This window comes from Streptomyces sp. NPDC101234 (genome assembly GCF_044767525.1).
GTDB classification, from domain to species: domain Bacteria; phylum Actinomycetota; class Actinomycetes; order Streptomycetales; family Streptomycetaceae; genus Streptomyces; species Streptomyces sasae.
This window is the reverse complement of record NZ_JBIWOA010000004.1, coordinates 227,654-284,305: the sequence shown is the minus strand read 5'-3', so window position 1 is coordinate 284,305 and position 56,652 is coordinate 227,654. Positions and strand designations below refer to the sequence as shown.

Below are 56,652 nucleotides of genomic sequence, written 5' to 3'. Positions count from 1 at the left end.
GGGGAGGAAGGCGATACCGACGGCGTACGAACCGGCCGCCGGCAGGTCGAATCCGGCCACCTCGCGGAAGAAGGCGTCGGGCACCTGGGAGAGGATGCCGGCGCCGTCCCCCGAATCGGGCTCCGAGCCGGTGGCGCCGCGGTGCTCCAGGTTCCGCAGAACCGTGAGCGCCTGTTCGACCAGCGCATGGCTCGCCTCACCGGTGAGGGTGGCCACGAAGCCGACGCCACAGGCGTCGCGCTCGTTGCGGGGGTCGTACATACCCTGCGCAGCAGGGCGAGCATCCATGAAGGACCAGTTCTGGCCATTCGTGGAGTGCTGGGACGGCTGGCGCGGCGTACGCATCGGCTCTCCCGTCGTCGTCAGTGGCATATAGCAGGTGCCGAGGGACGACGTTGGCCCTCTGCGTTTTTGTTGCAAAATTTCACGCAGGTTACATGATGAAGCGGTTCTCGGAAACTGGATACACCGTTTCGACATGCGGACGCCGTAGGGGTTTCGGCGGGGCACCGCTCAAGGCGGTGAAGGTGGTGGGGGACCGATCCGGACAGATCGATGTCCATCGGTCCAAGTAGCGGGAGCGAGCGCGATCGTCGCCCCACGGGTGCACGACAGGCGTCATTGCCCGCAGCGCTTACGGCTCATGCCCCGTGGTTAAGCATTCGAAACCAGCGAGTAACGGGTATTTATGCGGCCCAACGCATAGGTACCAGTGGCACTATCCTACGGCCGTCCCGAACAACGTGCCCAGGATGTACGTCACACCGGCCGCCGCACCACCCAGCGCGAGCTGCCGCAGGCCGCTGAACCACCAGCTCCGCGCGGTCACCCTGGCCACCACGGCACCGCAGCCGAAGAGCCCGGCGAGCGCCAGCAGCAGAGCGGGCCAGAGGGCGGTGGCGCCGAGCAGGAAGGGCAGTACAGGCAGCAGTGCGCCCAGGGCGAACGACCCGAAGGAGGACACGGCGGCGACCAGCGGCGAGGGCAGATCGCCGGGATCGATGCCGAGCTCTTCCCGGGCGTGTATCTCCAGCGCCTGCTCCGGGTCGGCGGACAGCTGCCGGGCGACCTCCCGGGCCAGCGCCGGCTCGACGCCCCGCGCCTCGTACAGCGCGGCCAGCTCGGCCTCCTCGTCCTGCGGGTGCTTGCGCAGCTCCCGCCGCTCGACGTCCAGCTCGGCCTCGACGAGCTCACGCTGCGAGGCGACGGAGGTGTACTCGCCGGCGGCCATGGAGAAGGCACCGGCGGCCAGCCCCGCGAGCCCGGTGATGACAATGGTCTGATGGCCGACGGCCCCGCCGGCCACACCGGTCATCAGGGCGAGGTTGGAGACGAGCCCGTCCATGGCGCCGAAGACAGCGGGCCGCAGCCAGCCTCCGTTGACATCCCGGTGGGTGTGGTTGTCGCGGTGGGCTTCGTGCAGTGTCGCTTGGGTCTCGATGACGGCCATGAAGGTCCCCCAGTAGGTCTTGAAAGCAGGCGGCGGGTCTTGAAAGCAGGTCCTGAAGCAGGCCCCGGATAAGCTGAGGCAAAGCTAAGTTTGGACAAGTTCTATCTTTCGACAACGCTGACAGTACGCCGCGCCATTCCCTGCCGCCAGCAAGGAAAGGCTCGGCTAACCTGCAGCTTTACCCCTCTCCGCTCACCTGTGCGATGAGCCGCACAGATGTCGACCGGGTGATGTGAGGACCTCGAAGGCTGCGGTCAACCGCCGTTGGTGGGACACATCCGCAAACGGTTCCGCGCCGCCGCGCGAAGCCCCTCCCGGAGAGGCCCGCCCATGTCATCGATCGTCTGCGCACCGCCGGTCCCCGCCCCCGACGAGCCCGCCTCGGAACTGCGCGACCGGGCTCGGGGCGCGTTGCTGGGCCTGGCCGTGGGAGACGCGCTCGGGGCACCGGCGGAGAACATGAAGCCCTCCGAGATCCGCGCCCGCTGGGGCCGCATCACGGGATACGTCACCGACAACCCCGCGGGCACGGACGACACGGAGTACGCGATCTTCTCCGGCCTCCTCCTCGCCCGCCACGGCTCTGCGCTCACCCCTGCCCATGTCGAGGCGGCCTGGCACGAGTGGATCGCCGACCGTGCCGAGGGCCCCTTCAAGGGCGCGGGCTTCAGCGAACGCGGCACGCTGGAGAACCTCCGCCGGGGCCTCGCCGCCCCCATCTCCGCCCAGCACCGGCACGCCTGGAGCGACGGCCTGGCCATGCGGGCGGCCCCCTTCGGCGTCTTCGCGGCGGGCCGCCCCGCCGAGGCGGCCCGCCTGGTCGCGATCGACGGCTCGGTCAGCCACGAGGGTGAGGGCATCTACGGCGGCCAGGCGGTGGCGGCGGGGGTGGCGGCGGCGATGGTGGGCGCTCCCCCCACGGCGGTGGTCGCGGCCGCGCTCGCGGTGGTCCCGGACGACTCCTGGACGGCCCGCTCCCTGCGCCGGGCCGTCTCGGTGGCCCACCGCGGCGAACGGGCGGTCCGCTCCGCGGTCGTCATCGGCGGCTACCCGTGGACCGACCTGGCCCCGGAGGCGGTGGCCCTGGCATTCGGCGCGTACGCGGCGGCGGACGGCGACTTCCGGGAAGCGGTGTTGACGGCCGTGAACATGGGCCGCGACGCGGACACGACGGCGGCGGTGGCCGGTGCGCTGGCGGGGGCGACGCGGGGGGAGGCGGCGATCCCGACGGAGTGGGCGGCGGCGATCGGCCCGGCCCGGGGGAGCTGCCTGCCGTCGATGGCGGGCCAGCACGTGCTGGAGGTGGCGGAACTGCTGACGGGCGCGGCGCGAGCGAGGACCGAGCCGGGAGTATCGACGCCGGCCTCACTGCCGACCGAGCCAGGACACTCGACGCCGGCCTCACTGCTGACGGGCGCGGCGCGAGCGAGGACCGAGCCAGCACTCCCGACGCCGGCCTCACTGCCGACCGAGCCAGCACTCCCGACGCCGGCCTCACTGCCGACCGAGCCAGCACTCCCGACGCCGGCCTCACTGCCGACCGAGCCAGCACTCTCAACGCCGGCCTATCCCCCGACCGAGTCGGGTGGTGGGCGGGCGAGGGTCCGGGGGTCCAGGGGGCGGAGCCCCCTGGGCGTCGATCGCAGCGGGGTCCAGCGGTGACCCGGCGTCGTATCGAGGGCCTGCTCCTCGGGCTCGCCGCGGGGGACGCCGCCGGCTGGCCCTCCGCCCGGCACCGCGCCGCCCGGATGCCCGAGTGGACCCGGCGCCTCACCCGCGAACTCGACACCTTCGCCGAGCAGAACGCGACCACCACCCTCCCCGTCCCCATCGCCCTCAACCAACCCCCCGAGCCGCTCCGCCTCGGCCCCTCCGACGACGCCGAATGGGCCGCCTTCGCCGCCGAGGCCGTCCTGCGCGCCGGCGACGACACCCTCCTAGGAGACCTCAGCCGCGAGCTCCGTACCCGCGCGGCCATCGACCTGACCTGGACCGCCGTGGCCTCCGAGGTCGCCGCCGCCGCGGAACGCGCCCCGGAGGTCGAGTCGGCCGTACTCCCCCTGCGCGCCCGTATCTCCGTCCGCGCCGGCCTCGGCAACCTCGCCACCGGCCTGCGCCCGCCCGCCACCGGCCACGACAACCCGCACTACTTCGACGACGCCGCCTGCGTCCGCGCCTGCGCGCTCGCCGTCGCACATCCCGGTGACCCCCAACGCGCCGCCGACCTCGCCGAGTTCGACGCCCGCTACACCCAGGACGGCGACGGGGTGCACGGCGCCCGCGCCATGGCCGCCGCCCTCGCCCTCGCTCTCGTCGGCGCCGAGGTCGAGACCTGCGCGGCCGCGGCCCTCGCCGAACTCCCCGAGTGCACCGAGATCGGCCGCAACGCCCGGCACGCCCTCACCCTCGCCGGCACCGCGGACACCGCGTTCGCCCTGATCCCCCTCCTCGAACACCAAATCGTCGACCACGTCTACAGCTACGGCATCGCCGCCGCCGAGACCGTCCCGGTCGCCCTCGCCCTCGCCACCGCCGCGCGCGGCCGCATCGCCGAGGCCGTTCCCGCCGCCGCATGTCTGTCGAGGGTCGCCGACTCGGCCCCCGCCCTGGCCGGCGCGCTCACCGGCGCCCTCGGCGGCGCCGAGTCGATCCCGTCGTCCTGGCGGGACGCCTGCCGCACCCTCTCCGGCTGCGCCCTCCCCCGCCTCACCGGTACCGACCTCGTGGAACTCGCCGAACTCCTGGAAGCCACACAACCGACCCGTCCAGGTGGATGATTCGGTGCATGACGCCCAAAGGAGAAGAAAGCGCCGGAGCTTCACTCGACGACAGGATCACCGGAGCGCTCGTCGGGGCCGCCGTCGGGGACGCCCTCGGCGGCCCGGTCGAGGGCTACTCCCCCGACCAGATCGTCGAACGCCACGGCGGCCGCGTCCATGGCATCGTCGGCCCCTGGAACGGCGACGCCTGGCGCACCGCCCGCCCCGTCGCGCCGTACCACAAGGGCGACGGCCACGTCACCGACGACACCTTGATGACCCATGCGCTGGTACGGGTGTACGACCACGTCCGCGACCACCTGGACGCGTACGCGATCGCCGACCATCTGGTCCCCGACCTGATGACCAACCCCCGCTGGATCCCGGAGCTGGAGACGGAGACCATCCCCCTCCACCGGATCTTCCTCGCGGAGAAATGGCTGGCGGCCCGCCTCCACTACGGCCATGTCGACCCCCGGGAGGCCGGCGTCGGCAACATCGTCAACTGCGGTGCGGCGATGTACATGGCGCCGGTCGGCCTGGTCAACGCGGGGAATCCGCGGGCCGCGTACGCCGAGGCGCTGGACGTCGCGGGCGCCCACCAGTCGTCGTACGGCAGGGAGGCGGCGGGCGTCTTCGCGGCGGCGGTGGCGGCGGCGGCCTCACCGGGGGCGACCCCGGACTCCGTCGTCACGGCCTGTCTGTCCCTGGCGAAGGACGGCACCCGGACGGCGATCGAACAGGTCTGTGAAGTGGCGTCGCACCACACCGACTTCGAGTCGGCGCTGGGCCCGCTCCGGGAAGCGGTCGCCCCGTACGACACGGTCGGCCCCGACTACCGCGCCCCCTCGCTCGGCGCCCGCCGCCCCTCCCGTCTGCACACGATCGAGGAACTCCCGGTCGCGCTGGGCATGTTGCTGGTGGCGGGTGGCGACTACCGCCGGGCCGTTCTCGGCTGCGTCAACTACGGCCGGGACTGCGACTCGATCGCCACGATGGCGGGCGCGATCGCCGGTGCGCTCGGCTCCGCCGTACCCGAGGAGTGGTCGAAACGGGTCGCGGAGGCGAGCCGGCTGGACCTGTGGGAGCCGCCGCGCGTCCTGGCCGCCGTGACGAGGGAGATCTTCACCCGCGACGCGGAACGCCGCCGCGTCCACGAGGAGTCCTTCGCCCGCCTCGGAGGCCCGAGTTGCTCCGACTGACCTGGGTCCAGCCGGAGGATCTGCTGGGCCACGAGTTGCGCCAGGCACGGCAGGACGGCCGGGAGCCCGCGGCGGTCGAGGCGCGGTGGCGGGCGGCGGGGGGTGCGGATGCTCCCGCGCGAGCCGGGGCGTCGCCGGACCGGGCGTCCCGCTATCTGCGGCAGCTGGCGGAGGACCTGCTCGACGAACTCGCGGACCTGCCGAGCAGGTTGAACGAGCCGACGGGTCTGGAGGACATCAAGGCGCTGTGTCCGGAGTGGCCGAGGGAGCAGCAGGGAGGGGAGTGCGGGCCGTCGTACGGCTGCGGGCCGGTGGGGGCTGGTCGCGCAGTTCCCCGCGCCCCTTACGGGGCGCTGCCCACCCGCGCCTACGAAGCGGCCTGGCTCGGGCGGGCCGTCGGCTGTCTGCTCGGGAAACCCGTGGAGAAACTTCCCCTGCACGCCATCCGGGACCTCGCCCGGGCCACCGGCAACTGGCCGCTGAACCACTACTTCACCGGCCAGGGCGTACCCGCCGATCTGCTGCTCGCGCACCCCTGGAACCGCCGCTCCGCCGCCACCTCACTCGTCGAGAACATCGACGGCATGCCCGAGGACGACGACCTCAACTACCCCCTCCTCAACGTCCTTCTCCTCCAACGCCACGGTCGTGGCTTCACCACCACCGACGTGGCTCAGGTCTGGCTGGACGAACTCCCCGCGGGCCGCACCTTCACCGCCGAGCGCGTCGCCTACCGCAATCTCCTCTCCGGCGTCGAGCCCCCGTACACCGCCCGCCACCGCAACCCCTTCCGCGAATGGATCGGCGCGCTGATCCGTGCCGATGTGCACGGCTGGACCAACCCCGGCGATCCGGCCGCCGCGGCCGAGCAGGCCCACCGCGACGCCACCCTCACCCATACGGCCAACGGCGTCTACGCGGCGATGTTCACGGCGGCCGTCATCGCCACCGCCGCCACCGGAACCCATGACATCCACGCCTGTCTGCGCACCGGCCGGTCCGTCGTCCCGCCCCGCTCCCGTCTCGCCACCGCGATCGACCACGCGATCCGACTCGCCGAAACCCACGAGGACTTCGAGACGGTCGTGGACGAACTCCACCGCACCCACTCCCCCACCCACCACTGGGTGCACGCCATCCCCAACACCGCGCTGATCGCCGCCGCCCTCACCCACGCGGACGGCGACTTCACCGGCTCCGTCACCCGCGCGGTCAGCGGCGGCTGGGACACCGACTCCAACGGTGCGACGGCCGGCTCCGTCGCCGGACTGCTCGCGGGCGACCCCGACGCCCTCCCCGAGCGCTGGACGACCCCTCTCAAGAACCGACTCGCCACCTCCGTCGCCGGCTTCGACGGCACCGGCTTCGACACCCTCGCCCACCTCACCCACCTGGAGGCGACCCGCCCATGACCCATATCGCCGTACTCGGCAGCACGAACATGGACCTCGTCGCGTACGCCGAGCGGGCCCCGCAGCTCGGCGAGACCGTGACGGGACGGGATTTCCGTACGGTTCCCGGCGGCAAGGGCGCCAACCAGGCGATCGCCGCCGCCCGCGCCGGCGCCACCGTCTCGATGATCGGCGCGGTCGGCCACGACGCCTACGGCGTCCGGCTGCGCGAGACCCTCGAACACTCCGGCGTGGACACCGACTCGCTCCGCACGATCGAGTGCCACTCCGGCACCGCGCACATCGTCGTGGACGACGAGGGCGGCAACGCGATCGTCGTGGTCCCCGGCGCGAACGGCACCGTCGACCACCTCTCCCCCGGCGACGAGGGAGTCATCGCCTCCGCCGACACACTCCTCCTCCAGCTGGAGATCCCGCTCGCGGCGGTCGTGGCGGGCGCGCAGGCCGCCCGCCGCCACGGTGTGCACACCATCCTCACCCCGTCCCCCGCCCGCCCCCTCCCGGCCGAACTCCTCGACAACATCGACCTGTTGGTGGCCAACGAGCGCGAGGCCGCGGCTCTCACCGACCGCTTCGACCCGCGGGACGCGGCCGCCGCCCTGCTCGACCTGGTACCGCAGGTCGTCGTCACCCTGGGCGCGGCCGGCAGTCTCTACCTGACCCGCGGCGCCCAGCCCCTCGTCATCCCCGCTCCCCGGGTGACCGCCGTCGACTCGACGGGCGCGGGCGACACCTTCGTCGGTGCCCTCGCGGTAGCCCTGGCCGAGGAGAAGCCGGTCCGCGAGGCCCTGTCCTGGGCGGCCGCCGCGGCGGCGCTCGCCGTACAGCGGGAGGGGGCGTCGACGTCGATGCCGTACCGCCCGGAGATCGAGGCCCAGTACACCGGATGAGTACGACAGCCATGAGTACGACAGCACAGCCCCAGCCCCTCGGCGGTCTGCGCGTCCTCGATCTCGCGACCCTCTTCGCCGGGCCCCTCGCCGCCACCCTGCTCGGTGACTTCGGTGCCGAGGTCATCAAGGTCGAGCACCCCGCCAAGCCCGATCCCTCCCGCGGCCACGGCCCGGCCAAGCAGGGCGTCGGACTGTGGTGGAAGATCCTCGGCCGCAACAAGCGGGCCATCACCCTCGACCTGTCCAAGCCGGGCGGCCGTGCGACGCTGCTGAAGCTCGCCGCGACCGCCGACGTGGTCATCGAGAACTTCCGTCCTGGCACCCTGGAGAAGTGGGACCTGGGGTGGGAGGAGCTCTCCGCCGCCAACCCCGGGCTGATCCTGACCCGGGTCACCGCCTTCGGCCAGTTCGGGCCCTACGCCCGCCGTCCGGGCTTCGGCACCCTCGCCGAGGCCATGAGCGGTTTCGCCGCGATCACCGGCGAGCCGGACGCCCCGCCGACGCTGCCGCCGTTCGGGCTCGCCGACTCCATCGCCGCCCTGGCGACCGCGTACGCCGTCATGACCGCGCTCGCCGCCCGGGACCGTACCGGTGCGGGGCAGGTCGTCGACATGGCGATCATCGAGCCGATCCTGACGGTCCTCGGACCGCAGCCCACCTGGTACGACCAGCTCGGCTACGTCCAGGAGCGCACCGGCAACCGGTCCACCAACAACGCCCCGCGCAACACCTACCGCACGGCGGACGGGGACTGGGTCGCCGTCTCCACCTCGGCCCAGTCGATCGCGGAACGCGTACTGCGGCTGGTCGGGCGCCCGGAGCTGATCGACGAGCCGTGGTTCGCCACCGGCGCCGACCGGGCCGCACACGCCGACGTCCTCGACGCGGCCGTCGGCGCCTGGGTCGCCGCCCGCACCCGCGCCGAGGTGCTGGCCGAGTTCGAGAAGGCGGAGGCGGCGGTGGCGCCGATCCAGGACGTACGGGACGTGATGGAGGACCCGCAGTACCGGGCCCTGAACACGATCACCACCGTCCCCGACCCCGAGCTCGGCCCGCTGCGGATGCAGAACGTCCTCTTCCGGCTCTCCTCGACCCCCGGCGCGATCCGCTGGACCGGCCGTCCGCACGGCGCCGACACGGCCGAGGTCCTCACCGAACTGGGCCTGACCGGGGCGCAGCAGCGGGCCCTGCGCGAGGAGGGCGCCGTATGACCGCCAACGCCTTCCCCCTGACCTGGCTGTACGTCCCCGGTGACCGGCCGCATGTCGTCACCAAGGCGCTGGCCTCCGGCGCGGACGTGGTGGTGATCGACCTGGAGGACGCGGTCGCCCCCGACCGCAAGGAGTGCGCCCGCGCCGCCACCGCCGACCTCCTCACCCAGCCCCAGCCGGTTCCGGTCCACGTCCGGATCAACGCTCTGGACACCCCCTGGGCCAAGGCCGACCTGGAGGCCCTGCTCGGCCTGCCCGGCCTCGACGGGCTGCGTCTTCCCAAGGTGACCGGCCCCTCCGACATCCACCACGTCGCGGCCCGGACCACCGCTCTCCCCCTCTACGCCCTCCTCGAGTCGGCCCTCGGCATCGAGCACGCCTACACCATCGCCGCCGCGCACCCCGCGCTGCGGGGCATCTCCCTCGGCGAGGCCGACCTACAGGCCGACCTGGGCGTACGGGGCGACATCGGCCTCGACTGGTCCCGTTCCCGGATCGTGGTGGCCGCGCGGGCGGCGGGCCTCGCACCACCGCCGCAGTCGGTCCACCCCGACACCCGTGACCTCAAGGGCCTGGCCGCGTCCTGCGCGCACGGCCGCACCCTGGGCTTCCTGGGCCGCGCCGCGATCCACCCCCGCCAGCTCCCGATCATCGAACGCGCCTACCTCCCCACGGAGGCGGAACTGGAGCAGGCCGAGACGATCATCAAGGCGGCCACCACGGAACAGGGCGCCCAAGCCCTCCCGGACGGCAGCTTCATCGACGCAGCGGTGGTGGCAACGGCCCGAAGAACCCTCTCCTTGATCAATCGCCGGTGACATCTCCGTCCGACACCCCCGAGAGCCGGCGATCCCGATCCGCCGGTGTTTTTCCTCCGCCGCGACGATGAGGACCACCGCGGCGGTGTCCGGCGGTGCCGAGCTCGCCTCGGCCCGCCGGTCCGCATACGAAGAGGGCGCCCGGTCCGATCCCGGGCGCCCTCTTCGTCGTATCGCAGCAGGTCAGCTCTGCTTGGTGCCTGACCCGGCCTCGTCCTTGGCTTCGACGTCCTCGTCCTCGGATTCGGCCTCGTCCTTGGAGGCCTCCGCCTCCGAAGCCGCCTCGCCCTCGGTGGCCTCGCCGTCGGCCTCAGCCTTGGCGTCGGCGTCGCTGTCGCCGTCGGCCTCACCCTCGGGGACGCCCGGCTCGACCACGGCCTCCCGGCCCGGCCGCTTCTTCGCCGAGATCACGATGTACAGCACCGCGAGCAGGAACACGATCATCGCGGTCCAGTCGTTGAGCCGCAGCCCGAGGATGTGGTGGGCGTCGTCGACGCGCATGTACTCGATCCAGCCGCGGCCCACGCAGTACGCGGCGACGTACAGCGCGAACGCCCGCCCGTGACCGAGCGTGAAGCGGCGGTCGGCCCACATCACGAGGAAGGCGACGCCGATGCACCACAGCGACTCGTACAGGAACGTCGGGTGGTAGTAGCCCGGGACCCGGCCGCCCTCGGACGAGGTGATGTGCAGGGCCCACGGAAGGTGCGTCTCGCGGCCGTACAGCTCCTGGTTGAACCAGTTGCCCCAGCGGCCGAGGGCCTGGGCGAGGGCGATGCCGGGGGCGATGGCGTCGGCGTACGCCGGGAGCGGGATGCCCCGGCGCCGGCAGCCGATCCACGCGCCCAGCGCGCCGAGCGCGATCGCGCCCCAGATACCGAGACCGCCCTGCCACACCTTGAAGGCGTCCACCCAGTCACGGCCCGCGCTGAAGTACAGCTCGTAGTCCGTGATCACGTGGTAGAGACGTCCGCCGACCAGGCCGAACGGTACGGCCCAGACCGCGATGTCGGCCACGGTGCCGGCCCGCCCGCCCCGGGCGATCCAGCGCTTGTTTCCGAGCCAGACGGCTACGAAGACACCGATGATGATGCAGAACGCGTAGCCGCGCAGCGGGATGGGACCGAGGTGGATCACTCCGCGCGAAGGGCTGGGAATGTAGGCAAGATATTCCATGGCAGGGTCGACGCTACCGTGCCGGACCGGGGCGACGGCAACCAGCCCGGCTACGGCTCCATAACAGGGGCGTGAGAATCGCTTACCCCGCCCTAACCCTTGTTCGCATCCTCGACCAGCTGCTTCAGCTTGGCCGGGGTCATGGTCTGGTCCTGGTAGATGTTCTTGCCGTCGAGCAGCACGGTCGGCGTGCCGCCGAAGTTTCCGGCCTGGAAGGCCTCGTTGGACTTCACGACCCAGGCGTTGTGCGTGCCGTTCCTCACACACTTCTCGAACGTCGGTGTGACCAGGCCGTCGACCTTGCCGGCCAGCTCGATCAGCTTGTCGTCGTTGGAGAACGCGTCGTCCGTTTCCTTCGGCTGGTTCTCGTACAGCACGTCGTGGAAGTCGCGGAACTTGCCCGCGTCCTGGGCGCAGGCCGCCGCGTTGCCCGCGTGCCGGGAGCCGCTGCCGCCGAGGTTGCCGTCGATCAGCGTGGCCAGGTGGTACTCGATTCTGAGCTTGCCGGAGTCGACCAGCTCGTGGAGCGTCGGACGGTACGCCGTCTCGAAGGCCTGGCAGGCCGGGCAGCGGAAGTCCTCCCAGACGGTGAGCGTCGCCTTGGCGCCGTCCTTGCCGACCGGGATCGCGAGGCTGTCCTTGCCCTGCGCGCCGGAGGGCGCCACGACCGGGCCGGAGCTCGCGCTGTTCTTGTCCTTGCCCCTGTTCGCGGCCACGATGCCGATCACTGCGGCCAGGCCCAGGACGCAGACCACGCTCGCGCCCACGATCAGCGCGCGCCGCCTTTTCTCCGCGGCCCTCTGCTTCTCGCGCTCGGCCGCCAGCCGATCGCGGGCCATCCGCTTTCCGTCACGATTCTTCTCGCTCACACCCCCAGAACGAACCGGGGAGGCGCACCGCGCCTCCCCGGTCCCAGGTCCACCCGTTCGAGTGACCGAATGTTCTGCTGTGTCCAGCGGTGTATCTCGCGGTGCCGGATTACGCCTGTCCGCGCACGCCCTTCGCCAGGTCCCCGGCGAGTTCGCGGACGGCCGCCACACCGGCCGCGTCGTCCGGTGCGTCCAGCATCCGCTTCACGAAGGCCGAGCCGACGATCACACCGTCGGCGAAGCCGGCGACCACGGCGGCCTGGGCCGCGTCGGAGACACCGAGGCCGACGCAGACGGGCAGCCCGGTGCCGGTGGCCCGGGTGCGCTCCACCAGGTTCTGGGCCTGCGCGCCGACCGATTCACGCGTACCGGTGACACCCATCAGCGAGGCCGCGTAGACGAAACCGCTGCCCGCCGCCGTGATCGTGGCGAGCCGCTCGTCCTTGCTGCTCGGCGCCACGACGAAGACCGTCGCGAGGCCGTGCTTCTCGGCGTGTTCCCTCCACAGCTCCGACTCCTGGACCGGCAGGTCGGGCAGGATGCAGCCCGCACCGCCCGCCTCGGCCAGCTCGGCGGTGAAGCGCTCGACGCCGTAGCGGTCGATGGGGTTCCAGTACGTCATGACGAGGATCGGCTTGCCGGTGGCCTCGTAGGCCTCCTTGACCGTGCGCATGACGTCCGCGATCTTGACGCCGCCGCGCAGGGCGATGTCGTCGGCGGTCTGGATGACCGGGCCGTCCAGGACCGGGTCGCTGTGCGGCAGCCCGACCTCGACGACGTCGGCGCCGCCGTCGAGCACGGCCTTGATCGCCTCGATACCGCCGTCCACGGTCGGGAACCCGGCCGGGAGGTAGGCGATGAGCGCGGCACGGCCCTCGGCCTTGGCACCGGCGAGGGTGTCGGACAGCAGCTGAATGTTCCCGCTCACTTGGCGTCCCCCTCGATCTCGGCGGTGTCGGCGGCGTCGGCCGCGACCTCGGCGTCGGTGTCGTACAGCCCGAAGTAGCGCGCGGCGGTGTCCATGTCCTTGTCGCCGCGGCCGGACAGGTTGACGACGATCAGCCCGTCCTTGCCGAGTTCCCTGCCGACCTCCAGGGCGCCGGCGAGGGCGTGGGCGCTCTCGATGGCCGGGATGATGCCCTCGGTGCGGGACAGCAGGCGCAGGGCCTGCATGGCCGCGTCGTCGGTGACCGCGCGGTACTCGCCGCGGCCGGAGTCCTTGAGGTAGGAGTGCTCCGGGCCGATGCCCGGGTAGTCCAGACCGGCCGAGATCGAGTACGGCTCGGTGATCTGGCCCTCGTCGTCCTGGAGGACGTAGGACCGGGAGCCGTGCAGGATGCCGGGCTCGCCGGCGGTGAGGGTGGCCGCGTGCTCGCCGGTCTCGATGCCGTGGCCTGCCGGCTCGCAGCCGATGAGGCGGACGCCTTCGTCGGGGATGAACGCGTGGAAGAGGCCGATGGCGTTGGAGCCGCCGCCGACGCACGCGATCGCCGCGTCGGGGAGACGGCCGGCGCGCTCCAGGATCTGGCGGCGGGCCTCGACGCCGATCACCCGGTGGAAGTCGCGGACCATGGCCGGGAAGGGGTGCGGTCCCGCGACCGTACCGAAGAGGTAGTGGGTGTGGTCGACGTTGGCCACCCAGTCCCGGAACGCCTCGTTGATGGCGTCCTTGAGCGTACGGCTGCCGGACTTCACGGCGATGACCTCGGCGCCGAGCATGCGCATCCGGGCCACGTTGAGGGCCTGGCGCTGGGTGTCGATCTCGCCCATGTAGACGGTGCAGTCGAGGCCGAACAGGGCGCAGGCGGTGGCCGTGGCCACACCGTGCTGGCCGGCACCGGTCTCGGCGATCACCCGGGTCTTGCCCATGCGCTTGGTGAGCAGGGCCTGGCCGAGCACATTGTTGATCTTGTGCGAGCCGGTGTGGTTCAGGTCCTCGCGCTTGAGGAAGATCCGGGCGCCGCCTGCCTCCGCGCCGAACCGGGGGACCTCGGTGAGCGCCGACGGGCGGCCCGTGTAGTTGAGGAGCAGGTCGTCGAGTTCGCGGGCGAACTCGGGGTCGTGCTTGGCCTTGTCGTACTCGACGGCGACCTCGTCCACGGCGGCGACGAGGGCCTCCGGGATGAACTTGCCGCCGAATGCGCCGAAGTAGCCCTCGACGCTGGGCACCTGACCGGTGGGGTCAGGGAAGAAGAAATCGCTGGGCATGCCAGAACCTCACGGTGAGTGCGTGTGAAAAGACACTGTTCGCCGTGGGGGCGGGGATATGGCCGATGGCTGCGGGCCGTCAGTGGCCCGTCGCGCCCGCGCGGCGGTAGCCGCGAATCAAATACAGCCCCGCGCCCCTAAAGGGCGCGCTGCCATCGACGGCCGTTCACCTGTCCCGGTTCGTCGCCGATGACGTAGCGGACCCGACGGCCGTGGACCCGGCGTGCCGGGGCGCGGCAACCGCGGGGCCGGCAGCCGCGCGCGAGGCGGGCGTACCGGTCCACTGTCGTCGTCACCGTGAGAGTCATCGGGTTCAGCCTAGCGGGTGATCAGCCCCGGCCGTGCCGGAGCGCGGGGTGTTCGCCCGCCGCCACCAGGTCGGCCACCGCCGACTTGGGGTCGCGGCCCGTGACCAGGGACTCGCCGACCAGGACCGCGTCGGCGCCCGCGTTGGCGTAGGCGATCAGGTCGTGCGGGCCGCGGACGCCGGACTCGGCGACCTTGACGATGTGGTCGGGGATCTCCGGGGCGACCCGCTCGAAGGTGGTGCGGTCGACCTCCAGGGTCTTCAGGTTGCGCGCGTTGACGCCGATGATCTTGGCGCCGGCGTCCACCGCACGCTCGACCTCGTCCTCGTCGTGGACCTCGACGAGGGGGGTGAGGCCGATGGAGACCGCGCGCTCGATCAGCGACTCCAGGGCCGGCTGGTCGAGGGCGGCGACGATCAGCAGCGCGAGGTCGGCGCCGTACGCGCGGGCCTCCCACAGCTGGTACGACGTGACGATGAAGTCCTTGCGCAGCACCGGGATGTCCACCCGGGCCCGGACCGCCTCCAGGTCGGCCAGCGAGCCGCCGAAGCGGCGCTGCTCGGTCAGGACCGAGATGACGGCCGCGCCGCCCGCCTCGTAGTCCGCGGCGAGCCCGGCCGGGTCGGCGATCGCGGCCAGCGCGCCCTTGGAGGGGCTGGAGCGCTTGACCTCACAGATGACCTTGACGCCCTCACCGCGCAGCGCGGCCACACCGTCCTTGGCGGCGGGCGCCTTCGCCGCGCGCTCCTTGAGCTCGTCGAGGCTGACGCGCGCCTGCCGCTCCGCGAGGTCGGCACGGACTCCGTCGATGATCTCGTCGAGCACACTCACGCGAGCGGCCCCCTTCCTGACGGTTCTTCCAGGCGGTCAAATCCCATGAGCCGGAAAACTCATGGTCACTGCGATGGTATCCGCAGGACGGCACAGGCCTCACATCCGGCCGACGCCGGTCCCACTACCTGGACGTTCCCTAGTTGATCAAGGATGCAACCAGCCACCGAACGGCAGGTTCCGGACAACGGTGAAGACCAGCACCAACGCGCCCAGGCTCCACATCTGCACCGGTCTGAGCTCGATCCGGGCGGACCGGCCGCGTACCGCGCGCACCACCCAGACGGTCCACACCACGGCGAAGGCCAGATAGGCGACCACGCCCGCCGCGTTGTCCTGCAGCGCGGCCAGGAAGTCCCCGTGGACGAACGCGTGCGCGCTGCGCAGGCCGCCGCAGCCGGGGCAGTACAGCCCGGTGAGCCGGTAGAGGGGGCAGACCGGGTAGTGGCCGGGCTGGTTGGGGTCGACGGTGCCGACGTAGGCGAAGGCCCCGACGACGGCGGCCAGCACTCCCGCGGGCACGGCCAGCCGTCCCCGGAGGGAAGGCATCGCAGGCGGGGCGGCTGCGGCTGCGCTGTGACTGTGGGCGTTCACGCCTCGCATTGTGCCCCGTACGGTCGGCACACGCACGAGGAGGGGCGCCCGGATCCGGGCGCCCCTCCTCGGGAAAGCTCTGGTCGGTCAGCCCTCGGCGGCGACCGGCTCGCGGGTGACGACCGGGGCGGAGTGCGACATCACCAGGGCGCCACCGTTGTCCCGCTTCGGCATGCCGAGACCCATGGACCGCATGACCATGCCCACGACACCACCGAGGACCACGATCACCATGCCGGCCCAGAAGCCCAGCGGCTGGGCCATCACCATGAAGGCGCCCGCGACGCAGAAACCGATGAAGGCGATGGTGACGCCGGTCCAGGCGGCCGGGGTGTGACCGTGGCTGCTGCCCGCCATGACTTGCTCCTCGTTGCTCGTACGTGTCCTTCCGGACGCTCGACCTCCATTGTCCCGTACGAGTACCGGTGCGGGACGCGGGGGTGACGTCTGATTCGCCACATCGCCTGAAGGCCCCCACCAGCCGAAGCGCCCCGTCAGCTGCAGCGCCCCGTAAGGGGCGCGGGGCTGTATTTGATTTGCGGCTACCGCCGCGCGGGCGCGACCAGCCACGACGGCGCCGCGGACGACACACACCCCCCTCGGCGCCCCCGGCGAAGCGCTACGCGCCGGTCGGGTCCTCGCCCCGGTCCAGCGCCTTCCAGATGTCCTCGGGCCGGTCGGGATCGACCGGCTTCGGCGCGCGGCGCGGCCGCGGGGTACCCGTGCCGCGCTCGTAGCGGCCGGACATGGCGGGCCAGAGGCGGCCGTAGCGCAGCGCGAGCAGCCCGGCGACCAGGATGAGCACGCCGCCGGCCGCGGCGACGTAAGGCCAGCCGGTGTGGGTGAGGGCGTCGACCGTCGCGGAGGTGTCGCCGCTTGCCGTGGCGGCCTTCTCATCGAGCGCGGAGCCGTCGGACGCGCCCAGCAGGGCGGCGGCGGCGATGCCGGCGCCGGAGAGCGCGAGGAGCCCGGAGACCAGGAAACGGCCGGCCTTGCGGACGGCGAAGACGGCGACGAGCGCGGCGAGGCCCACTATGGCGAGAGCCGCGGGGACGCCCGTGACGTCGCTGCCCTTGGCGGTCAGCGGGAAGGCGCCGCCGGCCACCGTCGCGGTGCCCGCCGCCCAGCGCTGCCGGCTGGCCAGCAGGGCCACGGCCGCGCCGAGCGCACCGAACAGCAGCGCGATGGCGAGGCTGCGGCGGCCGGACCGCTCGGTCGCGGCGGCTTCGGAACGGGGGTGAGGAACAGCAGTCACGTACTCCACTATCGCTTGAACCCCGGGCGAACGGTCACCCGGGGTCGAGTGAGAAGCGCCCCACTTGCCCGGTCCGGGCGGCTACTTGCCCAGTCTGTTGGCCGTGTGCACCGCGCGCAGGACCGCCGCCGCCTTGTTGCGGCACTCCTGGTCCTCGGCGACCGGGTTCGAGTCGGCGACGATACCGGCGCCCGCCTGCACATACGCCGTGCCGTCCCGCAGCAGGGCCGTTCGGATGGCGATGGCGGTGTCGGAGTCCCCGGCGAAGTCGAGGTAGCCGACGCAGCCGCCGTACAACCCCCGCCTCGACGGCTCCAGTTCGTCGATGATCTGCATGGCCCGGGGCTTGGGGGCGCCGGAGAGGGTGCCGGCCGGGAAGCAGGCGGTGAGGACGTCGAAGGCGGTGCGGCCCTCGGCGACCTTTCCGGTGACCGTCGAGACGATGTGCATGACGTGCGAGTACCGCTCGACGGACATGAAGTCGACGACCTCGACGGAGCCCGGCTCGCAGACCCTGCCCAGGTCGTTGCGTCCGAGGTCGACGAGCATCAGGTGCTCGGCGCGTTCCTTGGGGTCGGCCATCAGCTCGTCGGCGAGGGCCTGGTCCTCCTGCGGGGTGGCCCCGCGCGGCCGGGTGCCGGCGATGGGGTGGACCATGGCCCGCCCGTCCTCGACCTTGACCAGGGCCTCGGGCGACGAGCCGACGACGTCGAAGCCCTCGAAGCGGAACAGGTACATGTACGGGGACGGGTTGGTGGCCCGCAGCACCCGGTAGACGTCCAGCGCGCTCGCCGTGCACGGGGTTTCGAAGCGCTGCGAGGGGACGACCTGGAAGGCCTCGCCCGCGCGGATGCGTTCCTTGATGTCCTCGACGGCGACCTGGAAGTCGGGGCCGCCCCACAGGGCGGTGTACTCGGGGAGTTCGGAGGGCGGCAGGACGGCCGGGGGCTGGGCGACCGGGCGGGAGAGGTCGGCCTCCATGGCGTCGAGCCGGGCGATCGCGTCGGCGTAGGCCTCGTCGACACCCGTGTCGAGGTCGTTGTGGTTGATCGCGTTGGCGATCAGCAGGACCGAGCCCTCCCAGTGGTCCATGACGGCTAGGTCGCTGGTGAGGAGCATGGTCAGCTCGGGCAGCTTGAGGTCGTCCCGCTCGCCGGGGCCGATCTTCTCCAGGCGGCGCACGATGTCGTAGCCGAGATAGCCGACCATGCCGCCGGTGAAGGGCGGCAGCCCCTCCTGGTGGGGGGTGTGCAGGGTCTCGATGGTGGCACGCAGGGCGGCCAGCGGGTCGCCCTCGACGGGCACGCCGACCGGTGGGGCGCCGAGCCAGTGGGCCTGGCCGTCGCGGGCGGTGAGGGTGGCGGAGGAACGCACGCCCACGAACGAGTACCGGGACCAGGAGCGGCCGTTCTCGGCGGACTCCAGCAGGAAGGTGCCGGGGCGCTCGGCGGCGAGCTTGCGGTAGAGCGCGACCGGGGTGTCGCCGTCGGCGAGGAGCTTGCGGGTGACCGGAATGACGCGCCGGTCGGTCGCCAGCTTGCGGAAGGTCTCGAGGTCCATGGCGGCAGACCTTACTGATCCGAGGCGGGTACGCCGGAATCGGCGCCTTCGTGAGCGTGCTCGGCGTCCTTGAGGAGCACGTCGGCGTCGAAGCAGGTGCGGTCGCCGGTGTGGCAGGCGGCGCCGACCTGGTCGACCTTGACCAGCACGGTGTCGGCGTCGCAGTCGAGGGCGACCGACTTGACCCACTGGAAGTGGCCGGAGGTGTCGCCCTTGACCCAGTACTCCTGGCGGCTGCGCGACCAGTAGGTGCAGCGGCCGGTGGTGAGGGTGCGGTGCAGGGCCTCGTCGTCCATCCAGCCCAGCATGAGTACCTCGCCGGTGTCGTACTGCTGGGCGATGGCGGGGAGGAGCCCGTCGGCGCTGCGCTTGAGGCGGGCGGCGAGCTCCGGGGCGAGGCCGCTGGGCTGGGGCGTACCGGTCGTACTGGTCATGGGTGCCATTGTGCCGCGCGGCACCGACAGTCACGGTCCGTGTCCACTGTCCGGACCGTGTGTGGGGTCGTAGGCTGGCCCCATGTCGACCTTCGCCAAGCGTGAACGGCTTCTGCTCGCCGACCTCTTGGAGACCGCCGGTCCCGAGGCGCCGACCCTCTGCGAGGGCTGGGTGACCCGCGACCTGGCCGCGCACGTGGTGGTGCGCGAACGCCGGCCCGACGCGGCCGGAGGCACGGTGCTCAAGCAGCTCGCGCCACGGCTGGAGAAGGTGACGGCGGAGTTCGCCGCGAAGCCGTACGAGGAGCTGATCCAGCTGATCCGTACCGGGCCGCCGAAGTTCTCGCCGTTCCAGCTGAAGCAGGTCGACGAGGCGGCCAACACGGTGGAGTTCTACATCCACACGGAGGACGTCCGCCGCGCCCAGCCGGACTGGTCGGCGCGCGAGCTGGACCCGGTCTTCCAGGACGCCCTGTGGGCGCGTCTGGAGCGCACCGCGCGGCTGCTGGGCCGGGGCGTGCCGACGGGCCTGGTGCTGCGCCGCCCCGACGGCCAGACGGCGGTCGCCCACCGCGGCGCCCCGGTGGTGACGGCGACCGGTGAGCCCTCCGAACTGTTGATGTTCGCCTTCGGCCGGGTGAACGCGGCCAAGGTCGAGCTGGACGGCGACGAGAACGCGATCACCAAGCTGCACGAGTCGAAGCAACTGGGCATCTGAGCAACCGGGCATCCGAGGAGCGCACGATGATCAAGGTCGCGATGACGAGCGTCTACGTCGACGACGTGACCCGGGCGCACGCCTTCTACACGGACGTCCTCGGCTTCGAGACCCGCACCCACCTCGACCTGGGCGGCGGCACCCTGTTCGTGACCGTCGGCGCGGCCGAGGGGGCCCAGCGGGACCTCCAGCTGCTCCTGGAACCCGGCCAGGGCCCCATCGCGGAGCCGTACCGCAAGGCCGTGTACGAGGCGGGGCTCCCGGCCATCGTCTTCTCGGTGGACGACATCCAGGCGGAGTACGAGCGGCTGAGCGCCCTCGGTGTCCGGTTCACGCACGGGCCGCAGGAGCAGGGGCCGATCATCGCCGCGATCCTGGACGACACCGTGGGCAACCTGATCCAGCTGGCCGAGCCGAAGGGCTGAGGAGCCGAAGGGCTGCGCAGCCGGGGGCCTCAGCGGGGCAGCTCGGCCCGGCGCAGTCCCGGTGCGGCCAGGGCGACGACCCCGCCGAGCCCGCAGACGGCGGCGCTGACGACGTACACCGGTCCGAGCCCGAAGGCGCCGATCGCGGCGGCGGCCAGCGGCATGCTCAGCGGGGCCAGCCCCAGGCTGACCAGGCCGGAGAGGGCCGTGACCCGGCCCAGGTACGCGGGGTCGGTCCGGGTCTGCAGCAGCGCCCCGCACATCGCGCCGCTGAGCCCGGCGAGCAGCCCGATCAGTACGGCGACGCCGACCGCGCCGACCAGGCTCGGCACGAAGGCGAGGGCGCCGATGGCGACCGAGCCGGCGAGGATCGCGTACGCGGCGACCAGACCGGCGCGGGGCAGCCGGCCCCGGACGGCCAGCAGCAGCGCGGCGGCGCCGGCGCCGGCCCCGAACCCGGCGAGCACCCAGCCCATGCCGGCGGCGCCCCAGCCGCGCCGGTCGGCGAGCAGGGTCAGTCCGACGTTGAGGGGACCGACGAAGCCCAGGTCGCCGAGTGCGATGGCGAGCATCAGCGGCGCCAGGACCCGGTGGCGGCGGACATGGGCGAGGCCGGCCCGCAGGTCCTGCCAGGGGGTCGGGGCGGCGGCGCGGTCCTCGGCGGGCAGTTCCCGCACCCGCACGGATATCAGCAGGGGGACGGACACCGCTATCAGCAGCCCGGCGAGGCCGAAGGCGGCCGCCGCGCCGCCGACGGCGACCCCGAGGCCGCCCAGCGGGGCGCCGACGACGCTCGCGAAGCGGATGGCCAGACCGCGCATGCCCTGCACGCGCGCGAGCTGGTCACGGCTGGTCACGCGCGCGGGGAGGGCGCCGACCGCGGGCATGAACACGGCGTCGACGGTGCCGAAGACCAGGGCGAGCGCGGCCAGCGGCCACAGCCCCGGGCCGGTCAGGAACAGCAGCGCCGCCACCGCGAGCACGGCCGCGCAGCGCACGGCGTCGCTGCCGATGACCACCCGGCGCGGCCCCAGCCGGTCGGCGACCACTCCGCCGAACAGCATCAGTACGGCTCTGGGCAGCGCGCTGACGGACATCACCACCCCGGCCTGGGCGGGCGAACCGGCCCGGACGGCGGCCCAGGACAGGGCGATGTAGTAGACGCTGTCGCCGACCATGGAGGAGGCGTAGGCGCCCAGCCAGCGCAGGACGTTGGGGTCGCGGTGGGCGGGGCGGTGGGCGGCGGGAGCGGGAGGTACGAGGGTCGCGGTCACGGAGGTGAGCCCTTCTCAGACGCGGAACGGGAAGCCGTACATGTGCAGCGCGACGTGCTCGCGCCCCTCGGTGTCGCCGTTCGCTTCGGCGGACCGGCCCTTCTCGTCGTACTTCCTGGCCAGCGCGACCAGTTCCGCGCGGAGTTCGTCCAGTTCGGCCGCGGTCAGGCGGAGCAGGGACTCGCTGTCGGGCGCGGCGGCGTTCCATTCGGCGCTCCAGGTGGCGCGCTCGTCGAGGTAGCGGCGGTACATGTCGGCCCGCTGTTCGTGGAAGAGCCGGGTGGCGGCCAGGTGGGCGGCCGCCTTCTCGGGCGCGTCCCGGAAATCGCGGTCCCGGATGCTGATCCCGTCGGAGGCGGGCTGCCACCAGCGCTCCCGGCCGTCCGCGCTCTGCGGCTCGGCCTCTTCGATCAGGCCGTGCTCGGCGAGCTTGCGCAGGTGGTAGCTGACCAGCGAGACGGCCTCGTCCACCTGCTCGGCCAGCTGTGAGGCGGTCGCCCTGCCGGCCACGATCAGGCCCCGGTAGAGCTTCATGCGCAGCGGATGGGCCAGCGCCTTCAGCGTGCCGATGTCGGTGATGTGGAGGTCTCGCTCCTTGCCCGTCATGCCACCGACCCTAGATGCGAAAGAAAAGTTGCGCAATGAATTTTGCGCAACTTCTCTTTCGTATCTGCCCGGCGAAAAGCCCCGGCGCCCATCGCGGGCACCGGGGCTCAAGCTCTGCGCAGCGTCGTCACCGCACGGGGTGGCCCGCCTCCCGCAGCGTCTGCTTCACCTCGCCGATCCTGAGGTCGCCGAAGTGGAAGACGGAGGCCGCCAGGACCGCGTCCGCGCCCGCCGCGACGGCCGGGGCGAAGTCGGCCAGCTTCCCGGCACCGCCGGAGGCGATGACCGGGACCGTGACGTGCTTGCGTACGGCCGCGATCATCTCCAGGTCGTAGCCGTCCTTGGTACCGTCCGCGTCCATCGAGTTGAGCAGGATCTCGCCCGCGCCCAGCTCGGCGGCCCGGTGTGCCCACTCGACCGCGTCGATGCCGGTGCCGCGGCGGCCGCCGTGAGTGGTGACCTCGAAGGAACCCGACTCGGTACGGCGCGCGTCGACCGACAGGACCAGCACCTGGCGGCCGAAACGTTCCGCGATCTCCCGGATCAGGTCCGGACGGGCGATCGCCGCCGTGTTGACGCCCACCTTGTCGGCGCCCGCCCGCAGCAGCTTGTCCACGTCCTCGGCCGCACGCACACCGCCGCCGACCGTCAGCGGGATGAAGACCTGCTCGGCCGTGCGGCGCACCACGTCGTACGTGGTCTCCCGGTTGCCGGAGGACGCGGTGATGTCCAGGAACGTCAGTTCGTCGGCGCCCTCGGCGTCGTAGACCTTGGCCATCTCGACCGGGTCGCCCGCGTCGCGCAGGTTCTGGAAGTTGACGCCCTTGACGACCCGGCCGTTGTCCACGTCCAGGCAGGGGATGACTCGGACCGCCAGGGTCATGAATCCACGGCTCCTCTGTATGCCTCTAGCTCTACTTCCACCAGGATGCGCGGGTCGACGAAACCCTCCACCACCAGCAGGGTGGACACCGGGCGCACCCTGTCGAAGATCTCCTTGTGGGCCCGGCCCGCCGCGTCCACGTCCCGCACATGGGTCAGGTACATCCGGGTGCGGATCACGGACCCGATGTCCAGCCCGAACTCGCCGATCGCGTCGACGGCGCTGGTGAAGGCCACCTTGGCCTGCTCGTACGGGTCGCCCTCCCCGTACAGCACGGTGCCCTTGAAGGACGTCGTACCGCCCACCAGCACTCGGTCGCCCGCCGCCACGGCGCGTGCGAAACCGAAGGACTCTTCCCAGGGACTCCCGCTCTGCACTCGCCGTACGGCATCGGACGTCATCGTGACACTGCCTCCAGTGCTTCTTCCAAGGTGAACGCCTTGGCGTACAGCGCCTTTCCGACGATGGCGCCCTCGACACCGAGGGGTACCAGTTCGGCGAGCGCGCGGAGGTCGTCCAGCGACGACACGCCGCCGGAGGCCACGACCGGCCGGTCCGTCGCCGCGCAGACGTTCTTCAGCAGTTCCAGGTTCGGGCCCTGGAGCGTGCCGTCCTTCGCGATGTCGGTGACGACGTACCGCGCGCAGCCCTCCTTGTCGAGGCGCGCCAGCGTCTCGTAGAGGTCGCCGCCGTCGCGGGTCCAGCCGCGGCCGCGCAGGGTGGTGCCCTTGACGTCCAGGCCCACCGCGATCTTGTCGCCGTGCTCGGCGATGACCTTGGCGACCCACTCGGGGGTCTCCAGGGCGGCTGTACCGAGGTTCACCCGGGTGCAGCCGGTGGCGAGCGCGGCGGCCAGCGTGGCGTCGTCGCGGATGCCGCCGGAGAGCTCGACCTTGATGTCCATGGCCTGGGTGACCTCCGCGACCAGCGCGCGGTTGTCGCCGGTGCCGAACGCGGCGTCCAGGTCGACCAGGTGGAGCCACTCGGCGCCCGACGCCTGCCAGGAGAGGGCGGCTTCGAGGGGGGAGCCGTAGGAGGTCTCGGTTCCCGACTCGCCGTGCACGAGGCGGACGGCCTGGCCGTCGCGGACGTCGACGGCGGGGAGGAGTTCGAGCTTGCTCACAGTGTTCCGATCCAGTTGGTGAGGAGCTGGGCGCCGGCGTCGCCGGACTTCTCGGGGTGGAACTGGGTGGCCCACAGGGCGCCGTTCTCCACCGCGGCGACGAACGGCTTGCCGTGCGTGGACCAGGTGACGAGCGGGGCCCGCATCGAGGCGTTGTGGGTCTCCAGCGACCAGTCGTGGACGGCGTAGGAGTGCACGAAGTAGAAGCGCGCTTCGGCGTCCAGGCCGGCGAAAAGCTGGGAGCCGGGCGCCGCGTCCACGGTGTTCCAGCCCATGTGGGGCACGATCTCGGCCTGGAGCGGCTCGACCGAGCCGGGCCACTCGTCGAGGCCCTCGGTCTCCACGCCGTGCTCGATGCCGCGCGCGAACAGGATCTGCATGCCGACGCAGATGCCCATCACCGGCCGTCCGCCGGACAGCCGGCGGTCGATGATCCAGTTCCCGCGGGCTTCCTTCAGTCCCTGCATACAGGCGGCGAAGGCGCCGACGCCCGGCACCAGCAGCCCGTCCGCGTTCATGGCCTTGTCGAAGTCACGGGTGATCTCGACATCGGCCCCGGTGCGGGCGAGGGCCCGCTCGGCGGACCGGACGTTCCCGAAGCCGTAGTCGAAGACGACGACCTTCTTGGCGGATCCGCTCAATTCCACACCTCCAGCCTCACGACGCCCGCCACCAGGCACATCGCGGCGCCGATCGAGAGCAGCACGATCAGGCTGGTGGGCATCTTCTGCTTGGCGAAGGAGATGATTCCGCCGACCAGGAAGAGGCCGACGACGATCAGGACGGTGGACAGCCCGTTCATGGCTTACAGCGCACCCTTCGTGGACGGGAGGATGCCGGCCGCGCGCGGGTCGCGCTCGGAGGCGTAGCGCAGTGCCCTGGCCAGCGCCTTGAACTGGCACTCCACGATGTGGTGCGCGTTGCGTCCGTAGGGCACGTGCACGTGCAGGGCGATCTGCGCCTGGGCGACGAACGACTCCAGGATGTGCCGGGTCATGGTGGTGTCGTACTCGCCGATCATCGGCGCCATCTTCTCGGGCTCGGTGTGCACGAGGTACGGGCGGCCGGAGAGGTCGACGGTGACCTGGGCGAGGGACTCGTCCAGCGGGACCGTGCAGTTGCCGAACCGGTAGATCCCCACCTTGTCGCCGAGCGCCTGCTTGAAGGCGGCGCCGAGGGCGAGGGCGGTGTCCTCGATGGTGTGGTGCGAGTCGATGTGCAGGTCGCCGTCGGTCTTCACGGTGAGGTCGAACAGACCGTGCCGGCCGAGCTGGTCGAGCATGTGGTCGTAGAAGCCGACGCCGGTGGCGATGTCGGTCTTGCCGGTGCCGTCGAGGTCGATCTCGACGAGGACCGAGGTCTCCTTGGTGGTGCGCTCCACGCGCCCTACGCGGGTCATGCGTCCAGCTCCTTCTTGACTTCACGTACCGCGTCGAGGAACGCGTCGTTCTCCTCGGGGGTTCCGGCGGACACCCGCAGGAAGCCGGGCACTCCGTTGTCCCGGACCAGGACCCCCCGGTCGAGGATCTGCTGCCACACCCGGTGCGGGTCCTCGAACCGCCCGAACTGCACGAAGTTGGCGTCGGACTCGGTGACTTCGAGGCCCGCCGCCCGCAGCTCGCCCACCAGCCGGTCCCGCTCGGCCTTCAGCTGCTCGACGTACTTCAGCAGCGTGTCGGTGTGCTCCAGGGCGGCCAGGGCGGTCGCCTGGGTGATCGCCGACAGGTGGTACGGCAGCCGTACCAGCTGTACGGCGTCCACCACCGCGGGGTCCGCGGCGAGGTAGCCGAGGCGCAGTCCGGCCGCGCCGAAGGCCTTCGACATGGTCCGGGAGACGACGAGATTCGGCCGTCCTTCGAGCAGTGGCAGCAGCGAGGCGCCGTGGCTGAACTCGATGTAGGCCTCGTCGACGACGACCATGGAGGGCTTGGCGGCCTGGGCGGCCTCGTAGAGCGCGAGGACCGTCTCGGGCGGGACCGCGTTGCCCGTGGGGTTGTTGGGGGTGGTGATGAAGACGACGTCCGGCTTGTGCTCGGCGATGGCCGCCGAGGCCGCCTCGACGTCGAGGGTGAAGTCGGCGTTGCGCGGACCGGAGATCCAGCCCGTGCCGGTGCCGCGCGAGATCAGCGCGTGCATCGAGTACGACGGCTCGAAACCGATGGCGGTACGGCCGGGGCCGCCGAAGGTCTGCAGCAGCTGCTGGATGACCTCGTTGGAGCCGTTGGCCGCCCAGACGTTCTCGATGCCGACCGGGTGGTGGCCGGTCTTCGTCAGGTACTTGGCCAGCTCGGTGCGGAGCTGCACCGCGTCCCGGTCGGGGTAGCGGTTCAGGTCGCGGGCGGCCTCGCGGACCCGCTCCGTGATCCGCTCGACCAGCGGCTCGGGCAGCGGGTACGGGTTCTCGTTGGTGTTCAGCCGTACCGGAACGTCCAACTGGGGCGCTCCGTAGGGGGACTTGCCGCGCAGCTCGTCCCGTACGGGGAGATCGTCGATGCCTGTCACTTGCCTTCGGGTACCTTCCAACCGAACCGAGCCTTGATCGCCGCGCCGTGCGCGGGCAGGTCCTCCGCCTCCGCCAGCGTGACCACGTGATGCGCGACCTCGGCCAGCGCGTCCTGCGTGTAGTCGACGATGTGGATGCCGCGCAGGAACGACTGCACGGACAGGCCGGAGGAGTGGCACGCGCAGCCGCCGGTGGGCAGCACGTGGTTGGACCCGGCGGCGTAGTCGCCGAGGGAGACCGGCGCCCAGGGGCCGATGAAGATCGCGCCCGCGTTCTTCACCCGGTCGGCCACGGCGGCTGCGTCGGCCGTCTGGATCTCCAGGTGCTCGGCGCCGTACGCGTCGACGACCCGCAGGCCCTCGTCGATGCCGTCGACCAGGACGATCGCGGACTGCCGGCCCTTCAGGGCGGGGACGATCCGGTCGTCGATGTGCTTGGTGGCCGCGACCTGCGGCTGCAGCTCCTGCTCCACCGCGTCCGCGAGCTCGGCCGAGTCGGTGACCAGGACGGCGGCGGCCAGCGGGTCGTGCTCGGCCTGGCTGATCAGGTCGGCGGCGACATGCACCGGGTCGGCGGTGGCGTCCGCGAGGACGGCGATCTCGGTCGGGCCCGCCTCGGCGTCGATGCCGATCTTGCCGGTGAAGTAGCGCTTGGCGGCGGCCACCCAGATGTTGCCGGGGCCGGTGACCATGTTGGCGGGCGGGCAGGACTCGGTGCCGTGCGCGAACATCGCGACCGCGGTGGCGCCGCCGGCCGCGTACACCTCGTCGACGCCGAGCAGGGCGCAGGCGGCGAGGATCGTCGGGTGCGGCAGACCGCCGAAGTCGGCCTGCGGCGGGGAGGCGAGCGCGATCGACTCGACACCGGCCTCCTGCGCGGGCACCGCGTTCATGATCACGGAGGAGGGGTAGACCGAGCGGCCGCCGGGCGCGTAGAGCCCGACCCGCTCGACCGGCACCCACTTCTCGGTGACGGAACCGCCGGGCACGACCTGGGTCGTGCGGTTCGTACGACGCTGCTCGCGGTGGACGAGACGGGCGCGCCGGATGGACTCCTCCAGGGCCGCGCGCACGGCCGGGTCGAGTTCTTCGAGCGCCTTCGTGAGCGCCTCGGCGGGCACCCGCACCTGCTCCAGGGTGACCCCGTCGAACTTCTCGGCGAAGTCGATCAGCGCCGCGTCGCCCCGATGATGCACGGCCTCGCAGATCGGACGCACCTTCTCCAGGGCGGCCGAGACGTCGAAGTCGGCTCGGGGCAGCAGGTCGCGCAGGGCGGGTCCCTCGGGAAGGGCGTCGCCGCGCAGATCGATTCGGGAGATCACGGAATCAATTCTCTCAGACGGCACTCGGGGCCCGTCCGCGCGTATCAATGGCTGATACAGAACCTGGGGCAACAGCCGGTACATAGCCTGGCCGGAACCCGGAAGATCGCGTTCACCTACGGTGTTCGAGGCCTCACACAGCGGGCATCACCGGTTGTACCGAAACATGACCCACGAGTAGCCGAGGAAGAAGGAACAGCCGTGACCGAGGGGGACGACGTCCGGGACGGTGAACTGCCGGACGATCTGACCGCCGCCGAGGCCGGTATGTGGCAGGCGTTCCGCAACGGCAGCGTGTACGACCTGAGCAGCGGCGACGCACGCGTCGACGATCCGCACGGCGGCCATCCGTGGGGGCCGGAGCGGACCGTGCGGGCGCGGATCGTCTGCTGGCTGCTGCTGGACGGGCCGCCGGCGCTCGCGGGCCGGGTGTCCTCGCTGAAGCTGGTCGGCATGCGGATCACCGGCACGCTGGACCTGGCGGGCGGCACGGTCACCCCGTACGTGGAGCTGCGCGGCTGCCGCTTCGACGACGAGATCCTGCTGCCGGAGGCGCACTTCACGACCGTGCGGTTCGTGGACTGCGCGGCACCGCGCCTGGAGGCGGCCCGGGTGCGCACCGAGGGCGATCTGCATCTGCCGCGCTGCCGGTTCCTGGGCGGGGTCCGGCTGACCGACGCGCACATCGGCACCGATCTGCTGCTGAACCAGGCGGTGGTGTACCGGGACCGCAGCGGCCGGTCGATCGCGGCGGACGGCATGACCGTCGGCCAGGACCTCCAGGCGGAGCTCCTGGAGTCGCACGGGGAGCTGAGCCTGCGCAGCGCCAAGGTGGGCGTCTCGCTGAGCCTGCGCGGCGCGCGGCTGCGCAACCCCGGCGGGCGGTTCGCGCTGAACGCGCCCCAGCTGACCGTCGGCCGCACCCTCTACCTCACCCCGGCCGGGGTGGGCGGCCCCTGGCAGAGCGGGACGACCCCGGCGCGCGGGACGCGGATCCAGCGGTTCGAGTGCGAGGGCGGGGTACGGCTGGACGACGGGCGGTTCGGGGACGCCATCGACCTGGAACGGGCCCGGTTCACCTTCACGGACAGCCAGCAACTGTCGCTGCGCCGGGTACAGGCGCCGGAGCTGCGGTTCCTCGGTGAGGAACCGCAGCGCGGCGGGGTGCTGCTGTCCGGCGCCCGAGTCGTCAACCTGGTCGACCTGGCGACCAGCTGGCCGGGCCCGGGGCGGCTGCACATGGGCGGTTTCGCCTACGAGAACCTGGTGCCGCAGGGTCCGTTCCCGCTGACCCGGCGGCTCGGCTGGGTGGCGGCGGCGACCGCCGAGTACAACCCGGAGCCGTACGAGCGGCTGGCGGCCGTGCTGCGGGCCGCCGGCGAGGACGAGGACGCCCGTGAGGTGCTGCTCGCCAAGCAGCGCCGGCGCCGCGAGACGCTGCCGCTGGCCGCCAAGCTCTGGGGGTACGCGCAGGACCTGACGGTGGCCTACGGCTACCGGCCGGGCCGGGCGGCGGTGTGGATGGCGGTGCTGTGGGCGGCGGGCACGCTCGCCTTCGCGCACGCCCCGCACCCGCCGATGAACCCCGGCGGCCATCCGGTCTGGGACCCCGCCCTCTTCGTCCTCGACCTGCTGCTGCCGGTGATCGACCTGGGCCAGGTCGGCCAGTGGCGGCTCAGCGGCGGCTGGCAGTGGGCGGCTGCGGTGATGATCCTGCTGGGCTGGATCCTCGCGACGACGGTGGCGGCGGGGGCGACGAGGCTGCTGCGGCGGGGGTAGCCCGCCGAGGGCGCGGGGAGCCGGGCCCGGGAGTCGTTTCGACAGCTGTCGAACAGATGAGCAACAGTCACCTTTTACCCGGCCTTGACCGACGCCCGTACAACTTTCACGGAGTTGACCTTTGCGTCTGGCGCTGCCCCGACCTGCGGACTTTCAATGGTCGACACCATGGCTTCGCTGCGCGCGCTCTTCCGTTCCGCACGGAGGACAACGACCGCTCCGCGTCTCGCCGCCGGACCGCTCCCGGCCGACGACGAGGTACTCCTCGACGTGCCCGACCAGCGGCTCGCCCCCGCGCTGGTCGCGGCCGGCCGGGGCGAGTACGAGCCCGCCGCGAAACTGCTGGCCGGCACCCGCGGGGCGGCCGAGTGGGAGGAACGCGACCGGTATGTGCACGGGCTCGCCCTCTTCGCCCGCTCCCGCGCCGAGTGGCTCGACGAGTGGTCCGACGCCGCCCCGCACGACCAGGACCTCCTCCTGGTCGAGGCCCAGCTCGCGGTGGACCGGGCCTGGGACTCCCCGGCCCGGGCCGAGCTGCTGCGCCCGGTGAGCGCGCGGATCACGGCCGCCGCCCGCGGCGACGACCGGGACCCGGTGCCGTGGCGGCTCGCCCTGGACCACGCGCGCGGCTCGAACGCCGGGCACAAGTACTTCGAGGAGCTGTGGGAGGCGGCGATCCGCCGCGCCCCGCACCACTACGGCTGCCATGTGGCGGCCCTGCGCTATCTGGCCACGCACTGGCACGGCTCGCACCGCGAGTGCTTCGACTTCGCCGACCTGGCCGCGCAGGACGCCCCGCCGGACTCGCTCGTCCAGGCCCTGCCGGCCCGCGCGGCCTTCGCGTACCTCACCGACGGCTGCGGCCCCGAGGTGCCGCGCGCCCGTCTGGACGCGGCGGCCGACCGGGCGATCGAGCTCTCCGCCCGGTTCCCGGCGGCCGATCCCTGGCCGGCCGAGGTCCGCAACAAGCTGATGTACCTCCTGGTCCGGCTGGAGCGCTGGGAGGCCGCGCGCACCCAGCTGCACCTGATCGGCCCGTACGCCACGTCCTTCCCGTGGGACCGCCTGTCCGACGACCCGCTGGGCCATTTCGTACGGCTGCGCGCCCAGCTGCTCGCCGGTGCGGAACCGCTCCCCGACGGCGGTCCGGTCCCCTCTCCGAGGGGTGCGGAGCGCCCACTGGCCGGGCACCGCGGACATGTCCTCGCGGATGACCACTAGGCTGTGGCGCCGTGACCACCGTCCGTCTCCCGCTCTTCCCCCTGAACTCGGTGTTGTTCCCGGGGCTGGTGCTACCGCTGAACATCTTCGAGGAGCGCTATCGCGCCATGATGCGCGATCTCCTGAAGACGCCCGAGGAAGAACCGCGCCGGTTCGCCGTCGTGGCGATCCGTGACGGCCACGAGGTGGCTCCGAGCGCACCGGGCATGCCGGACCCCACCGCGCAGCCGGACAAGGGCCCGGCGGCGGGGTTCGGGGCCGACCCCGTCAAGTCCTTCCACCGGGTGGGCTGTGTGGCGGACGCGGCGACGATCCGGGAGCGGGCGAACGGTACGTTCGAGGTGCTGGCGACGGGGACGAGCCGGGTGCGGCTGCTGTCCGTCGACACGTCGGGCCCGTTCCTGACGGCGGAGCTGGAGGAGCTGCCGGAGGAACCGGGCGACGAGGCGGGTGCACTGGCCGAGGGGGTCCTGCGGGCCTTCCGCCAGTACCAGAAGCGCCTGGCGGGCGCACGGGAGCGATCCCTCACCACCGGGGCCGACCTGCCCGACGAGCCGGCGGTCGTCTCCTACCTGGTCGCGGCCGCGATGATGCACGACATCCCCACCAAGCAGCGCCTGCTCCAGGCCCCCGACACCGCCTCCCGCCTCCGCGACGAGCTGAAACTCCTTCGCTCCGAGACGGCGATCATCCGTAACCTGCCGTCACTGCCCGCGGCGGAGCTGACGCGGTCGCCGACGAGTCTGAACTGAGCCGGAGTTCCCTGTCATGCCGAAGAAGCCGAACAAGAAGCAGCAGCAGTCCGCGGGCGGCACCCCGGCGACGGTGGCCCTGACCACCGCGGGCGTGGACTTCACCGTCCACTCCTACGACCACGACCCCTCCCACCCGTCCTACGGCGAGGAGGCGGCGGAGGCGATGGGCGTGTCCCCGGACCGGGTCTTCAAGACCCTGGTCGCGGACGTCGACGGCACGCTCACGGTCGCCGTCGTCCCGGTGGCGGGCACGCTGGACCTCAAGGCCCTGGCGACCGCGGTGGGCGGCAAGCGCGCGGCGATGGCGGACCCGATCCTGGCGGAACGCACGACGGGCTACGTCCGGGGCGGCATCTCCCCCCTGGGCCAGCGCAAGAAACTCCCGACGGTCCTGGACGCGTCGGCCTCCGCCCACACCACGATCTGCGTCTCGGCGGGCCGCCGCGGCCTGGAGATCGAACTGCCCCCGACGGCCCTGGCCGCCCTGACGAACGCGACCGTGGCGCCCATCGGACGTGCGTGACCTCTCGACGCGGCTCCCGTCCTGGGTTAAGTACGGAAGACATGTCGAAGAAAACGCGGAAACGAAAGTGGCGCGTGAAGAAGGGCCGCTCGAATCATGGACGCCGCCCGGCCTAGGGGGTGGGGGTGCGGGTGATCTGCCGTCCGCGGGCCGTATGTGGCTGGTCGCGCAGTTCCCCGCGCCCCTGACTCTGCCGGTCCACCTGCATCTTCCAGCCCACCCGACACCTGAGGACGACAACCGCCCCGCACCACCCCCAACCCGTCCAACGTTCGAGGACGACGACCAACCCGCACCACCCCCAACCCGTCCAACGTTCGAGGACGACGACCAACCCGCACCACCCCCAACCCGTCCAACGTTCGAGGACGACAACCGACCCGCACCACCCCAGCCCGTCCGGCGTTTGAGGACGAGGCCGTTCAGGCCGATGCGGGGGGCTGGGGGCGGCAGCCCCCAGGACCGGGCCGACCAGGCGGGGGTCGGAGGGGGCGCAGCCCCCTGGGGATGGGACGGGTAGGGGCGGCGGGGGCGAGGAAACTACGCCTGCGGAGCCGCGTACGGGCCCTCGCCGTACGAGCCGTCCTCGTACGGGGGCTCCGGGTCGCGGGGGCCGAACAGCGCCGTCAACCCCAGGTGCACCAACAACGCCGCCAGCGACCACGCCAGCAACGCCCCCCGCGCCCCGAGCTTCAGCGGCGCCGAGAACGTCACTCCCTTGCCCACGGCCCTGGCATGCGCGATCACGTCCTGCTGCGGGCCCAGCCAGACCCCCACCCGCCACGCGAGCAGCGAGGCGAGCAGCCCTCCGATCCCCAGCGCCACCACCAGCGGCACACCCCCGCGCCGCCGCCACAGGAACACCGCCACCGCGCTCACGGCCCCGAACGCCAGCGCCAGCAGCGTGAACGTACCGTCCACCCCCGCCGCCTGCTCCCCCTCGGTGTCCTTGAGGTAGACCACCCAGCTCTTGCCGGACTGGTCCCCGACCAGCGGCACATGCGGCGCCAGCCACATCCACAGCAGCCCGAGCAGCACACCGCTCACGGCCACCGCGACCACGATCACCGCGGCCTCCCGCAGTTCGGTCTTCATCCCGGGACCGTCCTGTCCGTACTCGCTCCAGACCGTCTCGGCAGGCGGCGGCGCCTCCCAGGCCTGATGCGAGGACTGGTCGTGCGGCGGAGGCGGCGGCGTCAACGGTGCGGTCACCCTGACATCGTGCCAGGTCGGCCTGTGCGGCGCGTCACCGGACGGCGGCCCGGCGGTACGCCCAGGCGGCGACGGCCAGCGAGACCACGCCCACCCCCGCGCACACACCCAGGTCAGCGAGGACGACGGCCCAGTCGGGCTGCGCCCCGAAGGTCCGGGCGTAGGCCTCCACGCCGTATGTCGAAGGCAGCAGATCGCGCGCGAACTGGATGATCCCCGGCATCCGGTCCGGCGGCAGCACCCCGAGCAGCAGCGCCGCCGACATGCCGAGCTGTCCGAGCAGCGTCGCGAGTTCGGGCCGCGGCGCGAGCAGCCCGCAGGCGGCGCCGAGCCCGGACAGGGCCGCCCCCGCCAGCGGGATCACGGCGGCGAGGATCCACAGGTTCCCCAGCGGCAGCCCGAACAGCACGCATCCGAACACGGCCGTCACCAGCGTCCCCGGCACGGTGAAGGAGGCGTACGCCGCGGCCGCCCCGAGCACCACGGAGGCCGGTGGCACCGGCAGCGTGGCGTAGTGGTCGAGGCCGCCGCTCGCCCGCAGCTGGCCGAAGTACTGCGCGAGCAGGTTCAGCGCCACGTACGCGACCACGACCACCGACGACCCCGCCACCACGGACTGGGCCTCGGCCCGGGTGTCCACCACCCCGCGCATCATGACCATGATGCCGACGGACTGGAAGGTCGCGACGAACAGCAGCGGGATCCGCGCCACCCGGGCACGGGACAGCTGCGCCCGGTAGACGGCCACCAGCGACGGCCACAGCCGCGCACGCGGGCCCAGCTCGGCCGCCGCGCGCGGCACCGTCTCCGCCGCGGTCAGGTCACCGCCCGGCAGAACCTCCGCGGGTACGACACTCACGTCGCGCTGCTCCTCTTCCCAACGGCATCCGCGGCTCGTACGGCCGCCGCGCCTTCCGGTACGGGCCCGGTCACCCCCGCGTTCACGTTCGCACCCGCGTTCACGCCTTCACCAGCCCTTGCCGTGCGGCGCCGCCCAGCGCCAGGTAGACGTCCTCCAGGCTGGGCGTGGCGAGGGTGAAGTCGTCGAGGGCGGCGAAGGCGGCCCCGCCGGTCACCGTGGCGACGGCGGCCCGGGCCTCCTCGGGGGCGAGCCGCAGCGTCCAGCGCCGGCCGGTCTCGACGGCCCGCTCACGCAGGACGGCCACCTCGGGCACGTCCAGCGGCGCCCGCTCCCGCCACACCAGTTCGACCCGCACCTCACCGGCGACCTGCTCCTTGAGCCCGGCCGGGGTGTCACACGCGATGACACGTCCCTGGTCCAGCACGGCGACCCGGTCCAGGACCGTCTCCGCCTCGATCACGTTGTGGGTGACCAGGACGACGGTCGCACCCTGCTCGGCGCGCCGCCGGTCGACGGCGGCCCACACCGCCCGCCGGGCCACGGGGTCCATCCCGGTCGTCGGCTCGTCGAGGACGAGCAGCGGCCGCTCCCCGACCAGCGCGGCGGCGAAGCAGGCGAGCCGCCGCTGTCCCCCGGAGAGCTTCTTCAGCGCCCGCCCGGCGATGGGCCCGAGCCCCAGCTCCTCGATCACGGCGTCCCGCTCGGCGCGGGCCTGCCGTACGTCCAGCCCGCGCAGCCGCCCGGTGGTCTCGGCGGCGAGGGACACGGTCAGCTCGTCGAGGGCACTGGACTCCTGTCCGAGATAGGCGAGCAGGCGCGCGGCCCGCTCCGGATGCCGGACGATGTCGTGCCCGAGGATCTCGACGGTGCCGGAATCGGGTCGCTGCAGCCCGGTGAGCTGTCGTACGAGGGTGGACTTCCCGGCCCCGTTCGGCCCCAGCAGCCCGAAGATCTCACCGCGCCGGACGTCCAGCTCCACCCCGTCGGTGGCCCGCACCTCCGGCACCCCGGGAGCTCCCCGCCGGCCTTTGACCGCGGGGTAGGTCTTGGTCAGCCCACGCACGGCACACACGACATCACTCTGCTGCCGAAGTGCCCGACCCACGCCCGTACTCACAAGGCACGAGAGTACGGGGTCGAACCCGTTTACTCGCCTTTGGGGCACCTCAGCCTGTGACGCCGCGAGGGACAACGCCCCGTCAGGGGCGCGGGGAACTGCGCGACCAGCCCCCACCACCCGCAGCCGAAGTCACCACCCGCAGCACCCCTCGGTCACTCCGCCGACGCATGCTCCCCGGCCCCGGCCGGAACATCGAACTCTCTCCAGAACCCCGCCCGAATGGCGTAGCGGTCATGCTCGTCGATCTGGTCGTCCTTGTGCGCCAGCAGCCCGAACCGGGCCGCGTACCGCAGCAGCTCCCCGTCGATCCGATGCGGAATCCGCGGGTACATCCCGGACAGCCGGTGCAGATGCCCCTGGTCCCCGAGCCGGGAGATCCACCTCCGGGCGAACACCTGTCCGACCTCGTACGGATCCCCGCCGACCGCCGTGATGTCCTCCTCCCGGTCGGCCCACCGCTGCTCCGCGGTCGTCAGCTGCGCCAGCGTCGGCATGGAGAGCGCCTCCGCAGACTCCGCCACGGCACCCGGCCGGTCCACCCACCCCTTGTCGGAGGACCACCGCAGCGTCGCCGTGGTCGGCGCATGCTGGACCGGCTGCGCCCCGGGCGCCCGCAACGACGCGAGGTCCTTCGGCGTGGGCACCCCCTTGGGCGCCGGCACCCGCTCCGGCGCGCCGTTCTCGGCCACGCCCGCCGGCGCCCGCTCCCCTTCCGCGACCCCGGCCTCCGCGGCAGCGGACAGCGCGGACTCGGGCAGCGGCGCCGACAGGATCGCGGCGATCTCCGGCCGCGGCGCGGGCGGCGGCGCGCAGACGGCCGTCAGCTCCTTCGCCCGGACCGCCTGGGTGATCCACGCCCGGTCCAGGACCCGCCGCTCATCGGCCTCCGCGACGAGGTCCTCGGACTGGTTGTAGTCCCCGTCGGCCGCCTGCACGGCCCACAGGTGTACGGCGACCCCGTGCTCCTTCGCGGCCATCATGCCCGGCAGCAGATCTCCGTCACCGGTCACCAGCACGATGTCGGAGCAGGCGCGGTTGCGGGCCAGCTCGGTCAGCTCGGCATGCATGGCCGCGTCCACCCCCTTCTGCGCCCAGCGTCCGTCGCTGCGGGTCAGGGCGCCGAGCCGGACGGTCACCCGGGGCATCACACGCAGGCGGCGGTGCTCCGGCTGGGGAACACGGTCGGGGGCGCCGTCGAACCAGTAGATGCGCAACAGTGGACGCTCGGTGTCGGACTCCGCGCGGTCGCGCAGCGCCTGGATCAGCGCGGCGTGGTCGACGGTGATCCGCGATCGGGAGGGCTCACCGGCGAGGAGACTGGCGGCGGCACCCAGCAGATACCCGGCGTCCACCAGGACGATGCAGCGGTCCACGCGACTCACCCTCTTTCCGGGAGGTTTGCTTTCGGGGCTTCCTTCGAGTCTGCCCGACCACGCGGGGGTTAACGGCCCGAACTCGATCTTCGGCGTGGCGTTTCGGGGCCTTGCTCTCCGACAAACCCTGTCACACACGGTAATTATCCGAAATGCGTCTGTTGTCAGCCTATGTGAATCTGAATTCGGCCCCTAGATCCCCCACAGGAGGCAGATCACCATGGCCAAGAACAAGAACCGTAAGCAGGGTGGCTCCGAGAAGCGCGCGTCCCAGGCCGAGCAGGCCCACGAGCACGCGCAGCGTACGTCGACGGAGTCCCACGACTCGCCGGTGACGCACATCCAGGGCAGCCCCGCGGATGTTGCCCGTAAGCAGCAGAAGCGCTTCGGCCACAACTGAGCGGACTGACCAGGTCCGGCTGGGCTGTTGAAGCCCGGGTACACAGAAGGGGCGCACCCGATGCGGGTGCGCCCCTTCCGCGCGCGTGCGGTCCGGTCGGACCGGCCGGCCGGGGCCGGGCTCAGCCGGCCAGGCAGGACGGACCGAGCAGCACCTTCAGGTCACCGAACAGGGCCGGGTCGGGCTTCACCCGGTGCCGGTCCAGGCGCAGCACGGTGGTCTTGGTCGGGCCCTGGAGCTTGATCCGGACCTCGCTGTCGCCCTTGTGGTGACTGAGGATCTCGCCGAGGCGGCTGACCATCGGCGGGGTGACCCGGGTGGCGGGGATGGTGAGGATCACGGGCGCGTTGGTGCCGGCGTTCGAGAGGTCAGGTACCGCCAGCTCCATGGCGACGAGCCGGGGCACGTCCTCGCGCTTGTCGAGGCGGCCCTTGACGAACACGACCGCGTCCTCGACGAGTTGGGTCGAGATGAGCTGGTAGGTCGCCGGGAAGAACATGCACTCGATGGAGCCGGCGAGGTCCTCGACGGTGGCGATCGCCCAGGCGTTGCCCTGCTTGGTCATCTTGCGCTGCAGGCCCGAGATGATGCCGCCGATGGTGACCACCGCGCCGTCCGCGTGCTCGCCGCCGGTGAGCTGGGCGATACCCGCGTCGGCCTTGTCGGAGAGCACGTGCTCCAGGCCGAAGAGCGGGTGGTCGGAGACGTACAGACCGAGCATCTCCCGCTCCTGGGCGAGCAGATAGGTCTTGTCCCACTCCTCGGTGGTGAACTCGACGTCCAGTCCGAAGCCGGGCTCGCTGTTCTCCTCCTCTCCCATCCCGCCGAAGAGGTCGAACTGCCCCTCGGCCTCCTTGCGCTTGACCGCGACCACGTTGTCGATCATCGGTTCGTACTGCGCGGTGAGGCCCTTGCGAGTGTGCCCCATGGTGTCGAAGGCGCCGGCCTTGATCAGCGATTCCGTGGTGCGCTTGTTGCAGGCGACCGCCTCGACCTTGTCGAGGTAGTCGGGGAAGGAGGCGTACTTGCCCTTGGCCTTGCGGCTCCTGATGATCGACTCGACCACGTTGGTACCGACGTTGCGGACGGCCTCCAGGCCGAACAGGATCACGTCGTCGCCCTGCGCCGCGAAGTTGTGCACCGACTCGTTGACGTTCGGCGGGAGCACCTTGATGCCCATGCGGCGGCACTCGTTGAGGTAGACGGCCGACTTGTCCTTGTCGTCCTTGACCGAGGTGAGCAGTCCGGCCATGTACTCGGCGGGGTGGTTCGCCTTCAGGTAGGCGGTCCAGTAGGAGACCAGGCCGTACGCGGCGGAGTGCGCCTTGTTGAAGGCGTAGCCGGCGAACGGGACCAGTACGTCCCACAGGGCCTGGATCGCCTCGTCGCTGTAGCCGTTCTTCTGGGCGCCGGCCTGGAAGATGGTGAAGTTCTTGGCCAGTTCGTCGGGCTTCTTCTTGCCCATCACTCGGCGCAGGATGTCGGCCTCGCCGAGCGAGTACCCGGCGATGATCTGGGCGGCCTTCTGGACCTGCTCCTGGTAGACGATCAGGCCGTAGGTGACGGCCAGGACCTCTTCCAGGGGCTCCTCCAGCTCCTTGTGGATCGGGGTGATCTCCTGGAGCTTGTTCTTGCGCAGCGCGTAGTTGGTGTGCGAGTCCATGCCCATCGGGCCCGGACGGTAGAGCGCGGAGACGGCGGAGATGTCTTCGAAGTTGTCGGGCTTCATCAGACGCAGCAGCGAGCGCATGGGTCCGCCGTCGAACTGGAAGACGCCCAGGGTGTCGCCGCGCTGGAGGAGTTCGAAGGTCTTCGGATCGTCGAGCGGCAGGGCCAGCAGGTCGAGGTCGATGCCCTTGTTGGACTTCACCATCTTGACGGCGTCGTCCATGATCGTCAGGTTGCGCAGGCCGAGGAAGTCCATCTTCAGCAGGCCGAGCGACTCGCACTGCGGGTAGTCCCACTGCGTGATGGTCACACCGTCCGTGTGCCGCACCCAGATCGGGGCGTGGTCGACGATGGGCTCGCTGGACATGATCACGCCGGCGGCGTGCACACCCATCTGCCGGACCAGGCCCTCGACGCCCTTCGCGGTGTCGATGACCTTCTTGACGTCCGGCTCGTTCTCGTACATCCCGCGGATCTCGCCCGCCTCGTTGTACCGAGGGTGCGAGGGGTTGGTGATGCCGTCGAGGTCGATGCCCTTGCCGAGGACGTCGGCGGGCATGGCCTTGGTGAGGCGGTCGCCCATCGCGTACGGGTAGCCGAGCACGCGCGCGGAGTCCTTGATCGCGTTCTTGGCCTTGATCTTGCCGTACGTGCCGATCATGGCGACCTTGTCAGCGCCGTACTTCTCGGTCACGTACCTGATCACCTCGACGCGCCGACGCTCGTCGAAGTCGATGTCGACATCGGGCATGGAGACGCGCTCGGGGTTGAGGAACCGCTCGAAGATCAGACCGTGCGGGATCGGGTCGAGGTCGGTGATGCCCATGGCGTAGGCGACGATCGAGCCGGCCGCGGAGCCTCGGCCGGGGCCGACCGCGATGCCGTTGTTCTTGGCCCACATGATGAAGTCGGCGACCACGAGGAAGTAGCCCGGGAACCCCATCTGGATGATGACGTCCAGCTCGTACTCGACCTGCTTCTGGCGGTCGTCCGGGATGCCGCCGGGGAAGCGGCGCTCCATGCCCCGGCGGACCTCCTCCTTGAACCAGGTGACCTCGGTGTAGCCGTCGGGGATGTCGAACTTCGGCATGAGGTTCTTGGCCTCGAACATGCCGGTGGTGTCGACCATCTCGGCGACCAGGAGGGTGTTGGCGCAGCCCTCCTGCCAGGCGTCCGAGGAGTCGACGGCGTACATCTCGTCCGTGGACTTCAGGTAGTAGCCGGTGCCGTCGAACTTGAAGCGGTCCGGGTCGGAGAGGTTCTTGCCGGTCTGGATGCACAGCAGGGCGTCGTGGGCGGTCGCCTCGTGCGCGTACGTGTAGTGCGAGTCGTTCGTCACCAGCGGCGGGATGCCGAGCTTCTTGCCGATCTCCAGCAGGCCGTCGCGGACCCGGTGCTCGATCTCGATGCCGTGGTCCATCAGCTCCAGGAAGTAGCGGTCCTTGCCGAAGATGTCCTGGTAGTCGGCGGCGGCCTTCAGTGCCTCGTCGTACTGCCCGAGGCGCAGCCGGGTCTGGAGCTCGCCGGAGGGGCAGCCGGTGGAGGCCACGATCCCCTCGGACCACTGGGAGATCGTCTCCTTGTCCATCCGGGGCCACTTCTGGAGCCAGCCCTCGGCGTACGCGTCCGAGGAGAGCCGGAAGAGGTTGTGCAGGCCCGTGCTGTTCACGGCCCACATCGTCTTGTGGGTGTAACCGCCGGAACCGGAGACGTCGTCCCGCTTCTGGTGCGGCTGGCCCCACTGGATCTTGCGCTTGTTGCGCCGGGACTCGGGGGCGACATACGCCTCGATCCCGATGATCGGGGTGACTCCGGCCTTCTTCGCAGTGTGGAAGAAGTCATACGCCCCGTGGAGGTTGCCGTGGTCGGACATGGCGATGTGCGTCATGCCCATCTCATTGCAGGCGTTGAACATGTCCTTGAGCCGCGCGGCACCGTCCAGCAGCGAGTACTGGGTGTGGACGTGCAGGTGCGTGAAGGGCGGCTTTGACACGGTTTCGGCCTCCAAAGGAAACAGGCGTCGACGATCTTCCGACCGGCTGCGGACCGACTGCGGACAGTCTGGGGGACAGCGTCGAATCCTATGCCCTGGCGCTGACAACCGGCGGGCTCCCCCGCGTACCTTCGTGCCGGGAGAGCGGGCACCCACCGGGCACTCCCGCGGGCCTTCGCACGTTGGTCCGGGCGAGAGATCGCGGTGAGGGATCCCGCAAGATCCAGTAAAAGAGCGGTAAGAGATCCGCCCCACATGTCAGGCACCACCCGTACCAGGAGGCACCCAGCGATGTCGGTCCCCCAGCTCAACGACGAGCAGCGCGGCGAGGAGATCCTCGCCGTCTTCGACACCGCCTTCGGCGAGCTCCTGGCCGCCGACCCGGCCGCGTTCCGCGTGAAGTTCCGGAAGATGGCGGCCTCGGCCTTCGCCTTCTACCGGGGCACGGCGGCGCTGTTCTGCCACGACACAGACGCCGAAAAGCGCGGCGGCCCGTACCTGGACGAGCGCACCTCGCGCGTGTGGATCCACGGCGACCTGCACGCGGAGAACTTCGGCACCTACATGGACTCCAACGGCCGCCTGGTCTTCAACGTCAACGACTTCGACGAGGCCTACGTGGGCCCCTTCACCTGGGACCTGAAGCGCTTCTCCGCCTCCATCGCCCTGGTCGGGTACGCGAAGGCGCTCAGCGACGAGCAGATCACCGAGCTGGTGGAGGTGTACGCGGGCGCGTACCGGGAGCGGATCCACGCGCTGGCGACCGGGGCCAAGAGCGACGAGGTGCCGCCGTTCACCCTGGACACCGCCGAGGGCCCGCTGCTCGGCGCGCTGCGCGCGGCCCGCTCGCTGACCCGTTTCGAGCTGCTGGACTCGATGACCGAGATCCGTGACTTCGAGCGCCGCTTCGCCTCCGGCGGCGGCTCCATCGAGCTGGACGCGGCGACCCGCTACAAGGTCCTGGCGGCCTTCGACGGCTACCTGGAGACGCTGCCCGAGTCGTCCCTGTCCCACCCGGACTCCTACCGCGTGAAGGACGTCGTCGGCCGCCGTGGCATCGGCATAGGCTCGGCCGGCCTGCCCTCGTACAACATCCTCCTGGAGGGCTCCACGGACGCCCTGGAGAACGACGTCGTGATCTACATCAAGCAGGCCCAGACCCCGGCCGTCTCCCGGCACATCACGGACCCGGCGATCCGGGACTACTTCCAGCACGAGGGTCACCGCACGGTGATCTCGCAGCGCGCCCTGCAGGCCCATGCGGACCCGTGGCTGGGCTGGACCGAGCTGGACGGCGCCGGGCAGCTGGTCGCCGAGGTGTCGCCGTACGCGGTGGACCTGGACTGGAGCGACCTCGACGACCCGGAGGAGATCGCGGCGGTCGTCGCGGACCTCGGCCGGGCCACGGCGTCGATGCACTCGGCGGCCGACGACCAGTCCGGCGAGTCCCTGGTGCCGTTCTCCACCGAGCGGGCCATCGACGCGGCGATCGCGGCCGACGAGGACGGCTTCGCTCCCCTGCTGACCGACTTCGCGCACAGCTACGGCGCACGCGCGCGTGCCGACCACCAGATCTTCGTCGACCTGTTCCGCAACGGCCGCATTCCAGGGCTGTAACCTTCGCGGATTCACAGGGTCCTTTTAGGGGTCCCCTACATGAGGACGTGACAGACTCTCCACCACCATGGACATATCCGGGACCCAGCTCAGAACCGTGCGCGCGGCGCTGTTCACGGCCTTTGTCGTGACGCTCAGCACCGCGTCGCACGTGCTGCTGTCCCGGGCCCCGCTGCCGTTCACGACGGTGGCCGCGGTCGCCGCAGGCGTGTTCGTCACGGCGTACGCGCTGGCGGGCCGCGAGCGCGGCTTCGGCCGGATCGCGGCCCTGCTGGTCCCGCTGGAACTGGCCGCCGACACGGTCTTCACCACCGGCCAGCACGCCTGCTACGGCCGGGCGGGCGGCCCCATCGCCGGCCCGCTGCGCGCGGTCGGCTTCGACGTCCTCTGCCATGGCGGCGCCGTAGGCACCCCGCTGGCCCGGATGGCCGACGGCTCCCGTGCCTCCGCGGTGCTCTCGCACGCCGACCCGGCCGCGGCCTGGCTGCTGCTCGCCGCACACATCGGTGTCGGCCTGCTCGCCGCCGCCTGGCTGCGCCGCGGCGAGCGCGCCCTGACCCAGCTGCTGCGCGCCGTCGCCGCCACCACCTTCCGCCCGCTGCTCCTCGCGGTCGCCGCGGCCGCGGTCCGGCCGGCTCCGGTACGACGGCTGCCGCGCCCGGCGCCGCGTACGACCGCCGCCCGTGATCTGCTCCTCGCGCATTCCCTGGGACGGCGTGGACCGCCGTGCTCCCCGGCGCTCGCACCGTCCTTCGTCTGAGCGCCCCCTCCCGAGCACGCCCCTCGTCCGAGCACGACGAGTCCCCCACACGTATCCCGCGTACGACATGTGCGCGTCCTCTATGGAGATCACCAACATGAGCAAGCGGAACAGCGCGGCCGCCAAGGGCGCGGCCCGGGAGCGGCTGCGCGCCGAGCGCGAGAAGCAGGCCAAGCGTGCCAAGGCCAGGCGGCAGGTCATCGTGGCCTGCTCGGTCGTGGGCGTGCTGGCCGCGGCGGGCGGCATAGGCTACGCCGTCGTCCAGGCCAACAAGCCGAGCTACTGGGAGGGCCTGAAGGACGCCACGGTCGTCGCCCCGGCCAACACCACCGGCACCAAGGGCACCACGGTCGTCATCGGCAAGGACAGCGCCAAGAAGACCCTCAAGGTCTACGAGGACCCGCGCTGCCCGGTCTGCGCCCAGTTCGAGCAGACCGTCGGCTCGACCGTGAAGAAGGACATCGACGACGGCAAGTACAAGATCGAGTACATCGGTGGCACGTTCATCGACAACAAGGACAACGGCCAGGGCTCCAAGAACGCGCTGAGCGCCCTGGGCGCCGCGCTGAACATCAGCCCCGAGGCGTTCCTCGAATACAAGACAGCGCTCTACTCGACCAAGTGGCACCCGGACGAGACCACCGACACGTTCAAGGACGACTCGTACCTCATCAAGGTCGCGAACACGGTCCCCGCGCTGAAGAACAACGCGAAGTTCGACGACGCCGTCAAGAAGGGCACCTACGACGCCTGGGCCATGGCCATGTCGAACCTCTTCAACACCAACAAGGACGGCGTGACCGGCACCCCGAGCTTCGTCATGAACGGGAAGATGCTCACGGCCGACTCCAACGGGAACCCCCCGATGACGGTCGCGGACTTCAACCGCGTGGTGGACGCGGCCCTCAAGGCCTAGCAGCCGAGCGGAGTTTCCCGCTCCGGGTGAAGAGCAGGCGAACTTTTACAGGTTCGCCTGCTCTTGGTCGTACTGGTCAGTAACGTCATCGGACGTGACCAGTCGAAACAGTTCCGTACAGACCTCCGAGGGCGCCAACTCCCTCTCCCCCCGCCGCCGTACGGTCGTCAAGGCCGCGGCGGCGGCCGCCGTCCTGACCGCCCCGCTCGCCGCCGCGCTGCCGGCCCGGGCCGCCTCGGACGCCCCCGCCTTCCTGCACGGCACGGCCTCCGGCGACCCGCTGCCCGACGGCGTCCTGCTGTGGACCCGGGTGACGCCGACCGCCGACGCCGTGCCCGGCTCCGGGGTCGGCCCGGACACCGAGGTCAGCTGGGTCGTCGCCACCGACAAGGCGCTGCAGAACGTCGTCTCGCGGGGCTCCACCACCGCGTCCGCCGCCTCCGACCACACGGTCAAGGCGGACATCCGCGGTCTGGCCCCGGCCACCGACTACTGGTTCCGCTTCTCGGCCGGCGGTACCGACTCCCCGGTGGCGCGCACCCGCACCGCCCCGGCGGCCGACGCCACCGTCTCCGGCCTCCGCTTCGGTGTCGTCACCTGCGCCAACTGGGAGGCCGGCTACTTCGCGTCCTACCGCCACCTGGCCGCCCGTAACGATCTCGACGCCTGGCTGCACCTGGGCGACTACATCTACGAGTACGGCACCGGCGAGTACGGCACCCGCGGCACCGTCGTACGGGAGCACGCGCCCACCCACGAGATCATCACCCTCGCCGACTACCGCATACGGCACGGCAAGTACAAGACCGACACCGATCTGCAGGCCCTGCACGCCAAGGCGCCGGTCATCGCGATCTGGGACGACCACGAGTTCGCCAACGACTCCTGGTCCGGCGGCGCCGAGAACCACACCGAGGGCGCCGAGGGCACCTGGACGGCCCGTCAGGCGGCCGCCAAGCAGGCCTACTTCGAGTGGATGCCGGTCCGCCCCGCCATCGCCGGCACCACCTACCGCCGGCTGCGCTTCGGCAAGCTCGCCGACCTCTCCCTGCTCGACCTGCGCTCCTTCCGCTCGCAGCAGGTGTCCGTGGGCAACGGCTCGGTCGACGACCCGAACCGCACGATCACCGGCCGGGCCCAGCTCGACTGGCTGAAGGCCGGGCTGAAGGCCTCCGACACCACCTGGCGGCTGGTCGGCAACTCGGTGATGATCGCGCCGTTCGCCATCGGCTCGCTCTCCGCCGACCTGCTGGCGCCGCTCGCCAAGCTGCTCGGGCTGCCCCAGGGGGGCCTCGCCGTCGACACCGACGACTGGGACGGCTACACCGCCGACCGCCGCGAGCTGCTGGCCCACCTGCGCTCGAACGCCATCACCAACACGGTGTTCCTGACCGGCGACATCCACATGTCCTGGGCCAACGACGTGCCGGTGGACGCCGGGACCTACCCGCTCTCCGCCTCCGCCGCCACCGAGTTCGTGATCACCTCGGTGACCTCCGACAACCTGGACGACATCCTCAAGGTCTCCCCCGGTGTCGTCTCCACCGTCGCCGCGCCGCTCATCCAGCTCGCCAACCGGCACGTCCACTGGGTCGACACCGACCGGCACGGCTACGGCGTCCTGGACATCACCGCCGACCGCGCGCAGATGGACTACTACGTCCTCTCCGACAAGACGAAGGCCGACGCCACCTCGTCCTGGGAGCGCTCGTACCGCACCCGCAGCGGCACCCAGAAGGTGGAGCGCACCTACGACCCGGTGTAGCCGTCACCCACCCCGTGTCGTAGCCCTCGCCTACAGCGATTCGAGGAAGCCGAGCGCCACCCGCCAGGTGGCCTCGGCCGCCTCCTCGTCGTAGTCCGGCAGCCCGGGGTCGGTGTAGAGGTGGCCGGCGCCCGTGTACCGGTAGATCTCCACATCGGCGCCGGCCCGGCCCATCTGCAGATACCAGGCGCTCAGCCAGTCGTCCGTCTCGAAGGCGTCCGGCTCGGCCACGTGCAGCTGCACCGGAAGGTCGTCCACCGCGGCGTTCGGCGCGATGTCCGACGTACCGTGCAGAAGCAGCAGTCCCCGCGCCCGCTCGTCGCCCAGGGCCAGCGTCTGAGCGATCGAGGCGCCCAGCGAGAACCCCGCGTAGACCAGCCCGCGGTCCGAGTACGGCGCCGCCGCCAGCACGGCCCGCTTCAGCAGCTCGTCCTTGCCGATCGACTCGTTGAACTCCATGCCCTCCTCGACCGTGTCGAAGGTGCGCCCTTCGAAGAGGTCCGGCGTCCACACCTCGTGCCCCGCGGCACGCAGCCGGTCCGCGGCCTCGCGCACCGCGGGCCTGAGGCCATAGGTCGAGTGAAAGAGCATGATGTTCATACGCCCATGGTGCCAGCCTGCTCCGGCACCCCGGTCGCACACCGGTCCTGCCGGCCGCCTCCGCCGACGTCCGTGACGCTCTTCTCACCGAGCGGCATGTTCAGGGCCCCGCAGATCTGGTTACGTTCGAACCCATGGAGATGGAGAACGTACTCCGCCCGCTGATCGTGCTCGGCGGCGCCGTCGTCCTCACCCTGCTGATCGGCTGGGCGACCGATCTACTGCTGCGCAAGGCCGACGCACGGCACAGCGAGACACCCCTGTGGGGCCTGCTGCGCCGCGGCCGCATCCCCTACCAGCTGGTGCTGTGCGCGGCCCTGCTCAGAGGCTCCTACGACCAGGCGGAGCTGATCCTGGAGCACCGGGTCGCCGTGGGCCGGCTGCTGACCCTGGTGCTGATCGGGTCGGCGGCCTGGCTGGTGGTGCGGATAGCGGCGGCGATCGTCGAGTCGTCGTACGCCCGCTACGCCCGCGGTCACACCGACGCGGCCCGGGTCCGCCGGGTGCGCACCCAGGTGTCGCTGATCATGCGGGTGGTCACGGCGATCGTCGGAGTGGTCGCCGCGGCGGCGATGCTGCTGACCTTCCCGGCGATGCGCGCGGCCGGCGCCTCGCTGCTGGCCTCCGCCGGTGTCCTCGGCATCGTCGCCGGTGTGGCCGCCCAGTCCACGCTCAGCAACATGTTCGCGGGGCTGCAGATCGCCTTCGGCGACATGGTGCGCCTCGGCGACACGGTCGTGGTCGACGGTGAGTGGGGCACGGTCGAGGAGATCACCCTGACCTTTCTGACGGTACGGACCTGGGACGAGCGCCGGATCACCATGCCGGTGTCGTACTTCACCTCCAAACCTTTCGAGAACTGGTCGCGGGGCACCCCGCAGATGACCGGGATCGTCTTCTGGCATCTCGACCACTCGGCGCCGATCGAGCCGATGCGCGAGAAGCTCCGGGACATCCTGCGGGAGTGCGCCGCCTGGGACGGGCGGGACTACGGCCTGGTGGTCACCGACGCCACGCCGAACACCATCCAGGTGCGGGCGCTGATGACCGCGAAGGACTCGGACGACGTCTGGAAGGTCCGGGTGACCGTCCGCGAGCAGATGATCACCTGGCTGTCCTCGGAGCATCCCTACGCCCTGCCCCGGGTCAACACGGCCGACGCGATCCTCCCGCCGGACGTCATCGTCCCCGCCCCCGCCGACGGGACGGCCACCCGACGTCTGCACGAGCCGCCCCGCCCCGGCCGGGTCTGACGACTCACCTCAGTGGCCGCGCTCGGCGCCGCCGTTGACCTGGACGATCTGCGAGGTGATGTGTCCGGCGGCCGGGGACGCCAGCCAGTGCAGGGTGGCGGCGACGTCACCGGGTGTCCCGGCCCGCCCGGTCGACGTCTCCGCGACGAGCCGCTCGCGCCGTGACTCCGCCACCGGCCCGCCGAAGAACTCGGTGTCCTCGACATACCCCGGCGCGACGACGTTCACGGTGACCCCGCGCGGCCCCAGCTCCCGGGCCAGGTCGTGGGCGTACGGATGCAGGGCGGCCTTGGCGGCTGCGTAGGACCCGGTCCCGGAACCTCTGAACGCCGCGATCGAACTGAGGAACAGCACCCGTCCGCCGGGGTCCGCGAGCCGGTCCTTCAGCGCCTCCGTGAGCAGGACGGCGGTCAGCGTGTTCTGCCGGAAGTTCCCGGTCCAGGTGCGCGCGACGGCGTCGAGCGGGTCACCGGCGTCCGCGTCGGGCGCGAGGGCCGCGTTCCCTCCGGCACTGTGGATCAGCACATCCACGGTCCCGATCTCCTCGGCGACGAACCGGGCCACACCCCGCACGCCGGCCGGCTCCGCCAGATCGGCGGCATGCACGACCGCTCCGGGGACCCCGGCCTTCTCCAGCACCTCTCTCCGCCGCCCGAGCAGCACCACCTGGTCCCCGTCGGCGGCGAACACCCGCGCCGCGGCGAGCCCGATCCCTGTTCCTCCACCACTGATCACAATATTCCGAGCCATGATCCGAGACTACGATCGAGAAGCCGTCGGCGCCTGTGACTGTCCACAGCCGCCATGTACTTGTATTACTGCCGCTGTACAGCGCCCCCGAAGGGGCGCTGGGGGTACCCCCGGCCGAAGACCGGGGAGGAACTGCGCGAGCGGCCACGACGGTGCCGCGGTCGACCGGCGGCACATCACGGCACTTCCGGCGGAGCGCTCAGCGCAGGCTGCGTACGTCCAGATGCCGCAGCACCCGGTCCACGATCTCCGGGTCCGCCCCCGGCTCGCTGCGCGCCGCCAGCACCTCGTGGCGCGCAGCGCTCAGCATCTCCGACTGGATCCGCCGCACCCTCTTCAGCCGCCGCATCCGCTTCTCGTGCCCCTCCCGCCGCTCGTCCTCCGCCACGTCGGGACTGATCCGGAACCCGATCTCGAAGGCCCGCCGCAGCATCTGCTCGGTGAGGTCCTCCGGCAACTCCTCGACCTGCTCGATCTCCTTCAGCCGCCGCCGTGCCGCCTTCGCCGCCCGCACCGCCAGCTCCTTCTCGAACTCCGCCTCCCGCTCAATGTCGGCCCGCACCCCCAGCCGCTTCACCAGCCACGGCAGGGTCAGCCCCTGGAGCACCAGCGTCGCCATGATCACGCCGAAGGCGATGAAGACGATCTCGTCACGGTCCGGGAAGGCCGACCCGGCGTCGGTCCGCAGGGGAATCGCCAGGGCCAGCGCCACCGACGCCACCCCGCGCATCCCCGACCACCACATCACCACGGTCTCCCGCCAGCTGGTCGGGATCTCCTCGTCGTAGTCCCGCATCGCGTGCAGGCGTTTGGTCAGCCAGGTCGCCGGCAGCAGCCAGAGCAGCCGTACCACCACGACCACGCCCACGACCGCGGCCGCCCAGCCGAGCAGCTCGCCCCAGCGGCCGGACGCCGTACGGATCGCGTTGTGCAGCTCCAGGCCGATCAGCCCGAACGCGACGCCGGTGACGAGCGTGTCGACGATGTCCCAGAAGGTGTAGCCGGCCAGCCGGGTCATCACGTCGTCGGCGTCGGTGGCGTACTCGGCGATGAACAGCGCGGTGGTGAGCACCGCGAGCACCCCGGAGCCGTGCAGTTCCTCGGCGACGACGTAGGAGACGTACGGGACGAGCAGGGTCAGGCCGATCTGGAGGGTCGCGTCGCCGAGCACGTCCATCAGCTTGTTGGCGCCCCAGCCGAGCACCAGCCCCACGAGGACCGCGACCACGGCGGACAGCAGGAAGTCCAGCCCGGCCCGCCACGGCGAGAACGTACCGCTGACCACGGCGGCGATCGCCACGTGGTAGAGCACGATGGCCGTGACGTCGTTGAAGAGACCCTCGCCCTCCAGGATGGACACCAGCCGGCGGGGCAGCCCGAGCTGGCCGGCGACGGCGGTCGCGGCGACCGGGTCGGGCGGGGCGACCAGCGCGCCCAGCGCGACGGCCGCCGCGATCGACAGCCCGGGCACGATCGCGTTGGCGACCACGGCCACACACACGGTGGTGACGAACACCAGGGCGACGGCGAGCAGGAAGATCGGCCGTTTGTTGGCCGCGAACTGGCGCCAGGAGGTCCGCCGTACGGCGGCGTAGAGCAGCGGCGGCAGCAGACCGGGCAGGATCAGCTCGGGCGGGATGTTCACGTCGGGTACGAAGTCGGCCACCGCGAGGGCGATCCCGAACAGTGTCATCAGCACGGGCGCGGGCAGTCCGAACCGGTCCCCGATCGGGACGCTCACCAGGGCCCCGAGCAGCAGCACGAACAACAGGGCCAACTGATCCACGGCCAGCGCTCCGGGAGTCGACGATCACACAGCAGGTCTCAAGCCTGCCATGCGACATCCGTCAGAGTGCGCGCCGCATCGCCCGGTGCGGGATGTCCGCCTCCTCGTACTCCGGGCCGTACGGCTCGTAGCCCAGCCGCTCGTAGAAGCCCAGGGCGTGGGTCTGCGCGTGCAGGTCCACGGCGGTCAGGCCACGCGCGCGTGCGGCGTCCTCGATCGCCCGGACCAGGGCGACGCCGACGCCCAGACCGCGGGCCTGAGGGGAGACCGCGAGCCGGCCCAGGGAGCCGAGAGACAGGTCGCCGCCGGTCTTCTCCGCGGCCGTCTCGCCGTACAGCAGCCGGCCGGTGCCGAGCGGTTCGCCGTCCTCACGGACCGCCAGCACATGCAGGGCCGTGGCGTCGTACACGTCGTACTCCAGGTCCTCGGGGACGCCCTGTTCGACGACGAAGACCTGCTTGCGGACCGCGAAGCACGCCGCCAGGTCGGCGGGGTCCTCGGCGACCCGTACGTCGTACGCGCGGGTGCTCATCCGTAGGTCTCCTCGCGGACCTGGTCGAGAGCCTTCTGCAGGTCGGCCGGGTAGTCGCTGGCGAACTCGACCCACTCGCCGTCCCCCGGGTGCTCGAAGCCGAGGCGGACCGCGTGCAGCCACTGGCGGGTCAGGTGCAGCCGCTTGGCGAGCGTCGGGTCGGCGCCGTAGGTGAGGTCGCCGACGCAGGGGTGGCGGTGCGCGGCCATGTGGACGCGGATCTGGTGGGTGCGGCCGGTCTCCAGCTTCACGTCGAGCAGGGAGGCCGCGCGGAACGCTTCGATGAGGTCGTAGTGGGTCACCGAGGGCTTGCCGTCGGCCGTGACCGCCCACTTGTAGTCGTGCTGCGGGTGGCGGCCGATCGGGGCGTCGATGGTGCCGCTGGTCGGGTCGGGGTGGCCCTGCACGAGCGTGTGGTAGCGCTTGTCGACCGTGCGCTCCTTGAACTGGCGCTTCAGCGACGTGTACGCCCGCTCCGACTTGGCGACCACCATCAGGCCGGAGGTGCCGACGTCGAGGCGGTGCACGATGCCCTGGCGCTCGGCGGCGCCGGAGGTGGAGATCCGGTAGCCGGCGGCCGCCAGACCGCCGATGACGGTGGGGCCGGTCCAGCCCGGGGAGGGGTGCGCGGCCACGCCGACCGGCTTGACGATCACGACCACGTCATCGTCGTCGTGCACGATCTCCATGCCCTCGACGGGCTCCGCGACGATCTGCACGGGCGCGGGCGCCCCCGGCATCTCGACCTCCAGCCAGGCACCGCCGCGCACCCGCTCGGACTTGCCGACCACCGAGCCGTCCACCTGGACCTTGCCCGCCGCGGCCAGCTCGGCCGCCTTGGTGCGGGAGAAGCCGAACATGCGGGAGATGGCGGCGTCGACGCGCTCGCCCTCCAGGCCGTCGGGCACGGGCAGGGTACGGATCTCGGGAATCGTGCTCACCCGTCGAGTATGCCGGACACCGCCGACAGCCCCGTACGCAAGCCCCTGGGCCCGCGGCCCCATCGGCTCTCTCAGTCCTTGTGGACGGTCCCGTCCGGGTCCAGGCCGCGGAAGGAGAGCAGCACGATCAGGATGCCGCCGCAGACGATCGCCGAGTCGGCCAGGTTGAACACCGCGAAGCCCTTGGGCGCGATGAAGTCGACGACCTGGCCCTCGAAGATCCCCGGCGAGCGGAAGATCCGGTCGGTGAGGTTGCCGAGCGCGCCGCCGAGCAGCAGGCCGAGGGCGACCGCCCAGGGGAAGCTGTAGAGCTTGCGGGCCAGGCGGAAGATCACGACGATGACGGCGGCCGCGATCAGCGTGAAGATGATCGTGAAGGCGCCGCCGAAGCCGAAGGCCGCACCCGGGTTGCGGATCGCGTGGAACTCCAGCCAGTCGCCGATGACCTGGATCGGCGCGTGGTGCTCCAGTTTCGCGACCACGATCATCTTGCTGACCAGGTCGAGGGCGTACGCGAAGGCGGCCACCGCGAACAGCACGGCGATCCGGCGGCCGCGCCCGGGCCGCCGCTGGTCCTGGACCGGCTGCTGATCCGCACCGGACGCGCCGGGCGTCGCCGTCCGCTCGCCGCCGTCGTCCGGGGTGCCCGGCGTACCGATGATGCGCTCCGCCTCTGCCACGTGAGTCCCTCAACCTTAGGTGCCTGACTGAGGACGAGACTACGGCACGCCCCGTGCGGCCCCGGTGCTCAGTAGCGGCGTTCCTGCTTCTGCTTGCACTCGACGCACAGCGTCGCCCTCGGGAAGGCCTGCATCCGGGCCTTGCCGATGGCGTTGCCGCAGTTCTCGCAGAGGCCGTAGGTGCCCGCGTCCAGCTTCCCCAGGGCGCGTTCGGTCTGTTCGAGCATCTCGCGCGCGTTGGCGGCCAGCGCCAGTTCGTGCTCCCGGGTGATGTTCTTGGTGCCGGTGTCGGCATCGTCGTCGCCGGCGCCGTCCCCGGAGTCCCGCATCAGGCCGGCCAGGGCGCTCTCGGAGGTCTCGATCTCGGTGCGCAGCCGCATCGTCTCGGCCGTCAGCTCCGTGCGCGCCTCCTCGACCTCCTCGGGCGTCCACGGGTCCTCGCCGGGACGCACCGCGAGCTCGCCCGGAGCCGCCGTGGCGACCCGTGCCTTGGGGACGGCGCTCTCCGCCGCCGTGGCCGTGCCAGGAGTCTTCTTCGCAACCACTGTCGTGGCTCCCGTCTGCTTCGCGGCCCGCGCCGCGCCCGCTTTCTTGGCCGTGCTCTTCTTGGCCGTGCTCTTCGCCGCCGCGGTCTTCGTCGCCACGGCCCTGGACGCGTTCTTCCCCGGCTTCTCCACGGCGTCCCCCGGTGCCGCGCTCGCCTTCGGCTCCGTCGCCCTCGGCTCCGCCGTCTTCTTCTCGGCCGCCTTCTTCACCGGCGTCCTCTTTGCCGCCGCCTTCTTGGTGGCACCCTTCTCACCTGGTGTTTTCTCGGCGGCGGCCGCCGCTCTCGCGTGCGCGTTCTTCCTTCCGCCGTCCCCCTTGGTGTCGCCGCCGGAGGCAGCCGCGCCCCTGGACCGGCCGGACGCCGACTGCTGTACGGCGGTCTTCTTCGCCACCATGGCCGCGGCCCCTTCACATATTGTGATCTTGCACGCGAATCGTGCTGGGACGATAAATCGACTCAAGTCCCGCGGCAACGGGGCACGCCGCCCGATCCGCCTGCCCCGCACCCCCCACGCAGCAGGTATGCATGCGTTGTGCCCAGCTCCCCGCGCGGTAATCCGCCGAGCCGGACATCCCAGGATGCGAACACGCGTACCACGCCATTCGGGTCATCTCGGCAGCTGGACGACCGAACGCGGCCGGGGCCCGGAAAACGGGTCGGCCGCTGTCCGTGCGGAGCCGTACACTGGGCGGAGCGAGAAGCGTGGATGGGGACGAGTAGCGGCGTACGCAGCCCAGAGCGACCCGGGGACGGTGGAAGCCCGGGGGCGAGCGCGATGTGAAGATCACCCCGGAGCCGCCGGAAGAAAGCCGCAGCCGAAAGGCGGCGGCGAGTAGAGCCGGCTTCGCGACCCCAATGAGGGGGCTCACCGGCGCGTACGGCGCCCGGGGGGCCAAGGAGGGTGGTACCGCGGGAGCGCGCCGCACACGGCGTACGCAAGGCAAAGCTCTCGTCCCTCCGACGGAAGGCAGCAAGTCCGTTGGAGGAAGCTCGCAGATGACAGCGCCGACGTACCGCCAGGTGCCCGCACAGGTCGACCTGCCCGCCCTCGAGCACGCCGTGCTCGACTTCTGGCGCGAGCAGAAGATCTTCGCCAAGACCCTGGAGCAGTCCGAGGGCCGCCCGGAGTGGGTGTTCTACGAGGGCCCGCCCACCGCCAACGGCATGCCCGGCGCCCACCACATCGAGGCGCGCGTCTTCAAGGACGTCTTCCCGCGCTTCCGCACCATGCGCGGCTACCACGTCGGCCGCAAGGCCGGCTGGGACTGCCACGGCCTGCCCGTGGAGCTCGCGGTCGAGAAGGAGCTGGGCTTCAGCGGCAAGCCGGAGATCGAGGCGTACGGCATCGCCGAGTTCAACGCCAAGTGCCGTGAGTCCGTGCTGCGCCACACCGACGCGTTCTCCGCGCTGACGACCCGCATGGGCTACTGGGTCGACCTGGACGACGCCTACGTGACCATGGACCCCGCGTACATCGAGTCGGTCTGGTGGTCGCTGAAGGAGATCTTCGACAAGGGGCTGCTGGTCCAGGACCACCGCGTCGCCCCCTGGTGTCCGCGCTGCGGCACCGGTCTGTCCGACCACGAGCTGGCGCAGGGCTACGAGACGGTCGTCGACCCCTCCGTGTACGTCCGTTTCCCGCTCACCTCCGGTCCGCTCGCCGGCCAGGCCGCGCTCCTGGTGTGGACGACGACCCCCTGGACCCTGGTGTCCAACACGGCGGTCGCCGCGCACCCGGAGGTCACCTACGTCGTCGCCACCGACGGCGAGGAGAAGCTGGTCGTCGCCGAGCCGCTGGTCGCCAAGGCACTCGGCGAGGGCTGGGAGACCACGGGCCAGACCTTCACCGGCGCCGAGATGGAGCGCTGGACCTATCAACGTCCGTTCGAGCTGGTTGAGTTCCCGGAACCGGCGCATTACGTCGTCAACGCCGAATACGTCACGACCGAGGACGGTACGGGCCTGGTCCACCAGTCCCCCGCCTTCGGTGAGGACGACCTCAAGGTCTGCCGCGCCTACGGCCTGCCGGTGGTCAACCCGGTCCGCCCGGACGGCACCTTCGAGGAGAACGTCCCGCTTGTAGGCGGCGTCTTCTTCAAGAAGGCCGACGAAAGGCTCACCGAGGACCTGAACCAGCGCGGCCTGCTCTTCAAGCACCTGCCGTACGAGCACAGCTACCCGCACTGCTGGCGCTGCCACACCGCGCTGCTCTACTACGCGCAGCCGTCCTGGTACATCCGTACGACGGCGATCAAGGACCGCCTCCTCGAAGAGAACGAGAAGACGAACTGGTTCCCGGACACGGTCAAGCACGGCCGGTACGGGGACTGGCTGAACAACAACATCGACTGGGCGCTGTCCCGCAACCGCTACTGGGGCACCCCGCTGCCGATCTGGCGCTGCGAGGACGACCACCTCACCGTGGTCGGCTCCCGCGCGGAGCTGACCGAGCTGACGGGCACCGACCAGTCGGGCCTGGACCCGCACCGCCCGTTCATCGACGCCGTCACCTTCGCGTGCCCCCAGTGCGAGAAGACCGCCACGCGCGTGCCGGAGGTCATCGACGCCTGGTACGACTCGGGTTCGATGCCGTTCGCGCAGTGGGGCTACCCGCACAAGAACAAGGAGCTGTTCGAGAGCCGTTACCCGGCGCAGTTCATCTCCGAGGCCATCGACCAGACCCGTGGCTGGTTCTACACGTTGATGGCGGTCGGCACGCTGGTCTTCGACAGGTCCTCGTACGAGAACGTGGTCTGCCTCGGCCACATCCTCGCCGAGGACGGCCGCAAGATGTCCAAGCACCTGGGCAACACCCTGGAGCCGATCCCGCTGATGGACCGGCACGGCGCGGACGCGGTGCGCTGGTTCATGGCGGCTGGCGGCTCACCGTGGGCGGCCCGCCGGGTCGGCCACGGCACGATCCAGGAGGTCGTCCGCAAGACGCTGCTGACGTACTGGAACACGGTCGCCTTCCAGGCGCTGTACGCCCGTACGTCGAACTGGGCGCCGTCCGCGGCGGACCCGGCCCCGGCCGACCGCCCGGTCCTGGACCGCTGGCTGCTCTCGGAGCTGCACGCGCTCACCGACCAGGTGACGCAGTCCCTGGAGGCCTACGACACCCAGCGGGCCGGCAAGCTGCTGTCCGCGTTCGTCGACGACCTGTCCAACTGGTACGTCCGCCGTTCGCGCCGCCGCTTCTGGCAGGGCGACAAGGCCGCGCTGCGCACGCTGCACGAGGTCGTGGAGACCGTCACCCGGCTGATGGCCCCGCTGACCCCGTTCATCACCGAGCGGGTGTGGCAGGACCTGGTGGTGCCGGTGACCCCGGGCGCGCCGGAGTCGGTGCACCTGTCGTCCTGGCCGGAGGCGGACCTGTCCGCGATCGACCCGGAGCTGTCCAAGCAGATGGTGCTGGTACGGCGGCTCGTGGAGCTCGGCCGTGCCACGCGCGCGGAGTCGGGTGTCAAGACGCGGCAGCCGCTGTCCCGGGCGCTGGTCGCGGCGGTCGGCTTCGACGCGCTCGACCGGGAGCTGCACGCGCAGATCACCGACGAGCTGAACGTCTCCTCGCTGGCGTCGCTGTCCGAGGTGGGCGGTTCGCTGGTGGACACCACGGCCAAGGCGAACTTCCGGACGCTGGGCAAGCGCTTCGGCAAGCGGGTGCAGGACGTGGCGAAGGCGGTCGCCGCGGCGGACGCGGCCGCGCTGTCGCTGGCGCTGCGCGAGGGCACGGCGACGGTGGAGGTCGACGGCGAGACCGTGACGC

At 71.4% G+C, this 56,652-nt stretch carries 55 protein-coding genes (2 of these 55 only partly in view); 20 read left to right on the top strand and 35 right to left on the bottom strand.

Translation table 11 applies throughout. From position 1 onward, the window contains the following. Both gltB and ACIRR9_RS09850 read right to left on the bottom strand, forming a co-directional pair. Positions 1 to 345: the 5' portion of a glutamate synthase large subunit gene (gene gltB, locus ACIRR9_RS09855; protein ID WP_403749413.1), read on the bottom strand. The gene continues 4,278 nt to the left of window position 1, outside the view; 345 of the gene's 4,623 nt are visible here — the first part of the coding sequence; its start codon is at positions 343 to 345; the stop codon falls past the left edge of the window. A 373-nt stretch (positions 346 to 718) separates the two neighbouring features. Further along, positions 719 to 1,450 carry a VIT1/CCC1 transporter family protein gene (locus ACIRR9_RS09850; RefSeq protein ID WP_403749410.1) on the bottom strand — a complete coding sequence of 244 codons (732 nt, stop codon included), beginning with the start codon at positions 1,448 to 1,450 and terminating at the stop codon, positions 719 to 721. Between the two features lie 330 nt (positions 1,451 to 1,780). On the opposite strand from ACIRR9_RS09850, the gene ACIRR9_RS09845 reads away from it, so the two are divergent. From ACIRR9_RS09845 to ACIRR9_RS09815, 7 genes are read left to right on the top strand one after another with little or no spacing between them, the layout of a single operon-like run. After that, positions 1,781 to 3,112: an ADP-ribosylglycohydrolase family protein gene (locus ACIRR9_RS09845; protein WP_403749407.1), complete on the top strand. Its 1,332-nt coding sequence runs from the start codon at positions 1,781 to 1,783 to the stop codon at positions 3,110 to 3,112. After that, entirely contained in the window at positions 3,109 to 4,227 is a 1,119-nt protein-coding gene (locus tag ACIRR9_RS09840) for an ADP-ribosylglycohydrolase family protein (protein WP_403749404.1), read from the top strand. Before ACIRR9_RS09845 ends, ACIRR9_RS09840 begins: the two co-directional genes overlap by 4 nt. 8 nt (positions 4,228 to 4,235) lie before the next feature. Beyond that, positions 4,236 to 5,411, top strand: a complete 1,176-nt coding sequence (locus ACIRR9_RS09835) for an ADP-ribosylglycohydrolase family protein (RefSeq protein WP_403749402.1) — start codon at positions 4,236 to 4,238, stop codon at positions 5,409 to 5,411. Further along, positions 5,399 to 6,823: an ADP-ribosylglycohydrolase family protein gene (locus tag ACIRR9_RS09830; protein ID WP_403749400.1), complete on the top strand. Its 1,425-nt coding sequence runs from the start codon at positions 5,399 to 5,401 to the stop codon at positions 6,821 to 6,823. The genes ACIRR9_RS09835 and ACIRR9_RS09830 overlap by 13 nt, the downstream gene beginning before the upstream one ends. Then, entirely contained in the window at positions 6,820 to 7,713 is an 894-nt protein-coding gene (rbsK, locus tag ACIRR9_RS09825) for a ribokinase (RefSeq protein WP_365335961.1), read from the top strand. Before ACIRR9_RS09830 ends, rbsK begins: the two co-directional genes overlap by 4 nt. Then, on the top strand, positions 7,710 to 8,927 hold the full coding sequence (locus tag ACIRR9_RS09820; RefSeq protein WP_403749397.1) for a CaiB/BaiF CoA transferase family protein: 1,218 nt from the start codon (positions 7,710 to 7,712) through the stop codon (positions 8,925 to 8,927). Before rbsK ends, ACIRR9_RS09820 begins: the two co-directional genes overlap by 4 nt. Continuing rightward, entirely contained in the window at positions 8,924 to 9,745 is an 822-nt protein-coding gene (locus tag ACIRR9_RS09815; protein WP_403749395.1) for an HpcH/HpaI aldolase/citrate lyase family protein, read from the top strand. Before ACIRR9_RS09820 ends, ACIRR9_RS09815 begins: the two co-directional genes overlap by 4 nt. 183 nt (positions 9,746 to 9,928) lie before the next feature. On the opposite strand, the gene lgt is transcribed toward ACIRR9_RS09815, so the two are convergent. The 11 genes from lgt to hisI all read right to left on the bottom strand — a co-directional run bounded on the left by lgt (position 9,929) and on the right by hisI (position 18,980). Continuing rightward, positions 9,929 to 10,921: a prolipoprotein diacylglyceryl transferase gene (gene lgt, locus ACIRR9_RS09810; RefSeq protein WP_403749393.1), complete on the bottom strand. Its 993-nt coding sequence runs from the start codon at positions 10,919 to 10,921 to the stop codon at positions 9,929 to 9,931. A gap of 92 nt (positions 10,922 to 11,013) precedes the next feature. Next, positions 11,014 to 11,790: a DsbA family protein gene (locus ACIRR9_RS09805; protein WP_403749391.1), complete on the bottom strand. Its 777-nt coding sequence runs from the start codon at positions 11,788 to 11,790 to the stop codon at positions 11,014 to 11,016. A gap of 109 nt (positions 11,791 to 11,899) precedes the next feature. Continuing rightward, positions 11,900 to 12,718: a tryptophan synthase subunit alpha gene (gene trpA / locus ACIRR9_RS09800; protein ID WP_365335966.1), complete on the bottom strand. Its 819-nt coding sequence runs from the start codon at positions 12,716 to 12,718 to the stop codon at positions 11,900 to 11,902. Then, a complete protein-coding gene (gene trpB / locus ACIRR9_RS09795) occupies positions 12,715 to 13,998 on the bottom strand; it encodes a tryptophan synthase subunit beta (RefSeq protein ID WP_403749388.1) in 1,284 nt (427 codons plus the stop codon). Before trpB ends, trpA begins: the two co-directional genes overlap by 4 nt. Positions 13,999 to 14,135: 137 nt before the next feature. Then, the gene (gene trpM, locus ACIRR9_RS09790) at positions 14,136 to 14,306 is read right to left on the bottom strand and encodes a tryptophan biosynthesis modulator TrpM (RefSeq protein ID WP_366358037.1); all 171 of its coding nucleotides are present in this window, start codon (positions 14,304 to 14,306) and stop codon (positions 14,136 to 14,138) included. A 21-nt stretch (positions 14,307 to 14,327) separates the two neighbouring features. After that, entirely contained in the window at positions 14,328 to 15,137 is an 810-nt protein-coding gene (gene trpC / locus ACIRR9_RS09785) for an indole-3-glycerol phosphate synthase TrpC (RefSeq protein ID WP_365335968.1), read from the bottom strand. Between the two features lie 147 nt (positions 15,138 to 15,284). Then, complete coding sequence (locus ACIRR9_RS09780; RefSeq protein WP_403749386.1) at positions 15,285 to 15,740, bottom strand: DUF2752 domain-containing protein; 456 nt, start codon at positions 15,738 to 15,740, stop codon at positions 15,285 to 15,287. 78 nt (positions 15,741 to 15,818) lie between these two features. After that, positions 15,819 to 16,088, bottom strand: a complete 270-nt coding sequence (locus tag ACIRR9_RS09775; protein WP_362314344.1) for an HGxxPAAW family protein — start codon at positions 16,086 to 16,088, stop codon at positions 15,819 to 15,821. Between the two features lie 262 nt (positions 16,089 to 16,350). Continuing rightward, positions 16,351 to 16,995 (bottom strand): TIGR02234 family membrane protein, encoded by a 645-nt coding sequence (locus tag ACIRR9_RS09770; RefSeq protein ID WP_365335969.1) that lies wholly within the window; start codon positions 16,993 to 16,995, stop codon positions 16,351 to 16,353. Positions 16,996 to 17,067: 72 nt separating this feature from the next. Next, complete coding sequence (locus tag ACIRR9_RS09765; protein ID WP_403749384.1) at positions 17,068 to 18,546, bottom strand: anthranilate synthase component I; 1,479 nt, start codon at positions 18,544 to 18,546, stop codon at positions 17,068 to 17,070. 11 nt (positions 18,547 to 18,557) lie between these two features. Then, entirely contained in the window at positions 18,558 to 18,980 is a 423-nt protein-coding gene (gene hisI, locus ACIRR9_RS09760; RefSeq protein ID WP_403749382.1) for a phosphoribosyl-AMP cyclohydrolase, read from the bottom strand. Positions 18,981 to 19,062: 82 nt separating this feature from the next. Here hisI and ACIRR9_RS09755 point away from each other — a divergent pair, with 82 nt between their 5' ends. Together ACIRR9_RS09755 and ACIRR9_RS09750 are read left to right on the top strand one after the other, a co-directional pair. After that, positions 19,063 to 19,698 carry a TIGR03085 family metal-binding protein gene (locus ACIRR9_RS09755; protein ID WP_403749380.1) on the top strand — a complete coding sequence of 212 codons (636 nt, stop codon included), beginning with the start codon at positions 19,063 to 19,065 and terminating at the stop codon, positions 19,696 to 19,698. A 26-nt stretch (positions 19,699 to 19,724) separates the two neighbouring features. After that, positions 19,725 to 20,123 (top strand): VOC family protein, encoded by a 399-nt coding sequence (locus ACIRR9_RS09750; protein ID WP_403749378.1) that lies wholly within the window; start codon positions 19,725 to 19,727, stop codon positions 20,121 to 20,123. 29 nt (positions 20,124 to 20,152) lie between these two features. Here ACIRR9_RS09750 and ACIRR9_RS09745 read toward each other — a convergent pair whose 3' ends face one another. From ACIRR9_RS09745 to hisD, 10 genes are all read right to left on the bottom strand, one after another. Next, complete coding sequence (locus tag ACIRR9_RS09745) at positions 20,153 to 21,397, bottom strand: MFS transporter (protein ID WP_403749374.1); 1,245 nt, start codon at positions 21,395 to 21,397, stop codon at positions 20,153 to 20,155. Between the two features lie 15 nt (positions 21,398 to 21,412). Further along, entirely contained in the window at positions 21,413 to 22,003 is a 591-nt protein-coding gene (locus ACIRR9_RS09740) for an ArsR/SmtB family transcription factor (protein ID WP_403749371.1), read from the bottom strand. 127 nt (positions 22,004 to 22,130) lie between these two features. After that, a complete protein-coding gene (hisF, locus tag ACIRR9_RS09735; RefSeq protein WP_123977927.1) occupies positions 22,131 to 22,886 on the bottom strand; it encodes an imidazole glycerol phosphate synthase subunit HisF in 756 nt (251 codons plus the stop codon). Then, on the bottom strand, positions 22,883 to 23,287 hold the full coding sequence (locus tag ACIRR9_RS09730; protein ID WP_403749369.1) for a RidA family protein: 405 nt from the start codon (positions 23,285 to 23,287) through the stop codon (positions 22,883 to 22,885). Before ACIRR9_RS09730 ends, hisF begins: the two co-directional genes overlap by 4 nt. Further along, complete coding sequence (gene priA / locus ACIRR9_RS09725; RefSeq protein ID WP_403749367.1) at positions 23,284 to 24,009, bottom strand: bifunctional 1-(5-phosphoribosyl)-5-((5-phosphoribosylamino)methylideneamino)imidazole-4-carboxamide isomerase/phosphoribosylanthranilate isomerase PriA; 726 nt, start codon at positions 24,007 to 24,009, stop codon at positions 23,284 to 23,286. The genes ACIRR9_RS09730 and priA overlap by 4 nt, the downstream gene beginning before the upstream one ends. Then, positions 24,006 to 24,656, bottom strand: a complete 651-nt coding sequence (gene hisH, locus ACIRR9_RS09720; protein WP_403749366.1) for an imidazole glycerol phosphate synthase subunit HisH — start codon at positions 24,654 to 24,656, stop codon at positions 24,006 to 24,008. The genes priA and hisH overlap by 4 nt, the downstream gene beginning before the upstream one ends. Beyond that, on the bottom strand, positions 24,647 to 24,811 hold the full coding sequence (locus ACIRR9_RS09715) for a hypothetical protein (protein WP_365335979.1): 165 nt from the start codon (positions 24,809 to 24,811) through the stop codon (positions 24,647 to 24,649). Before ACIRR9_RS09715 ends, hisH begins: the two co-directional genes overlap by 10 nt. A gap of 3 nt (positions 24,812 to 24,814) precedes the next feature. Continuing rightward, a complete protein-coding gene (hisB, locus tag ACIRR9_RS09710; RefSeq protein ID WP_123977923.1) occupies positions 24,815 to 25,408 on the bottom strand; it encodes an imidazoleglycerol-phosphate dehydratase HisB in 594 nt (197 codons plus the stop codon). Continuing rightward, complete coding sequence (locus ACIRR9_RS09705) at positions 25,405 to 26,511, bottom strand: histidinol-phosphate transaminase (protein ID WP_384563816.1); 1,107 nt, start codon at positions 26,509 to 26,511, stop codon at positions 25,405 to 25,407. The genes hisB and ACIRR9_RS09705 overlap by 4 nt, the downstream gene beginning before the upstream one ends. Then, positions 26,508 to 27,833 carry a histidinol dehydrogenase gene (gene hisD, locus ACIRR9_RS09700; RefSeq protein ID WP_403749363.1) on the bottom strand — a complete coding sequence of 442 codons (1,326 nt, stop codon included), beginning with the start codon at positions 27,831 to 27,833 and terminating at the stop codon, positions 26,508 to 26,510. Before hisD ends, ACIRR9_RS09705 begins: the two co-directional genes overlap by 4 nt. A 201-nt stretch (positions 27,834 to 28,034) precedes the next feature. On the opposite strand from hisD, the gene ACIRR9_RS09695 reads away from it, so the two are divergent. The 4 genes from ACIRR9_RS09695 (at position 28,035) to ybaK (ending at position 32,111) form a co-directional block, all read left to right on the top strand. Then, positions 28,035 to 29,612, top strand: coding sequence for an oxidoreductase (locus ACIRR9_RS09695; RefSeq protein ID WP_403749361.1), 1,578 nt, complete (start codon positions 28,035 to 28,037; stop codon positions 29,610 to 29,612). Between the two features lie 156 nt (positions 29,613 to 29,768). Beyond that, on the top strand, positions 29,769 to 30,833 hold the full coding sequence (locus ACIRR9_RS09690; protein WP_403749360.1) for a hypothetical protein: 1,065 nt from the start codon (positions 29,769 to 29,771) through the stop codon (positions 30,831 to 30,833). Positions 30,834 to 30,844: 11 nt separating this feature from the next. After that, entirely contained in the window at positions 30,845 to 31,585 is a 741-nt protein-coding gene (locus tag ACIRR9_RS09685) for an LON peptidase substrate-binding domain-containing protein (protein ID WP_365335984.1), read from the top strand. Between the two features lie 16 nt (positions 31,586 to 31,601). Beyond that, entirely contained in the window at positions 31,602 to 32,111 is a 510-nt protein-coding gene (ybaK, locus tag ACIRR9_RS09680; RefSeq protein ID WP_403749358.1) for a Cys-tRNA(Pro) deacylase, read from the top strand. A gap of 540 nt (positions 32,112 to 32,651) precedes the next feature. Here the strand turns inward: ybaK and ACIRR9_RS09675 are convergent. From ACIRR9_RS09675 to ACIRR9_RS09660, 4 genes are all read right to left on the bottom strand, one after another. After that, positions 32,652 to 33,323, bottom strand: coding sequence for an AAA family ATPase (locus ACIRR9_RS09675; protein WP_403749356.1), 672 nt, complete (start codon positions 33,321 to 33,323; stop codon positions 32,652 to 32,654). Between the two features lie 34 nt (positions 33,324 to 33,357). After that, complete coding sequence (locus ACIRR9_RS09670) at positions 33,358 to 34,182, bottom strand: ABC transporter permease (protein ID WP_365335987.1); 825 nt, start codon at positions 34,180 to 34,182, stop codon at positions 33,358 to 33,360. A 100-nt stretch (positions 34,183 to 34,282) separates the two neighbouring features. After that, complete coding sequence (locus ACIRR9_RS09665) at positions 34,283 to 35,257, bottom strand: ABC transporter ATP-binding protein (protein WP_403749354.1); 975 nt, start codon at positions 35,255 to 35,257, stop codon at positions 34,283 to 34,285. A 200-nt stretch (positions 35,258 to 35,457) separates the two neighbouring features. After that, entirely contained in the window at positions 35,458 to 36,678 is a 1,221-nt protein-coding gene (locus ACIRR9_RS09660; RefSeq protein ID WP_403749352.1) for an NYN domain-containing protein, read from the bottom strand. 220 nt (positions 36,679 to 36,898) lie between these two features. On the opposite strand from ACIRR9_RS09660, the gene ACIRR9_RS09655 reads away from it, so the two are divergent. Then, the gene (locus ACIRR9_RS09655; RefSeq protein WP_123977912.1) at positions 36,899 to 37,078 is read left to right on the top strand and encodes a hypothetical protein; all 180 of its coding nucleotides are present in this window, start codon (positions 36,899 to 36,901) and stop codon (positions 37,076 to 37,078) included. Between the two features lie 121 nt (positions 37,079 to 37,199). Here ACIRR9_RS09655 and dnaE read toward each other — a convergent pair whose 3' ends face one another. Next, entirely contained in the window at positions 37,200 to 40,739 is a 3,540-nt protein-coding gene (dnaE, locus tag ACIRR9_RS09650; RefSeq protein ID WP_365335990.1) for a DNA polymerase III subunit alpha, read from the bottom strand. Positions 40,740 to 41,030: 291 nt separating this feature from the next. On the opposite strand from dnaE, the gene ACIRR9_RS09645 reads away from it, so the two are divergent. From ACIRR9_RS09645 to ACIRR9_RS09630, 4 genes are all read left to right on the top strand, one after another. Further along, on the top strand, positions 41,031 to 42,356 hold the full coding sequence (locus ACIRR9_RS09645; RefSeq protein ID WP_403749349.1) for a DUF2252 domain-containing protein: 1,326 nt from the start codon (positions 41,031 to 41,033) through the stop codon (positions 42,354 to 42,356). Between the two features lie 67 nt (positions 42,357 to 42,423). Next, positions 42,424 to 43,116 (top strand): hypothetical protein, encoded by a 693-nt coding sequence (locus tag ACIRR9_RS09640; RefSeq protein ID WP_403749346.1) that lies wholly within the window; start codon positions 42,424 to 42,426, stop codon positions 43,114 to 43,116. A 97-nt stretch (positions 43,117 to 43,213) separates the two neighbouring features. Next, the gene (locus ACIRR9_RS09635; protein WP_365335993.1) at positions 43,214 to 44,032 is read left to right on the top strand and encodes a thioredoxin domain-containing protein; all 819 of its coding nucleotides are present in this window, start codon (positions 43,214 to 43,216) and stop codon (positions 44,030 to 44,032) included. 94 nt (positions 44,033 to 44,126) lie between these two features. Then, positions 44,127 to 45,797 (top strand): alkaline phosphatase D family protein, encoded by a 1,671-nt coding sequence (locus tag ACIRR9_RS09630; protein ID WP_403749344.1) that lies wholly within the window; start codon positions 44,127 to 44,129, stop codon positions 45,795 to 45,797. A gap of 30 nt (positions 45,798 to 45,827) precedes the next feature. On the opposite strand, the gene ACIRR9_RS09625 is transcribed toward ACIRR9_RS09630, so the two are convergent. Continuing rightward, a complete protein-coding gene (locus ACIRR9_RS09625; protein ID WP_123977906.1) occupies positions 45,828 to 46,397 on the bottom strand; it encodes a dienelactone hydrolase family protein in 570 nt (189 codons plus the stop codon). A 140-nt stretch (positions 46,398 to 46,537) separates the two neighbouring features. Here ACIRR9_RS09625 and ACIRR9_RS09620 point away from each other — a divergent pair, with 140 nt between their 5' ends. After that, on the top strand, positions 46,538 to 47,650 hold the full coding sequence (locus ACIRR9_RS09620) for a mechanosensitive ion channel family protein (protein ID WP_403749710.1): 1,113 nt from the start codon (positions 46,538 to 46,540) through the stop codon (positions 47,648 to 47,650). Positions 47,651 to 47,659: 9 nt separating this feature from the next. On the opposite strand, the gene ACIRR9_RS09615 is transcribed toward ACIRR9_RS09620, so the two are convergent. The 6 genes from ACIRR9_RS09615 to ACIRR9_RS09590 all read right to left on the bottom strand — a co-directional run bounded on the left by ACIRR9_RS09615 (position 47,660) and on the right by ACIRR9_RS09590 (position 53,280). Then, the gene (locus ACIRR9_RS09615) at positions 47,660 to 48,400 is read right to left on the bottom strand and encodes an SDR family NAD(P)-dependent oxidoreductase (RefSeq protein WP_123977905.1); all 741 of its coding nucleotides are present in this window, start codon (positions 48,398 to 48,400) and stop codon (positions 47,660 to 47,662) included. Positions 48,401 to 48,599: 199 nt separating this feature from the next. Continuing rightward, on the bottom strand, positions 48,600 to 50,186 hold the full coding sequence (locus ACIRR9_RS09610; RefSeq protein WP_403749342.1) for a Na+/H+ antiporter: 1,587 nt from the start codon (positions 50,184 to 50,186) through the stop codon (positions 48,600 to 48,602). A gap of 61 nt (positions 50,187 to 50,247) precedes the next feature. Further along, complete coding sequence (locus ACIRR9_RS09605) at positions 50,248 to 50,718, bottom strand: GNAT family N-acetyltransferase (RefSeq protein WP_403749340.1); 471 nt, start codon at positions 50,716 to 50,718, stop codon at positions 50,248 to 50,250. Continuing rightward, positions 50,715 to 51,659, bottom strand: a complete 945-nt coding sequence (locus ACIRR9_RS09600; protein WP_384574369.1) for an RluA family pseudouridine synthase — start codon at positions 51,657 to 51,659, stop codon at positions 50,715 to 50,717. The genes ACIRR9_RS09605 and ACIRR9_RS09600 overlap by 4 nt, the downstream gene beginning before the upstream one ends. Positions 51,660 to 51,730: 71 nt before the next feature. After that, entirely contained in the window at positions 51,731 to 52,339 is a 609-nt protein-coding gene (gene lspA / locus ACIRR9_RS09595; protein ID WP_403749338.1) for a signal peptidase II, read from the bottom strand. Between the two features lie 68 nt (positions 52,340 to 52,407). Continuing rightward, the gene (locus ACIRR9_RS09590; RefSeq protein WP_403749336.1) at positions 52,408 to 53,280 is read right to left on the bottom strand and encodes a TraR/DksA family transcriptional regulator; all 873 of its coding nucleotides are present in this window, start codon (positions 53,278 to 53,280) and stop codon (positions 52,408 to 52,410) included. Between the two features lie 602 nt (positions 53,281 to 53,882). Here ACIRR9_RS09590 and ileS point away from each other — a divergent pair. Next, positions 53,883 to 56,652, top strand: partial view of an isoleucine--tRNA ligase gene (gene ileS / locus ACIRR9_RS09585; RefSeq protein WP_403749335.1) — the 5' portion only. 368 nt of this gene lie beyond the right edge of the window; 2,770 of the gene's 3,138 nt are visible here — the first part of the coding sequence; it begins with the start codon at positions 53,883 to 53,885; its stop codon lies beyond the right edge, outside the window.

Excerpts from the sequence above, each read along its gene's own strand:
- ACIRR9_RS09815 (WP_403749395.1), top strand. The coding sequence starts at position 8,924 with ATGACCGCCAACGCCTTCCCCCTGACCTGGCTGTACGTCCCCGGTGAC.
- ACIRR9_RS09845 (WP_403749407.1), top strand. The coding sequence starts at position 1,781 with ATGTCATCGATCGTCTGCGCACCGCCGGTCCCCGCCCCCGACGAGCCC.
- rbsK (WP_365335961.1), top strand. The coding sequence starts at position 6,820 with ATGACCCATATCGCCGTACTCGGCAGCACGAACATGGACCTCGTCGCG.
- ACIRR9_RS09755 (WP_403749380.1), top strand. The coding sequence starts at position 19,063 with ATGTCGACCTTCGCCAAGCGTGAACGGCTTCTGCTCGCCGACCTCTTG.
- ACIRR9_RS09655 (WP_123977912.1), top strand. The coding sequence starts at position 36,899 with ATGGCCAAGAACAAGAACCGTAAGCAGGGTGGCTCCGAGAAGCGCGCG.
- hisF (WP_123977927.1), bottom strand. The coding sequence starts at position 22,886 with ATGACCCTGGCGGTCCGAGTCATCCCCTGCCTGGACGTGGACAACGGC.
- trpB (WP_403749388.1), bottom strand. The coding sequence starts at position 13,998 with ATGCCCAGCGATTTCTTCTTCCCTGACCCCACCGGTCAGGTGCCCAGC.
- ACIRR9_RS09625 (WP_123977906.1), bottom strand. The coding sequence starts at position 46,397 with ATGAACATCATGCTCTTTCACTCGACCTATGGCCTCAGGCCCGCGGTG.
- ACIRR9_RS09775 (WP_362314344.1), bottom strand. The coding sequence starts at position 16,088 with ATGGCGGGCAGCAGCCACGGTCACACCCCGGCCGCCTGGACCGGCGTC.
- ybaK (WP_403749358.1), top strand. The coding sequence starts at position 31,602 with ATGCCGAAGAAGCCGAACAAGAAGCAGCAGCAGTCCGCGGGCGGCACC.
- ACIRR9_RS09835 (WP_403749402.1), top strand. The coding sequence starts at position 4,236 with ATGACGCCCAAAGGAGAAGAAAGCGCCGGAGCTTCACTCGACGACAGG.
- ACIRR9_RS09820 (WP_403749397.1), top strand. The coding sequence starts at position 7,710 with ATGAGTACGACAGCCATGAGTACGACAGCACAGCCCCAGCCCCTCGGC.
- ACIRR9_RS09640 (WP_403749346.1), top strand. The coding sequence starts at position 42,424 with ATGGACATATCCGGGACCCAGCTCAGAACCGTGCGCGCGGCGCTGTTC.
- ACIRR9_RS09620 (WP_403749710.1), top strand. The coding sequence starts at position 46,538 with ATGGAGAACGTACTCCGCCCGCTGATCGTGCTCGGCGGCGCCGTCGTC.
- hisB (WP_123977923.1), bottom strand. The coding sequence starts at position 25,408 with ATGACCCGCGTAGGGCGCGTGGAGCGCACCACCAAGGAGACCTCGGTC.
- ACIRR9_RS09690 (WP_403749360.1), top strand. The coding sequence starts at position 29,769 with ATGGTCGACACCATGGCTTCGCTGCGCGCGCTCTTCCGTTCCGCACGG.
- ACIRR9_RS09780 (WP_403749386.1), bottom strand. The coding sequence starts at position 15,740 with ATGCGAGGCGTGAACGCCCACAGTCACAGCGCAGCCGCAGCCGCCCCG.
- ACIRR9_RS09750 (WP_403749378.1), top strand. The coding sequence starts at position 19,725 with ATGATCAAGGTCGCGATGACGAGCGTCTACGTCGACGACGTGACCCGG.
- ACIRR9_RS09615 (WP_123977905.1), bottom strand. The coding sequence starts at position 48,400 with ATGGCTCGGAATATTGTGATCAGTGGTGGAGGAACAGGGATCGGGCTC.
- ACIRR9_RS09740 (WP_403749371.1), bottom strand. The coding sequence starts at position 22,003 with ATGACGGGCAAGGAGCGAGACCTCCACATCACCGACATCGGCACGCTG.
- ACIRR9_RS09730 (WP_403749369.1), bottom strand. The coding sequence starts at position 23,287 with ATGACGTCCGATGCCGTACGGCGAGTGCAGAGCGGGAGTCCCTGGGAA.
- ACIRR9_RS09635 (WP_365335993.1), top strand. The coding sequence starts at position 43,214 with ATGAGCAAGCGGAACAGCGCGGCCGCCAAGGGCGCGGCCCGGGAGCGG.
- ACIRR9_RS09765 (WP_403749384.1), bottom strand. The coding sequence starts at position 18,546 with ATGGACCTCGAGACCTTCCGCAAGCTGGCGACCGACCGGCGCGTCATT.
- lgt (WP_403749393.1), bottom strand. The coding sequence starts at position 10,921 with ATGGAATATCTTGCCTACATTCCCAGCCCTTCGCGCGGAGTGATCCAC.
- ACIRR9_RS09590 (WP_403749336.1), bottom strand. The coding sequence starts at position 53,280 with ATGGTGGCGAAGAAGACCGCCGTACAGCAGTCGGCGTCCGGCCGGTCC.
- ACIRR9_RS09850 (WP_403749410.1), bottom strand. The coding sequence starts at position 1,450 with ATGGCCGTCATCGAGACCCAAGCGACACTGCACGAAGCCCACCGCGAC.
- ACIRR9_RS09605 (WP_403749340.1), bottom strand. The coding sequence starts at position 50,718 with ATGAGCACCCGCGCGTACGACGTACGGGTCGCCGAGGACCCCGCCGAC.
- ACIRR9_RS09645 (WP_403749349.1), top strand. The coding sequence starts at position 41,031 with ATGTCGGTCCCCCAGCTCAACGACGAGCAGCGCGGCGAGGAGATCCTC.
- trpM (WP_366358037.1), bottom strand. The coding sequence starts at position 14,306 with ATGACTCTCACGGTGACGACGACAGTGGACCGGTACGCCCGCCTCGCG.
- ACIRR9_RS09715 (WP_365335979.1), bottom strand. The coding sequence starts at position 24,811 with ATGAACGGGCTGTCCACCGTCCTGATCGTCGTCGGCCTCTTCCTGGTC.
- hisI (WP_403749382.1), bottom strand. The coding sequence starts at position 18,980 with ATGACCAGTACGACCGGTACGCCCCAGCCCAGCGGCCTCGCCCCGGAG.